This window comes from Gilvimarinus sp. 1_MG-2023, assembly GCF_030548285.1.
The window spans coordinates 1-55,257 of sequence record NZ_JAUOSC010000005.1; the positions used below are offsets into that span (position 1 = coordinate 1).

The window sequence follows — 55,257 nt, forward strand, 5'->3', positions numbered from 1 at the left end:
GGGTCGTTAGCTCAGTTGGTAGAGCAGTTGGCTTTTAACCAATTGGTCGCGCGTTCGAGTCGCGCACGACCCACCATTTTCAAAGATTGGCAGTTTACTGAGCGCTGCCGATTTAAGTGTTTACTAGAATTACAGTGTATGTCAGTTTTATGGGTCGTTAGCTCAGTTGGTAGAGCAGTTGGCTTTTAACCAATTGGTCGCGCGTTCGAGTCGCGCACGACCCACCATATAAAACGCCGAGCCCTTGGGGCTTGGCGTTTTTTTTTGCTTTGCGCTCAGTCTGCGCGCGGGTGAATAGAGCGAAAAAAGCGGGTGCTGTGGTAGAATGCCCCGCTTATAGTTCAACCCGTCCCGCACAATCTGCGGGGCTATTTGGGTAATTACATTATGTCCAGTGACGTTATTGAAACCGCCAAAATCGAGTCTCTCGCCGCTGACCGTCAGGTCGTGGTGGAGCACCTGGCTGGCATTAACCCTCACGCGCAATTAAGTGAGCAAGAAAGGAGTGACTACAAGGCGCGAATTAAAGCCCTGCTAACCCAGCACAATGCGGTGTTGGTGGCGCACTACTATACCGATCCTATAATTCAGGAATTGGCTGAGGAAACTGGCGGCTGCGTTGCCGACTCGCTGGAAATGGCACGCTTCGGCAAAGAGCACCCAGCCGATACCCTGATTGTGGCCGGGGTGAAGTTTATGGGGGAGACGGCCAAAATTCTGACCCCCCACAAGCGCGTGCTGATGCCAACCCTGGAGGCTACCTGCTCACTGGACATTGGTTGCCCTGCAGATGAGTTTGCCGCGTTTTGCGACCAGCACCCGGACCGAACCGTGGTGGTGTACGCCAACACCTCTGCCGCCGTTAAGGCGCGTGCCGACTGGGTGGTGACCTCCAGTATCGCGCTGGATGTGGTTGATTACTTGGATAAAAATGGTGAAAAAATCTTATGGGCGCCCGATAAGCATCTGGGCTCTTATGTGCAAAAGCAGACCGGCGCAGACGTATTGTTGTGGGATGGGGCCTGTATTGTGCACGAAGAGTTCAAAGCCAAAGGCATTGAGGATTTAAAAACCCTATATCCTGAAGCGGCAGTGTTGGTTCATCCAGAGTCTCCGCAAAGTGTGGTTGAGCTGGCCGACGTGGTGGGCTCCACCTCCCAGCTGATTCAGGCCGCTGAAACATTGCCCAATCAAGAACTGATTGTGGCAACAGACCAGGGTATTTTCTTCAAAATGCAGCAGCGATGCCCGGATAAAACGTTCCATGTGGCGCCTACCGCTGGTAGTGGAGCCACTTGTCGCAGCTGTGCTAACTGCCCATGGATGGCGTTGAACGCGCTGGACAATCTGGCGGATGTTTTTGATCGTACCGACAATGAGATTTTTGTCGATGCCGAACTCGCTGAAATGGCCATGCGTCCATTGCGGCGGATGTTGGAGTTTAAAAAGAGCTAACGGGCGCTTGTCTCTACCCCCAGCGGTGCGTAACATGACGCCAAATTGTAAACCTGTGATCGAGGTGAATCGCCTCGGTCGAAAGTGGCGACCGCCCGGTGCGCCTACCGATTTGGAGTAACTATGATTCAAGGCAGTATGGTTGCCCTGGTAACCCCGATGCATGGCGATAACAGTCTTGACTGGGATGGCTTAGCCCACCTGCTGGATTGGCACCTAGAGCAGGGCACACACGCCATTGTGGCGGTGGGTACCACTGGCGAGTCGGCCACTTTGAATGTGGATGAACACCTTGCAGTGATTAAGTTTGTGGTCAAGCGGGTAGCGGGCCGTATTCCGGTTATTGCCGGCACTGGTGCGAACTCAACCTCAGAGGCTATTGAGCTGACCCGGGGGGCCAAGGAGGCTGGAGCTGACGCCTGTTTGCTGGTTGCTCCCTATTACAACAAACCCACCCAGCAGGGCATGTACTTGCACCATAAAGCCATTGCTGAGGCGGTAGACATCCCTCAAATTCTCTACAATGTGCCGGGCCGCACCGCCGTGGATTTGCAGCCTGAAACCGTGCTGGAACTGGCAAAAATACCTAACATCATCGGTATTAAAGAAGCCACCGGCGATATGGATCGAGCCAAAGCTATTATCGATCATGCCCCAGAAGGCTTTAAAATCATCTCGGGTGATGATGAAACCGCAGTAGAATTGATGATTCTTGGCGGTCATGGGGATATTTCTGTCACGGCGAATGTCATACCCGGTAAGCTGGCTCAAATGTGTGAGTTAGCCATTGCCGGAAACGCCGAGGCAGCTCGACTGATTAACGCCGAGTTAATGCCTCTGCATAAAGCGCTTTTCTTGGAGGCAAACCCGATACCGGTTAAGTGGGCACTCGTGGAGATGGGTGTGTGCAAAAACGGTATCAGATTGCCTTTGACGCCTTTGTCCGAGCAATACCATGAGCAGGTGCGAGCGGCACTGCACAATGCAGACTTGATTTAAGCGGAATTGAAATTGTCACTATGATAAAAACATTAGCTCGACGGGTTGGGGTATTTAGTTTGATGTTGCTGGTTTCTGCCTGCGGCGTATTCGGTGGCGACGACGGCTATTTTCGCAACCGTGGTGGCGATTATCAAAAGGCCGATAAAATCGCGCCGATTAAAGTCCCCGAGGGGATGAGCGACCAGCGTTTGGGTAAGCTCTATCCAATACCCCCGCTGATCGAAACTGACTTTGAGCAGACGACCAGCTATGACAATGATGTCCCGCGGCCAGAGCCACTGGCAACGAATTTAATGCAAGAAAACATTAAAATTCAACGTTTAGGTGAAGAGCGCTGGATGTTAATGAATGTTTCTCCGGGCGAAGTATGGCCTCGGGTGAGAAGTTTCTTAAATGAGAATAATGTCGATGTCGCCAGCGCGGATATCAGTCGTGGTCTTATCGACAGTCACTGGTTGCAGTTCAAAACAGATTTAAGCACCATCGATCGATATCGGGTGCAGATAGATCAGGGCGTGCAACCTGAGACCAGTGAAATTCATATTTTGCACCAATCGGTGGCCGGAGATAAACCACCGGAATCGGCCGAGTGGCCACAAGCGTCAACGTCTAAAGAGCGGGAATCTTGGTTGTTGGATGAAATGGCCGCTGCCCTAGCAGCTGATGCTACCTTAGGCGGTACCTCATTGTTGGCACAAGCGATCGGCGGTGAAGCAAAATCTGGATTGGTGGTGGAAGCCAGCGAACCGGTTATGAAGTTACGTCTTAATGAAGCCCGGGCCAAAGCAACACTGTTTCACGCCATGAAAGAAAATGGCTTTGCCATCTATGACAGTGCAGCAGGGCAGGACGTGTACTATTTGCACTTTGAATCCCCCGAAGCTGAAGACGAAGGTTGGTTCAGTGGTTGGTTCTCTGGTGATGAAAAAATCGTCCATGAAAGTCCTTATACAGTAGAGCAGTTATTAACGCAGGTTCCCAGTGGCGATGCTTTTGTGACAGCCCCGTTGTCGGCACCTGAAAAGGAAAGCCAATTTCCAGATGCGCCCGGTTATTTGCTGTTTGTAAAAGGTGGCAGTGGCGACTATACGATTCATCTGCGCGATGCTTACGGCAAAAGGCTTGAGCCACGTTTGGCTCGCCAACTGTTAACGGTGTTACGAACTAACCTAATTTAATCCTGGGCGATCTGGCGATTGAGCTCATTATGAGGTTTGCCTCGCTCGGCAGCGGCAGTCAAGGTAATGGCACCGTCATTGAATGGAGTCATGGCGCGCTATTATTAGACTGCGGTTTTAGCATGAAAGAAGCCGAGATCCGACTGGCAAAACTTGGCTGTCACCCCAGTGACTTAACCGCTCTGGTGGTCACTCACGAACACAGTGATCATATTAAAGGAGTGGCCGCTTTGGCGCGGCGCTATAAAACCCCCGTTTACATGACTCCCGGCACTTATCACAGCCGCGATCTTGGCTCTATTCCCCATTTGCATCTTATTGAAGCCTATCGGGAATTCACTCTAGCAGGACTTAAAATTGAGCCTGTTCCTGTGCCGCACGATGCGCGTGAGCCTGCCCAATTTATATTTCATGCCAACGATATTTGCCTAGGGGTATTGACCGATTTGGGAAGCATCTCGCCACATGTCGAGGAGCGTTATCGCAATTGCGATGCTCTACTGCTTGAGGCCAATCACGATCCGGTTATGTTGGCGAGTGGCCCTTATCCACCCTCGTTGAAACGTCGGGTAGGAGGCGCTTGGGGGCACCTGAGTAATCAACAAACGGCGGGGTTTTTACAGCGCGTCAATACGGAAAAACTGCAGGCGCTGGTGATCGCTCATATCAGCCAAAAAAACAACTCTTTGGCCGCTGCACAAGCGGCTTTAAGCCCAGTGACGGAAAACGTTAAACAGGTGTGCTATGCCTGTCAGGATGAAGGTTTTAGCTGGATAGAGCTGACCTCTGGGCATGCGCTGCAGTAGCGGCGTGAATTCTGCTATATTTAGATTAAGCCATTATCGCAATCGAGGAGATATCGTCGCCATGGAGCGTCGTCAACACGAGCGAACTACCCGCAGCATTCGGGTTGAAATGACTCACCCCAGCATTGGTACTATTGTCGGCTTTACCACTGACATTTCCGATGGTGGAGCCCAAGTGATGATTGAAAATCAACCCAATCCGCCTTTGGGGACGGAGGTTCAGGTTTTGTTTCGTAAGGTAGTGGGGCCGATTAATGCTGAGCCTGTGAAAATGCGGGTAGTGCGTCAGCATCGCAATACTATAGGCTTAGCCTTTGCTGGCTAGCCGATAGCGACTACATACAATGTTCGGGCTGTTCAAGATGGCCATTATTTTCATACACAGTTTCCGATACTTTGCGTAAGCTATCGCACGATAGTTTTTGATTGCCGGTTAATCTCAAGTCGCTCAACCGTAATAAATTTATTAGTGGCTTAGTATCAATGATTTTATTGTGGTTTATATCCAGCGTTGTCAGCTTGCCTAGTAGCCCAATGGGGCCTAAGTCTTCTATAGTATTGTTCGATAAATCCAATTCCTTTAGGGCGTAAAATTGCTCTATCCCCATCACTGACTCAATACCCGCATAACTGCAGCGCAGACGAGTGAGTTGGCTGCTTGTGTGAATTTTTTCATCCTCAATGGTCTGTCGAATGCATGACTGTAAGCTTGGGTCGGCCGCTTTAATGTCTGCCAGCAATGGTTTAGGGCTATAAAGGACATTGTCATTGACCGACACTTCGTAGCCACTGCAAGCTGTTAAGAAAAAAAGAGTTGAGGAACAAATACAGCAAAGGATGCGTGACATAGTTGATGAGCTCAAAAATATTCAGTTTCGGTTAAGTGGTCTGCGTGTATTGTGACAGTATATGGCCCGAGGCACTACGCTAGGGTAAAACTTTTATGCTTGTGAGGCGTTGTTAACTGCGACTCGATAAAGTTGTACTCTGCGTAGTATTATTGGCCCCAATTTAATCGTAAGTTTTAGGTAGGAAATTTTATGAAACGTTTGATCGCCTATACCACCTTGTTCGCCCTCACAGCATGTACGACCACTGATCCCTATACCGGTGAGAAAAAAACCTCTAGCGCTACCACAGGCGCTGTTGTAGGCGCCATTGCCGGCGCAGCGGTAGGCATGGCATCGGCCAGTAAAAATGATCGTGAAAAAGGCGTGGTAACAGGCGCTCTGGCAGGCGGTGCCATCGGCGGTGGTATTGGCCTCTACCAAGATCGTCAAGAGGCGGCGCTAAAACAACAGCTCGAAGGCAGTGGAGTGCAAGTACAGCGCGAGGGCGACACTATTTCTCTGATTATGCCTGGCAACATTACCTTTGCTACTGACCAATATACGATTCGGAGTGAATTTCACAGTGTACTGAGCTCCGTGGCAACCGTATTAAGCGAGTATCAAAAAACCAATGTGAAAATCACCGGTCACACGGATTCTACCGGTTCAAGCCAGTACAATCAGTTGCTCAGCGAAAGACGAGCGCAAAGTGTTAAAGAGTACTTGGCGCAACAAGGGGTAAGTTACTCTCGATTGCGCTCTGAGGGCTATGCTTCACGCTATCCGATAGCCAGTAATGCCTCCTCTAGCGGCCGGGCACAAAACCGTCGAGTGGAAATTGATTTGATTCCACAATCGTAATTAACCACTTCGGTTTGATAATATAAGGGGTAGAGGAGCCCCTTATGTCTTACCCTATTATCGTTTGTAATCACAAAATGCAGTACCCACAGGCAGCTCGTATGTCTGAGTTGCTGGGGGTTGAGCTATTGAGCAATATTCAACCCAGCGACCTAACCCATGTCGATTTTGCCTTAGTGTACGATCATACGGGTGTGGCCTTGGCTTATACGGGGCGCAAAGCTCCCGGGCCTATTCGGTGCGACTTTGCCAGTGGGGCGGTTAATCACCGGCGTCAGTTCGGCGGCGGTAAGGGGCAAATGATCGCCAAAGCGTGTGGTATCAGCGCCCACGTGATGCCCCGTGTGCTCGATGCTACCGCAGGGCTGGGGCGCGATGCTTTTGTGTTGGCCACCTTGGGGTGTGATGTGCAATTGCTAGAGCGCAACCCGGTTGTGCACGCTCTGCTACAAGACGGGCTGTCCCGAGCTGAAATCAGTGCAGACGCGACCCTAGCGGCTATTATTGGTCGTATGCAGCTGCTTGAGGCCGATGCGCGTTTGTTTATGACGCGAGCTAGCAAAGCCGATGTGGTTTATTTGGACCCTATGTTCCCAGAAAGACAGAAAGCGGCGCAGGTAAAAAAAGAGATGCAGGCCTTTCACACCCTGGTGGGAGGAGATCAGGACGCCGACGAGCTATTGCAGCAAGCGTTGGGGTTGGCTCGTTACCGGGTTGTGGTGAAGCGCCCACGCAAGGCGCCCAATCTTGCGGATACACCACCCAGTTATACCTTAGAAGGAAAAACCAGTCGCTTTGATATTTATGCGTTGTGTAAGCTGCCGGGCGCGCTCAACGATGGGAGTCATGCCAAAAATGATACAGTCGACTGAACAGAATCCTTCCTTGTGCAAGCATAGCAACCACAAAGCCAATCGCGACCAGTGCTACTCCTACTAAAGTAACCAGCTCCTGTTGTAATGACGGCTCAAGGCTCTGCGAGGCAATATAAATCGTGACCATGCCACAAAAAAAAGTCATGGCACCCATTCGAAATTGCTTGTAACAGACATCGAAGGGCGCTTGCATAAACTTTTTGAATCGGCTTTTCGCTTTCATGGCATCAGTATAAAGCAAGCGTCGCCCCCGTCTAGAGTGCAGGTGTGGCCCAGTTTGTTATTTTGGTCCGTTTTGGTGCCTCTGCGTCGGATTAAGGCGTATAGTCGGTAGGAAGAATCTATGGGTCTACCCTAGTGGGGCGATAAAATGGCGCATCGTCTTGGCGTGACTTATGCTTGTTGAGTTAAGCGCTTGCTGTATAGGTATAGGCGTCGCTGTTTTCATTCAGAGCAGAATCTGGGAGCTATTATGCAAATTGATTGGCGTGAGTACGATGGTGGTGAGTTTTACGATGAATTAATCAGCTCGCCCGGTTATCCGCGAAAAGTGACCCGCAATTTGGCGAAGTACTTATCGGGCTTGTCGAGTGAGGAAATTACGGCTCGTAGACATTCTGCAGAACTCGCTATCAAAACCATGGGTATATCTTTTACGATATATTCTGAGGCGGGTAACATCGATCGCGCCTGGCCTTTCGATATTATACCTCGGGTGATTTCACACAAAGAATGGCTCAAAACAGAGCGTGGCTTGATTCAGCGCCTAGCGGCCCTCAATTGTTTTATTGATGATATTTACAACGAGCAGAACATCATCAAAGACAAGATAATGCCGGCCGAGTTAATCACTGATTCTGTCAACTTTCGCCCCGAATGTGTAGGAATGAAACCACCTTTAGGGGTGTGGGCACACATTTGCGGCAGCGACTTGATACGAGATAAAGACGGCAGTTTTTACGTCTTGGAGGATAACTTGCGAGTGCCATCGGGCGTGTCTTACATGATGGAAAATCGTCGGGTGACAAAGCGAATTTTCCCTGAGTTATTTGAAAATCACAATATTTTACCTGTCACCGAGTACCCCAACCAATTATTCGATACCTTAGCGGCTATTTCGCCTCGCCCATTAGAGTTTCCCGAAGTTGTTGTCTTGACACCGGGCATATACAACTCGGCGTATTTTGAACACTCCTATTTGGCTCAACAAATGGGGGTCGAGCTGGTCGAGGGCAGCGACCTGGTGGTGGAGGATGATTACGTTTTTATGCGGACCATCAATGGCCTGGCGCGAGTGGATGTTATTTATCGCCGTATTGATGATCTGTTTCTCGACCCTGAAGTGTTTAATGCTGACTCTGTGCTGGGTGTGCCTGGCCTAATGCGCGCGTGGCAAAAAGGTAACGTGGCTATTGCCAATGCTCCTGGGGCTGGTGTTGCGGATGATAAGGTTATCTATACATTTGTACCAGATATGATCAAATACTATCTTGGCGAGGAGCCCATACTGCCCAATGTGCCAAGTTACTTGTGTATTGATGAAGAGCAGCGCGAATATGTACTGGCAAACCTCGATAAGCTCGTTGTTAAACCGGCTAATGAATCGGGAGGTTATGGCATGCTCATTGGACCGCAGGCCAGTCAGAAAGAGCGCGATGAATTTGCTGCATTGATTAAAGCATCGCCGCGCAATTATATGGCGCAGCCATTAATTGCCTTGTCGACCAATCCAATATTAGAAAGTAAAAATGCCGAGCCTCGCCATGTAGATTTAAGACCTTTTGTTTTGCAAGGTCGCACCAGTTGCGTTACCGCCGGCGGCCTCACTCGAGTGGCAATGAAAAAAGGCTCCTATGTCGTGAATTCCAGCCAAGGTGGCGGTAGCCAAGATACCTGGATAGTTTCTGAGGAGGAAAAATAATGCTGTCACGAGTAGCGGAGCGTGTTTATTGGATGGGGCGCTATATGGAGCGCTGTGAAAATGTTGCCCGTTTGGTGGATGTAAATACTAAGCTACTGCTGGATTTGCCACGCGGTGTCAGCGTCGGCTGGGGGACGCTGATCGATATCAGTGGCGGCAGTGATTTTTACCGACGTGATTTGGATAGCGCCGATGAACGTGCGGTTATGCGCTTTTTATTAGCCGATCAGAATAACCCCAGTTCACTTATAAGCTCCATTACCTGTGCGCGGGAAAATGCTCGAATCACTCGAGAAATTATGCCTTCAGAGGTGTATACGCTTGTTAATGATTTGTACCTATACCTGAAAGAAAGACTCCCTAAGGGCATTGCTCGAGGTGAAAGGCAGGCCCTTCTTGAAGAGGTGATTGTAAAAGTTCAGCAGTTTTCCGGTATGTTAGCGGGCTGCATGAGTCATAACGATGCGTATGGTTTTTTGCGCTTGGGCTGTAATCTTGAGCGTGCAGATATGACGTCGCGTATTGTCGATGTGGGCACCCGGCGTATTCTGACCAAGGCATTAACGGAAATAGAAGCCAATGAACCGTTTGAAAATATTTTATGGATGAGTGTGTTGCGCTCGTTAAGTGGTTATCAGATGTATCGGCAACATGTTTTAGATCGAGTAAATGCCGAAGATGTAGTTATGTTTTTGCTCCAGGATCCGCTCTTTCCGCGTGCTGTTGAGCACTGCTTGAGTGAGCTGAGCGAATCGTTTTCTCGCCTGCCGAATAGCGATGACCCACAGAGAGTGCTGGTAAGCGTTAAGCGGCAATTGAAAACAGCCGATATCCCCCAACTATTAGAGTCCGGTTTAGAAGAACATATCGAGTCTATTCAAGCCAGTATTGGTGAGGTGCACTCGGCAATAGCCACTACCTGGTTTTTACCCCAGGCTCAGGTGGCCCCGTGAGAGATTTTCACTGTAAGTGTGGCAATCAGGTTTTCTTTTTCAACAACCAATGTTTGGTTTGTGGGCGTCGATTAGGGTTCGATTCGCACACATTGTCCATGCGAGCTTTTCCCGATGTTGAGGGCTGGCTTCACGATGATGGTCAAGACTATAACTATTGCCAGAATTATTACGATTATAATGCGTGCAACTGGCTGGTAAAAAAAGGTGCGGAGAACCGTTACTGTCTCTCATGCCAGCTCAATCGAACGGTGCCAGATTTGGTGTCGGTGGAAAATATCAGTCGTTGGGGCAAGTTAGAGGCGGCCAAGCGTCATGTCATATACTCGCTGTTAAATTTGGGGCTGCCTATACAATCCGTCGCCAACCCGCAGGTACGTTTAGCATTTGAGTTTTTGGAAGATGCCCGGACCAATCCGGCCTATGCGGAAAGTTTTGTCGCCACGGGTCACAGTAGTGGTTTAATCACTATTAACTTGGCCGAGGCCGATGATGCCTATCGCGAGAGTGTTAAAGAAGAGCTGGGTGAGCATTATCGAACGATTTTAGGCCACTTTCGTCATGAAATAGGCCATTATTATTATGAAATATTAGTGGCTAACACTCCGTGGCGTGCAGGCTTTGAGGAACTCTTCGGCGACCCCACTGTTGATTATCAGCAGGCATTAAATAACCATTACCAAAACCCGCCACCTGACTTTTGGCAGGATTCGTATATTAGTGCCTACGCCGTATCTCATCCGCTGGAAGATTGGGCAGAAACATGGGCGCATTACCTACATATTTTCGATACCCTGGATACCGCCATACATTTTAAATTGGTTGAGCCACTGCAAAAAAATGGACGGGTAGATGCAGAAAAAGCCATCGATACATGGCTTGATTTTGCCGTAAAACTCAATGCATTGAATCGCAGTATGGGGCTGGCTGATGCCTATCCCTTTATGATCACACCTAAAATTGCCGACAAGCTAAAATTTATTCACCAGGTGATTGAGCATCAGACCATTGCAAAGGGGGGAGACGGTCAAACGCCTCAATGAGGTATTGATCCCATGCTTTTTTCAAATCGCGCAAATAATCATCGTCATCGTCGTATCGAAAGCGGGTGGTTGCAAAACTGTCAGTTGGATAAACCGCCAGCTCAATAGGTGGGCCGACGGTGAGATTGCTGCGCATAGTTGAGTCCATCGATACTAGAGCGCAGCGTGAAGCGTTTTCCAAAGACGTGGTGCGGTTGAGAATACGATCGAGAATAGGTTTGCCGTATTTACTCTCACCGATTTGTAAGTAGGGTGTGTCTTTGGAGGTGGTAATATGATTACCTTGTGGGTAGACCATGGCCAAACGGGGTTTATCCGAACCGATTTGCCCACCGATGATAAAACTAGCTTCAAAGCTAGCACCGGCATTGGGTCCGCCTACGCTTGAGTGTTTTTCTTGCTCTAGGCGGCTAATCTCACCTAAATAGCTCGCCGCTTCGCTGATGTCCGGGAGCGTTTTTAAGCTGGTGAGTGCCTCGTCGCGAATATCTCGTTTAACCTGTGAGACGACAGCCTGCGTGGTGGCCAAATTACCAGCCGATAGAATAATCAGTTCCCGTTCGTCTGCAATTTTGAAGTGGAACATTTTGCTGTAGGTGCTGACTTGATCCACTCCGGCATTGGTGCGGGAGTCAGAGCAGAATACCAGGCCAGCGTCCATGGTAATAGCAACGCAATAGGTCATAAATTAGGCAGCCGAAACAGGATAAAAGGCCGGTTAGATTAAGTTTGAAAGTGGGCGCCGTCAAGCATCGTCTGCGATGATTTTAAAGCCAGGGGCGGCGTGTGCTGAAATGTTACAATATCCCAATATGTCGCATGCTAGAGGAATTATGCTGGATCGTGATCTGCAACAACTGGCTCAAAGCTTGCCAATCGTCAATCGCTTTATTCAGGCATTGCCCGGTGATCACAGTGGTGATGACAGCTCTCGCCAAGTATTTGGCGCCTGTTACAGTGACGCCACCCCGCGCGCTGCTTCCGCCCCCCTAAGCGTCGCTTATACCCCAGAGGTAGCACAATTACTGGGCCTCTCCCAACAATTGTGTCAAACCGAGGCATTTAGCCATGTGTTCTCGGGTAAGCAATTACTGCCGGATATGCAACCCTACGCTATGTGCTATGGCGGCCATCAATTCGGCCATTGGGCCGGCCAACTAGGCGATGGCAGGGCGATAAACTTAGGTGAGGTCAATGCCGGCGGTGAGCTTTGGACCTTGCAGTTAAAAGGCGCTGGGCGTACTCCCTATTCGCGCCATGCCGACGGTTTAGCGGTTTTACGTTCATCCGTTCGTGAGTTTCTTTGCAGCGAGGCCATGCACCACCTGGGTATTCCCACCACTCGTGCACTCAGTTTGGTACTGACCGGCGATAAGGTCACCCGTGATATGTTTTACGACGGGCACCCTCAGCAAGAGCCGGGAGCGGTAGTGTGCCGGGTGGCTCGCTCATTTGTTCGGTTTGGCTCTTTTGAGATATTTGCCCAGCGCGGCGAGCAGGCGTTACTTAAAAAGCTTGCCGATGACACCATTGAACAGAATTATCCACACTTAGTGGAAGGTCAGATTGATCGCGATACTTATGTCCGCTGGTTTGGCGAGATTGTTGAGCGCAGTGCACACCTTTTGGCAGACTGGATGCGTGTGGGCTTTGTACATGGCGTTATGAATACCGATAATATGTCGATTCTGGGTGAGACCATAGATTACGGCCCTTACGGTTGGCTGGAAGGGTATGACCCCAATTGGACACCCAATACCACCGATGCCCAAGGTCGGCGTTACAGTTTTGGGGCACAACCGAATATTGGCTTGTGGAATTTGGTTCGGCTCGCCAACGCTATTTATCCCTTAATTGAGGAGGCACAACCCTTAGAAGAGGCGCTGGCCCGGTACAGCGAAGTGTTTGCTCAAAGACGCAGCGCCGACATGGCCGCTAAATTGGGTTTTGCCCACTATAAAGACAAAGATGGTGAGCTGGTTGAGGATTTACTGCGATTATTGCAGCAAACCGAAACCGACATGACGATTTTTTATCGCAATTTGGCCAATATTAGCCCACAACTGCTCGGTAGCGACATTTGCTGGGAGCATTTGGCCCCGCTGCACGAGGCTTACTATCAAGCTGTTCCCGACGAGGTTCGCGAACAAACTTGCGCCTGGGTTCAACGCTATTTGCAGCGCACCGAACAATCTTTGCAAAGCCAAGGGGAGTCAGATGTTGACCGTGTGGCGCGAATGAAAGCGGTTAACCCTAAATACGTGTTGCGTAATTATCTCGCGCAACAAGCCATTGAGCAGGCAGAGCAAGGCGACTTTGGTGAAGTGAATAGGCTACTTCAACTCTTGCGCGCCCCCTATGATGAGCAGCCCGAATATGAGCGCTATGCCGCCAAGCGCCCCGAGTGGGCGCGGGTAAAAGCGGGTTGCTCTATGTTGTCTTGCAGTTCTTAATCGCTGAGAGCCACCGACGAATCACCATATAATCACCGCGGGTTAATATCGCGAATTCAATCGTAAAGAGATGCCGAGCATTATGGGTTTATTTACCAGCGCGCAAGAAGACGCACATTACTTTTCTATGGATGATGCCGACAATGGTTTTAGCCGGGTGTCTGAGCACGGCTTTGAGTTGGATGGTGAACATTGGCCCACGGTCGAACACTACTACCAAACCATGAAATACATTAAGCAGGCCGATCGCGATGCCGTAAAAGCCACGACTACTGCGTTACAGGCGCGCAAGGTGGGCGGTCGTTGGTTTAAAAAGAAACGCCCGGATTGGAAAGCGTTAGAGCTCACGATTATGACGCGGGCGGTGTATATCAAAATGCGCACCCACCCCGCACTGGATGAAGCGTTACTGGCCACCGGCGACCAAACATTGGTGGAAAACAGCCAGTTTGATTATTTCTGGGGTTGTGGCCGCGACAAGCGCGGCGCCAACCATTATGGCCAAATTCTGATGAATGTCAGAGAAAAGCGACGGCAAGAAAAAGCCCAATAATGGGCGAAATCTTTCTTAAAGGCTGCTGGAAGGTGCTAACTTTCTAGCAGCCTTTTATGCATTAAATGTCGCATTTTTATTTACAGTGCACGGCGAAACAAATCGACGGACATTCGATAGCAGGTTAACGCTAATTCGGCATCGTAGCGTTCGCCTTCATCGCGCATAAAGGCGTGTTGGCCATTGAACTCGTGCCAACTAAAGTGGCAGCCAGCACTGCGCAGAGCTTGATTAATCTCGGCTCGGCTATTATCGGGAACATGGGGGTCTTGGCGTCCCCACACCATCATCAACTCGGCTGTTATCTCGCCGGCTCGGGCCAAACTTTGGTCTGCGGCGCTGGCGGGTAAAGTGTTGGAGTGTAGGTCGGTGGCGTATAGGCACGATGCCGCTTTAACTCGCGGATTCAGGGCCGCCCGAAAGGCGAGATGCCCTCCAATGCAAACCCCCATACTGCCTATTTGGCCGTTGCAAAACTCAGCCTGATCGATATAGCGCACCATGGCTTCGGTATCCGTATCGTGGTCGGCCAGAGGCTTGGTGAATTTATCCTGATTACCTTTGTCTTTTCCTGCATCGTCATAAGCCAAAACAGTACCGATAGGGTTTAGCTCGTGAAAAACCTCGGGCACTAAAACTACAAAGCCATGGCCGGCCATAATCGCCGCGGAACGAGCAATCGGGGCGGTTTGCTGAAAAATTTCTGAATAAAAAATAACGGTGGGATAACTCGCTGTTGCCACCGGTCGGTAGATGTAGGTGCGCATCGTGCCGGTGGCAGTGGGTATATCGGCAATCTCAGTTTGGGTAATCATCGTGACCTCGTTACGGGGTTTGGGGCCAGAGCCGAATCATAATAAAGAGCGAAAGGGCCCACAAGATTAACCAAAGCCCTAACAATAAAGCCGCGATAAATCCGAATAGGTCGGGTGCCTTCATTAGCGTGGTCATTAGTGAATCTTGGTAGTAAAAAAACCATGGATGTTCAGGAGGGAAAATCCAAGTGTGTAAAGTGTAAAAGACATGTTTAGGGCCCAATAGCATAACCAGCGCAAAGGTTGCGCCCATTGCGCCTAAAACGCTGGCCAAGACCCGGCTGGGGCGGGGCAGAGGCGCCCGGTGATAGTAGAGAATGGGCAGGCAGATGATCATGGCTGTTAATGCGATCCAGCCCAGTGTGTATACCTTATCAATTAGGTGAGCAACGTCAGTTAAATGCACAACCTCGGGTTTGGTGAGTAAGGTTTGGCTTGCTCCCTGGCTGGGGTGAAAGTAGATGTCTTTTAAATCTTGCGGTGCCCCGTGCACGGCGGTATTGATTTGCTGAAACAGCTCGATATGTTGATCTTTATCGGTAAGTGCAAAGTGGCTGCGGTTACGGTTCTCGGGGCCGTAGCTGGCAATATGCTGATCAATCTCAAGCCATTGATACGCGGCGCCATAACCAAAATTGCCAGCGGCCAGTAGATTCCATGCCACAAAGCCACAAGTAAGCCAATGGCACAGTAACAAGATGATCCAGAGGGGGGAGTTCAGGCGCACGTTTTCTTCCCAGTTTTCTACTATTTGAGTGGCCAGTGTAAGCGCAAAGCGCGTGTTTTGTCACTTTCTTAGGGTTGTTGCGGGTAAGAGAGCATCACTAAGCCTGCGGCGGCTAAGACGCATAAGGCCGAGACCGAAAACAACGTTTGGGCGCTGGCCCCCATATCAATAATGGCACCAAATAAAATAGGGGAGGCGGCGGTACTCAGTACCATTAATGCGGTCATTAAAGAGCGAATAGACCCCAGTTTTGTCGTGCCGTACACCTCTGCCCATAAAGCACCGTTGACCGGGCTTGATGTGCCGATTGTGACTCCCAATAACCCCATAAATAATGGTGCTACCCAGTAACCGTCTAGATACGCCAGAGACAATAAGGCCAGTATTAAAGGTGCCAGTATAAAGGGTAAGAGTTTACGTGCACTAAATTGATCAATTAACACACCAGCGAGTAAAGAGGCGAGCCAGTGCATAGCACCGAAGACGATAAAACAGCTGGCCAACCAGATTGGATCCCAATTCTTTTCCTGCAAAATAAATCCTTGCTGAATAAAAATCGCGGTCAATAAAAAAGGTGGGGCGAGCACGGTGGGCAATGCCAGCCAAAAACGATAATCACCCAGCATATCGCGGCGGCCCTTGGCTTTAGCTTTAGTGTGCGCGCTCTGTGGGGGGAGGTCGTGTTGCAGCTGAGGTGAGCGACGCAATAACCAAAGACTTATCGGTAGGTAAAGCAATGGAATACTAAGGGCGAACACAAACCAGCTGCCGCGCCAGCCAATACTGCTAATCAAGGCAACGGCAAGTAGGGGTAGGACGACCTCGCCGATAGGTACTGCACTGGTGGAGACACTCAGCGCCTTACCTCGGTCTGCATCAAAGTAACGCGCCATAGTGGTTTGGGCGGTGTGAGGCAATAAACCTTGACCGCAAAGGCGCAGCAAATAAAACGCCCCTAATAGCACGAAAGCGTGATTACTGATCAGCATAAGAATACAGGCGGCGGTGAGGCCGCCAGCCACTGCTATAGTAAAACGCGCTAAGGGCCAGCGGTCGATAAGCCCGCCCAGGGCAATAATCGTTAGGGCGCTGGCCAGAGTGCCCCCCGAATAGAGACTGCCATAGGCCGCAGCACTCAAATTCAATGCCCCCTGAATGCTGGCGCCATACCAGCTGACAAAAAATGATTGGCCTAAATTACCCCAAAAAATACAGCTGAAGCCGAAGCCTAGTAGGGGCCAGTTGTCACGTAAAAAAGTAAAGTAATCTCGCACGCCGGCTCAGTTAATCATCGATAGTTAGAATGCTGGCAGATAATAAGCCACTATCTTTAGCCTCAGGTTCTGGGCCGACGATAGTGGCTCAATAGTTAGTCTGCCAATAAATTGCGTAAGGTTTGACAGTACACCTTGGTAAGCTGGTCGAGGTCGGAGGCACGCACTCGCTCGTCGACTTTATGGATGGTCGCATTGACCGGGCCTAGCTCTACCACCTGAGCACCGGTGGGGGCGATAAACCGACCATCTGAGGTGCCGCCACTGGTCGATAATTGCGGTTGAGTGCCGGTGGTCTCGGCCACCGCTTTGACAACAGCGTCTACCAGTGTGCCTTCTTCGGTTATAAAAGGCTGGCCACTCAGCTTCCAGGTCAAGTCGTACTCTAAGCCATGTTTTTGGAGAATCGCTTCAGTTCTTTGGCGCAACTGCTCCTCGGTAACTTCGGTAGAAAAGCGAAAATTAAAGACAATATGGGCTTCACCGGGAATGACGTTAGTCGCCCCTGTGCCTGAGTTAAAATTGGAAATTTGGAAGGTGGTGGCTGGAAAGTATTGGTTGCCCTGGTCCCACTCACTACTGGCTAATTCGGCTAACACTGGTGCTGCCAGATGGATGGGGTTGGCCGCAAGGTGTGGGTAAGCGACATGCCCCTGAATCCCTTTTACGGTGAGTTCGGCGCCCAAAGAGCCACGGCGGCCGTTTTTGATGACATCGCCTAAAACCTCAGTGCTCGAAGGTTCGCCGACAATACACCAATCAATCTTCTTGCCCTGTTGCTCCAGCCATTCCACTACTTTTACCGTGCCGTTGTGGGCAGGGCCTTCCTCATCACTGGTGATCAAAAAAGCGATACGACCATTATGATTGGGGTGTTCAGCAACAAAGTCCTCACAGGCGACCAACATTGAGGCCAGCGATCCTTTCATATCGGCTGCCCCGCGCCCACACAGGTAGCCATCATCTATGATTGGGTTGAATGGGGGGTGCTGCCAGTTAGATTCGGGCCCGGTGGGTACCACATCGGTATGACCGGCAAAGGCTAACAGCGGGCCACTTTCGCCGCGCACGGCCCAAAAGTTATCGACGTCGCCAAAACGCAAAGGATAAATCGTAAAGCCAATGGCTTCTAAGCGCTCGATCATTAAGGTTTGGCAACCCGCATCCTCTGGGGTGACGGATTGTCGGCTGATCAACGCTTGGGCCAACTCAAGAGTGGGGGATGGCGCGGGGTTGGACATGGATACTTCCTGATGTGGGCAAATTAGGGCCGCCGATTTTAGCAAAATTCAGCAAAAGGTGCGAAGTGATGACGATATGGGGCCTTGCTCATAGCACCCAAAGAGTAAATAAGCTACACTTGCGGCCTTTAAATTTGGCGTGATTGGGCCTTGAATGTACCCGCCTAATTGCACCTAAACCCCTATCTTGGCGAGTGTTTATTGGCCTCGCAGTTGAGTTGAGACCGAATGTCAGACAGTATTAACCCCAAAGAAATCAAGCATATACGAAATTTCTCTATCATCGCCCATATCGATCACGGCAAGTCGACTATCGCTGATCGGTTTATACAAATGTGTGGCGGATTAAGCGATCGGGAAATGGCGCAGCAAGTTCTTGACTCAATGGATATCGAGCGCGAGCGCGGTATTACCATTAAAGCGCAAAGCGTTACCCTCAGCTATACCGCCCGCGATGGCGAAACTTACCAACTTAACTTTATCGATACCCCAGGCCATGTTGACTTCTCCTACGAAGTGTCGCGCTCTTTAGCGGCCTGTGAAGGGGCGCTACTGGTAGTGGATGCCGGACAGGGGGTCGAGGCCCAATCGGTCGCCAACTGCTATACCGCAATTGAGCAGGGACTGGAGGTCATTCCGGTTCTCAATAAGATGGATTTGCCCCAAGCGGACCCAGAGCGCGTGGCGCAAGAAATCGAAGATATTATCGGCATTGATGCCACCGAAGCGGTGCGCTGCAGCGCCAAATCCGGTTTGGGGATTGAAGATGTTCTGGAAGAGTTAGTACGAATGGTACCGCCACCGGTCGGTGACGTGGATGCGCCTTTGCAAGCGCTGATTATCGACTCTTGGTTCGACAACTACTTAGGTGTTGTCTCGTTGGTGCGGGTTAAACAGGGCACCTTAAAAGTTAAAGATAAAATCGTTACCAAGTCTATCGGTAAGTCGCATGTGGTCGACAGTGTGGGTGTTTTCAACCCTAAGCTGCACAAGCTAAAAGAGTTAAAAGCCGGCGAAGTGGGTTTTATTGTCGCAGGTATTAAAGATATTCAAGGTGCTCCCGTGGGCGATACCTTGATTGCCGCCGGAGATATGACGGTAGAGGCTCTGCCGGGCTTTCAGCATGTCAAACCGCAGGTTTACGCCGGCATGTTCCCAGTAAGCTCGGACGATTTTGAAAACTTTCGCGATGCGTTGCAAAAGCTTACCCTTAATGACGCCTCTTTGTTTTTCGAGCCAGAAAGCTCCGACGCACTAGGCTTTGGTTTTCGCTGTGGCTTTCTCGGCATGCTGCATATGGAAATCATTCAGGAGCGGCTCGAGCGCGAGTACGATCTGGACCTGATTACCTCTGCCCCCACCGTTGTTTACGAAGTAGTGACCACCAAAGGTGAGACTATTTACGTCGACAATCCGTCTGCATTGCCCGATATCGGCTTGATTGAAGAAATGCGCGAGCCGATTGTCGAAGCCAGCATCTTGGTGCCGCAAGAGCACTTAGGCGCTGTGATTACCCTATGTGTGGAAAAGCGTGGTGTGCAACGCGATATGCACTATATGGGTAAACAGGTGTCGGTACGCTACGATATGCCAATGAGCGAAGTGGTGCTGGATTTCTTTGACCGTCTAAAATCCGTCAGTCGCGGTTTTGCCTCCCTGGATTACAGCTTTTCGCGTTTTGAGGCCGCCAACTTAGTGCGTCTTGATGTACTGATCAACGGTGACCGAGTTGATGCGCTGGCGCTGATTGTGCACCGCGATCACGCACAGGGCATTGGTCGCAGTTTGACCGAAAAAATGAAAGAGTTGATTCCTCGTCAAATGTTTGATGTGGCAATCCAGGCCGCTATCGGTGGCAATGTGGTTTCTCGTACCACGGTAAAAGCGCTGCGCAAAAACGTAACCGCCAAGTGTTACGGTGGCGATGCCAGTCGTAAGAAGAAGCTTTTACAAAAACAAAAAGAAGGTAAGAAACGCATGAAGCAGGTGGGTAATGTTGAAATCCCCCAGTCAGCGTTCTTGGCCGTTCTGCAAGTAGACAGTTAAACCGTTACTAATATTTAAGGCGCATGGCATGGAAAATATTAATTTACCCCTTATTTTAACCATCGGGGTATTTTTTACGGGGCTCGCTTGGCTGTTTGATCGGCTGATACTTTCGGCTCCCCGACGACGCAAAGTGGCGGCGGTAAAAGCCGAGTTCGAAGGGCGTAATATTACCGACGAAAACAGTCAAGACTACGAGCTTTATCATCGAGCCATGGCTGCTGCCGAGCGCGAGCCGGTGGTAATTGAGTTCAGTAAGTCTTTTTTCCCAGTCTTGTTGGTTGTGTTCGTCTTGCGATCTTTTATTGCTGAGCCCTTTCAAATCCCATCGGGTTCGATGGAGCCGACTCTCGATGTTGGTGATTTTATTCTGGTCAATAAATTCACCTATGGCATTCGTTTACCGGTTATCAATAAAAAAATTATTGAGATCAATGACCCTGAGCGCGGGGATGTGATGGTGTTCTTTCCCCCGCATTTGCCCGATACGTATTACATAAAGCGGGTGATTGGTTTGCCCGGTGACTTAGTGCGTTATGAGAACCACAAGCTATTTATTAACGGTGAGGCCGTGCCCGAAACACTACAGGCAGTGCTGCCAGCCCAAAAGCCGCAGTTTAAGCTAGTGCGTGAAACTTTAGGTGAGCATGAATTTACCTCACGCAAATATCTGCGCCCCGGGCAATACAGCCGTCGTGGCAGTTGGCGAGTACCCGAAGGCCATTATTTTATGGTTGGTGATAACCGTGATAATAGCTTTGACAGTCGTGGTTGGGACGACCCATTTGTCCCCGAAGACCATATCGTAGGCAAGGCCATGGTGGTGTGGATGCATTGGGATTCACTGTTTAGCCTGCCAAGCTTTGATCGCGCGGGGGCGATTGACTAACCACTGCTGTTATTCGAGTCTAGCTGCTTATATACTGAATAAACCGGATTACACTGGGTTAAAAGAGTCATAAAATGCTTGATATAGATTTGGTAACCGTAGTTTTCTCATGGGCAACAGGGTGGAGTTTATGATCAATTATCAATCTCAACGAGGCCTTTCTGCGATTGCTTGGCTTGTATTGTTAGCGGTGGTTGGCTTTTTTGGCTTGTGTATCGCCAAAATGGCGCCGGTTTATGCTGAAAACTATTACATTGTTAACGGTTTTAAGTCGCTGACGAAGCAAGGTGGCAATGAACTTAAAAATATGCGCAAGCAAGAAATTAGTCGCAGCTTGAGTAATTATTATTCGATTAATAATGTGCGCTCTCCCGGTGCTAAAGAGCTTGAATTTCAGCCTACCAGTAAAGGTATGCTGGTGATTAATCAGTACGAAGTGCGCGTACCGTTAATCGCCAATGTTGATGTAGTGATGAGTTTCTTCAATGTGCTGGATACCAGCGCCCCAGAGGAGTGCTGTGGCCCACCTGAGGAAATGCTCAGCGGTGAATAACATTGTCTTAACCCGACTGCAATCTAAACTCAACTATGAGTTTGATGATCTAGCACTGTTCTCTCTGGCATTAAGCCATCGCAGTGTGGGCGCTGCCAACAATGAGCGGCTGGAGTTTCTCGGCGACTCAATTCTCAACTTTATTATTGCTCGCGCTTTATTTGATCAGTTCGAGTCGGCTCGCGAAGGCCAGTTGAGTCGTCTGCGCTCGCAATTGGTTAAGGGAGAAACTCTGGCGGAGTTGGCGCGCGAGTTTGATTTAGGCCCGTGCTTGTTGCTCGGTGAAGGAGAAATGAAAAGCGGTGGACAAAGGCGTGATTCGATCTTGGCCGATGCAGTAGAAGCCATTATTGGGGCGATATACATCGATAGTGACTTCGATACCTGCCGTCAATGTGTACTGCGTTGGTATCAGCCACGTTTGGATGATTTAAATTTAGACAATCCCGCCAAAGATGCCAAAACTCGGCTGCAGGAGCATTTGCAAAGTCGCAAGCAGCCACTGCCCGATTATCAAGTGGTGAACATTGAAGGCGAAGCTCACGCTCAAACTTTTACGGTTGAGTGTCATGTTAGTCTGTTAAAAAACCCCGAAGTTGCTACTGCTAGTAGTCGTCGCGTTGCCGAAAAACAATCCGCAGCCTTAGCGCTGAAAAAACTTGGAATAGATTGACCCTATGGCTGAATCCTTAGCTAATGATACCCGCTGTGGCTTTGTCGCCATTGTCGGCCGCCCCAATGTGGGCAAATCCACTTTGCTTAATCATATGCTGGGGCAGAAGGTCAGCATCACTTCGCGCAAACCTCAAACCACCCGTAACAACGTTACCGGTATTAAAACAGAAGGGCGCGATCAGATTGTTTTTGTCGACACTCCGGGGCTGCATAAAAATCAACCCAAAGCGATTAATCGCTATATGAACCGAGCCGCTGGTTCGGCTATGAAAGATGTAGACTTAATTGTGTTTGTCGTCGACCGTCTAAATTGGACAGAAGAAGACGAAATGGTGGCACGCTATGTCGAAAATAGCCACTCACCCGTGGTGCTAGCGGTCAATAAGGTGGACCAAATTGACGATAAAAACACGCTGCTGCCTCACCTTCAGTCTCTGTCTGAGCGCTTAAAAGCCGATGAGATTATTCCTCTGTCCGCACTGCGTGGCATCAATTTAGATCGCCTGCACGATCTGATTTTAAACTACCTGCCGCAAGGGCCACATTTTTATGAGGAAGATCAATTTACCGATCGCTCCTCGCGTTTTATGGTGGCGGAAATTATTCGCGAAAAAATTACCCGCCAGCTGGGTGATGAGTTGCCCCACCAAATGGCCGTCGAGATTGAAGAGTACAAACACGACGGTAAAACCTTGCATATTGGTGCGCTTATCCTGGTGGAAAGGGACGGGCAAAAACGTATTTTGATTGGCAATAAAGGCGATCGTATTAAGCAGATTGGTCAGCAAGCCCGGCAAGATATGGAAGCGCTGCTAGACAATAAAATCATGCTTAAGCTGTGGGTCAAAGTTAAGTCTGGTTGGTCAGATGATGAGCGCGCATTGCGCAGCTTGGGTTACGACGATCTCTAACCAATACCGCCGGTAGTCAATGGGTATGCAGCGTATCGAATTTGAACCGGCCTATGTTATTCACACTCGCCCCTATCGGGATACCAGCCTAATTGTCACGTTTTTCAGCCGCCACTATGGTGTGGTGGCTGGGGTGGCGCGCGGTCAACGAAAAGCCAGTAAAAAACACAACAAAACCCCCATGCTCCCCTTTACACCGCTGCTGATTAATTTGCAGGGCAAGTCCTCTTTAAAATTAATCAGTCATTTTGAATGGGCGGGAAACACCAAAACTCTGCAGGGCTACGCACTTTATTCCGGTTTGTACCTGAATGAATTGCTGGTGCGCTTGCTGCCAGAGTGGGATGCGCACACCAGCCTCTATGATGATTACCAGTGGGCGCTGGGTGCTCTGTCTGAAGGAGGGGATATCGAAGTGATACTGCGCCAGCTGGAGGGCAGGCTACTCGATAGCCTTGGGGTCAATATTAGCTGGCACACTCAGGCCGGCTCCGAGGAGCCTATTCGCACCGATATGCACTACCGGCTGGACACACAGGCAGGCTTTGTTCCACTGTTTAATGCGAGTGAAGCCGGTGCCTTATCCGGGGAGGATATTCTTCAGGTGGCCGCTGGCAATTGGCGCCATGAACCGGCGCGCAGGTTGGCAAAGTATACTCATCGGCAGCTATTACAGCCTTTGCTGGGGGCAAAACCGCTGCAGTCGCGCCAGCTATTTCAATAATAAAGCGGTTGTGCCCACTTCTTAGAGCGAGGCTAGCTCTTATCATTCGTTAACTGTTCGAATATTTGGTCGAGATTTTGCTCTTCTCGCCACTGTAGAATTTGTTCGATGGCATTGTTAAGTGCATTAATTTCGGCTTCGAGATTCTCAATTTGACCAGCCTGCAGGACTTTATCCAATAGGCCCGATAAGCTGCGCAAATGGGGCACACCGGTATAGCAGCAACTACCATATAGCTTGTGAATTAGCTCTTGTAGGCTTGCCCAGTGTTGTTCTTGATAGGCCTCATTAATTGCTTTTTTCTCCTCACTCAAGCTATCCAGCAGCATAGTCAGCATATCTTTGGCTAATGTAACTTTATGATTGGCTAAGGATAAACACTGAGGTAGGTTGACCGGACTATTAGGGTCGGAGGCTTCGCAATCACTGGAACCTGGGGCTTCCAGTACGCGGCGGAGCTGGCTCGACATACCAGTCCAGCGACTGAGCATATGATCGAGCTGCTTATCGGTCACGGGTTTGCGTATGCAGTCATCCATACCGCCAATAAGTAAGTCAGTTTTTTGTTCGGTCACCGTGTGGGCGGTGAGGGCAACTATAGGGGTGCGCCTACCACTGCGTTGTTCTTTTTCACGAATACGCTTCGTCGCTTCAATACCATCCATGCCGGGCATTTGGATATCCATAAAAATAATATCAAAATTGGCGCGGTCGAATAAGTCTAAGGCCTGCATGCCACTGACAGCCTGAGTTACATTCACCCCTAAGTCGTGCAGAAATTCGGTAGTTAATTGTAAGTTGGCCTCGTTATCATCCACTAAAAGAACATCTAATTTTTCTTGTTCTTTTATCTCAATAGGTGCCTCTTCAGTTAAATGTAAATCCAATGCTTGGCTGATGGCGTCTAATAATGGCTGACTTTGAATTGGTTTGACAATAAAAGAGATGACTTGGTTTTCAGGGTGCTGATGGAAAAAATTTCGATGTGCTGGTGTACAGCAAACGATTACTTTACAGAAAAATTCCACATTCAATTGCTCTGCCATATTGGCTATCAACGCTGGCGGCAGACGACGTTCGTCTGGTGAAATATCCCAAAGCATGAGTGAGTACTTTCGCCCTTGAGCTTGCTCGGAGCGTAAAATCGGAATGATATCGTGCACGGAATTTACCCAGAGAGATTCACCTTGCCAGCTCTGCATTAAAGATTGCAGTTGTCCGAAGGCCGCATTGCTCTGCGCGCAGACGAGTACCCGATGGTTTTTTAAAGCGTTGTATTCGGGGGCGATATAATGCGGGTCTACGCCTAAGGTTGCTGTAAACCAAAAAGTGGCTCCAGGCTCGGCTTCGCTCTCGACTCCAATATCTCCCTGCATTCTGTCTACTAGTCCCTTGCAAATTGCCAGACCTAAGCCGGTTCCGCCGTATTCACGCGAGGTGGACGCATCGGCCTGAGCAAAGGCGGAGAAAAGTTGATTTTGTTGTTCTTGCGATAGACCAATACCTTGATCGCGGACGATCCCTTTGATAGTGATTTGATTTTCTTCAAAGTGGGTTAATTGAAATTCGATTGTAATGGTTCCGCGCTCACTGAACTTAATCGCGTTGCCTAACAAGTTAGATAGAATTTGTGAGAAGCGCAGTGGGTCTCCCATTAGCTGCGGCGGAATATTATTGTCGATAATCGTGGTAATTTGTAGATTTTTTTCTGAGGCATCAAACGATAGAGTTTCCACCGTGGATTCCACCACTTGACGTAAAGGCAAGGGAGCGTAGTCGAGCACTAATTTTCCGGACTCTATTTTGGAAAAATCTAAAATATCGTTGATAATGGTCAGCAAATTATGGGCTGAGTCGTGAATGGTTTGTACATAACCGCGCTGCTTTTCATCGAGCTTCGTTTTTAGGGCAAGGTTCGAAAAACCAATAATGCCATTGAGTGGGGTGCGAATTTCGTGGCTGGTATTGGCCAGGAACTCTGATTTAATTTGGCTGGCTGCGAGCGCCTCCTTTCGAGCCATATCCAGTTCAATATTCTGTACCTCGATCGTCTCCATAGTTTCGCGTACGTCGTGCATCGACTGTTCAATGTGTAATTGCATATCACCTTGAGCTTGTTCTTGCGCCTTGGCCATATCATTGACCGCTGCGGCCAAACACTCAAACTCATAGGCAAAGTATCCGTTTACTCGCGCGTTCAGTTGACCGGCGCTAATTTTTTCTACCGCGGTGCGAATCAAATGCAGTGGCGTGGCAATATTGGCATTGAGCTTGACGGCCAAATAACCCGCCAAAAGCAAACACGCCATAGTCGCCAACACCACAATCAATAACACCTGATAGATCGTTATCCAGTAAGGCGATAACAGCAATTCAATTTCCAGCCAGCCTAAGGCTTGCTGCCCTTCGCTGTTAACAATGGGGTGGTGATAGCGGATAGAACCTTGAGTTTGTTTTTCATGGACATGGCCATTGGCCACAATTGTGTCCGTAGTGACTGCAAAAAATTTAGGGCCTACATGGTAGTCGAGCTGGTGGGTGGTGTCGTGCACATGAATGGCCCTAACCAGTGGTTCCTCCAAAGTGGCTTGAATCAGGGCTTCTAGAATCGCGGGGTTGTTAGCCGACAACGAAATATGAGCAAGGTTTGCGGTTTTCTCTGCCAGTAGCCAGCCACGTTTTTCGACAAAGTCATCGAGCTTGCTGACAAACAAGAATGTCAGTGTGGCCGACAGCAAAAGCGAGATACTGATGGCGGGCAGGAGGATAAGCCTCCATACTTCGGTTTTTACGCTGCTTGTTTTCATGGATTATGCTTATCGTTGATTATCACGCAGTAATTGATACTTGCCCCGAGGCTCCTTAGAATAGTCGCCTTTTGCGCTGCGCTGCAAGTCACTGAGGTTCATATGGATTTTCCTACCATCGATGCATATGTGGGCAATACGCCCCTGGTGCGAGCGCAGCGCCTGCTGCCCGCCACAAGCAGCAATACCCTGTTGCTTAAACTGGAGGGCAATAACCCGGCCGGTTCGGTAAAAGATCGCCCGGCGCTATCGATGATAGAGCGGGCCGAAGCGCGTGGTGATATTGCTCCCGGCGATAGTTTAATTGAAGCCACCAGCGGCAATACCGGTATTGCCCTGGCGATGGTGGCAGCCATTAAAGGCTATCCGATTACCTTGATTATGCCCGATAACAGCACCGAAGAGCGCAAAGCCTCAATGGCCGCCTACGGCGCCCAGCTAATTTTGGTCAGCAAAGAGCAGGGCATGGAAGGCGCACGTGATCTGGCCCTGCAAATGCAAAGTGAAGGCAAGGGTAAGGTGCTCGATCAATTCGCCAATGCCGATAACCCCGAGGCGCACTATCGCGGCACCGGGCCGGAAATTTGGCAGCAAAGCGGCGGTACCATCACCCATTTTATTAGCTCCATGGGCACGACCGGTACCATTATGGGCTGCTCGCGTTACTTAAAAGAGCAAAACCCCGCGGTGCAAATCATCGGTTTGCAGCCGGAAGACGGCGCCGCCATTCCGGGTATTCGCCGCTGGCCGCAAGAGTACTTGCCGTCTATTTACGAAAACCAGCGCGTGGATCGTATTGTCAGCATGTCGCAAGGGCGAGCCGAGCAAGCGATGCGCGATCTGGCTCAGCGCGAAGGTATTTTTTGCGGCGTCTCATCGGGCGGAGCCGTAGCGGCCGCGCTGGAGCTGGCCGAGTCGGTCGAAGACGCGGTTATTGTCGCCATCATCTGTGACCGGGGGGATCGCTACCTCTCCTCCGGTTTGTTTAACCGCGCTTTATGAAATCGCGACGACCCGGACACGGCAACCGGGGCCGCAGGCCGCGTCAGGCCGCCGCAGTGCCGACCGAGCCGGTTACCTTAACCATTGACGGGTACATTCACGATGGCCGCGGTCTGGCTCGCCACCAGGGCCAAGCGGTGTTCGTCAGCGGCGCGCTGGATTCCGAGCAGGTTGAAGCCCGCTGGACTAAGCGCCAGTCGCGTTTTTCTGAGGCGCGATTACTGCAAGTGCTGAGTCCATCGCCCCAGCGCGTTGAGCCGGCCTGCAAACACTACGGTCGTTGCGGCGGTTGCCAGTTGCAGCACGCCAGCCATGCCCATCAATTAGAGATTAAGCAAAACAGTGTGCTCGACCAGCTGGCCCGAGCCGGTGCCCCAGCGCCTCAGACACTGTTGCCGCCGATCGTCGGTAACCCCTGGCACTATCGCAGCCGCGCCCGCCTGGCGGTTATGTTCGACAAGGCGGGGCAGTTGAGTTTTGGTTTTCGTCGCCAGGGTGATAGCCAGCTGGTGAACATCGAGCAGTGCCCGGTTTTACCCGAGAGCTTGCAAGGCTTAATTGAGCCGCTGCGTGTGTTGTTGCAACAGCTGGATGTCAAAGCCGTTAGCCATGTGGAGCTAATTGCCACGCAAGATCAGTCGGTTGTGATCTTGCGCCACACCCGAGCGCTTAAAGCCGAGGCCTGCGCGGCTTTAACGCATTTTGCCGAGAGCCAGTGTTGCCAAGTGTGGCTCAGCCCCGACAACCAGCAGTTGACCGATATCGCCGGTGAGCCGCTCGACCCCAGATTGTCCTTTGCTCTTGTCGGTGGCAGTCTAGAACTTAGGTTTCATCCGCTGGACTTCACTCAAGTCAATCCCGAGATTAATCGCGCCATGGTGGATCAGGCGGTGCGGCTGTTAGACCCACAGACAGACGAGCATGTGTTGGATTTATTTTGCGGCATTGGCAACTTCTCATTGCCCTTGGCGCAACAGGCCGGCCGGGTAACCGGCGTGGAGGCCATCAAAAGCATGGTGGCGCGCGCCGGCGAGAATGCGCAGAGTAACCAGCTAAGCAATCTTGACTTTATCGCCGCGGACTTAGAGCAGGCCTCACTCAAAACGCTGCAAAAGAAGATTGGTCAATTTCACGCGGTGTTACTCGACCCACCGCGCGCCGGCGCCGCCTTGGCGTGTCAGCAGCTAGCCGAGACCGCAGCCAAGCGTATTCTCTATGTGTCGTGTAATCCGGCCACTTTGGCACGCGATGCCCATAGCCTGACTCAGGCCGGTTTTAGTCTCGACAGCTTGGGTATTATGGAGATGTTTCCCCACACCTCTCATGTCGAAACCATGGCCCTGTTTACTCGCCGTTAAAAGCAGGTATGATCATGCCATCGTGTTGGGATGATCGGATGCCATGTATCACCAGTATTTTGGACTAAAAGAGCCAGCTTTCTCCATTGCGGTCAACCCGCGCTATCTGTATATGAGTGAGCAGCACCGGGAGGCACTGGCACACTTGCTCTACGGTGTGCAGGGCGGCGGCTTTGTTTTGCTTACCGGTGAGGTAGGGACGGGTAAAACCACGATTATTCGCTCATTGCTGGAGCAGCTGCCCGAGGGCACCGACCTGGCCATGGTGTTTAACCCCATGGCCGAAGTGCCCGAAATGCTGCAAATGATTTGCGATGAACTGGGGGCGAAGTACCCACCGGAGAGCCCCAGTATAAAAACCCTGACCGATACACTGCACCGCTACCTGCTGGATAACCACAGCCGCGGTCGGCGTACCGTTTTGTTGATTGATGAAGCTCAGTTGTTGTCACCCGAGGCGTTAGAGCAAATTCGCCTGCTCACTAACCTCGAGACCAACACACAAAAGCTACTGCAAATAATTTTGGTCGGCCAGCCCGAGCTCAACCGCCTGTTGGCCCAGCCGCGCTTGCGGCAATTATCCCAGCGCATTACCGCCCGGTTTCATTTAAACCCGCTAACTCTGGCCGAAACGCGCGCTTATATCAGCCACCGTTTGCAGGTGGCCGGGCTTACCGGCGCGCGCAATCCATTCCCCGAAACCATTGTGCGCAAAATTTTTTCTTACAGTGGCGGCATTCCGCGGCGAATTAATATTCTCTGTGAGCGGGCCTTAGTCGGGCTCTATGGTCACAACAAAGATCGGGTCGACCGCAAGATTCTGCAGCTTGCCAAGCGCGAAGTAAACGGCGTTCCAGGTGCCTCGGCCGCGGCGCTCAACCGTCGCAGCGCGAGGCATTGGTGGCCACAGGCATTGCTATTGTTATTGGGTGTTGCCGCAATGACCGGCTGGTGGTTTATCTCAGAGGCGGGGCGGGGCGAGCAGGGCGCTGCGGCCGATACCGTCGTGGATGCTTCGCCCGAAGCCAGCCCGGTGGTTCCCGCCGAGCAAGTGCTGCCCCCGGTGGCGACCCAAAGCCCCTCTGTGCCCGACTACAGCATTCGCTATTTGTCCGATGCCCAGGCTCAACTCGCCGCCCACAGCGGTTTATCGGGCTCGCTTATCTGTCTAAATGGCAGTGCTCAGGCGGTGGCTTGTGAAGTGGAACAGGTTGATACCTGGCAGGCGTTGGTGGCACTCAACCGCCCGGTATTATTAACCCTGACCACGGAAGATAAATTTCGCGCCTATGGGGTGCTGACGGCCATTGATAAAGAAAATGCCGAACTGTTAGATGCCAGTGGCAAACCCCATAGCGTAGCACTGGCCGAACTCGGCGCTCGCTGGAATGGCCAGGTGTTGTACCTATGGCACAAACCGCCCGGCTATAACTCCGGGGCAGCCGTCGGAGTGGGGGATCGTGGCCCCTTGGTGCGCTGGCTGGCGCAAGCCTTTGCTCAGTTGGATGGGCAGGCGAAACCCCTCGCGGAGTTGAAATTTACCCAAGCCCTGGCCGATCGCTTAAAAATTTTTCAGCGCAAACACGGCTTAACAGTAGATGGTATTTTGGGGCAAAAAACCATCTTGCGGCTCAATGAACGCCTGGGTATAGATACCCCACTGCAGGTGGAGGGGGACTGGTAATGTCGCTACTACTGGAAGCTTTACGCAAGGCCGATCGCGAGCGCGAAGGCAGCAATCACCCCGCCGGGCTAGACACCGCCCACACGCCAGCGTCAACCGAGCCGAATCGGGTTAATTTGCTGCTCATCGCTCTGGCCGTGGCGGTAGTGCTATTGCTCGCGCTGGTGCTCTGGCTTACCTTGCGCGCGTCGCCGCCCAATGCCGTGACCACCGAGCCGCCTGCCCCCGCGGTAAAACCGCTAGAGCCCGCAACAGCAAAAGCGCCGCAGCCGGCCCAGCCCAGTCAGCCGTTAACGGCGGCTGAACACTCAGAAACAAGCGCAGCGGCGAGCGCTGTCGATTCAGCCAAGAGTTCAGGGGCAAATACAGCGGCAGAATTTGACGATAGTCGGCAGGTTTCAACTTCTGCGGATGGCGGCGTCAGTATGATTGGCGAGGCCTATAGCGACGCGGCCCCAGCGCTTGAGCGGGTGACTGATATCCCAGAGCCCGAGTCTCCCAACCCGCCGACCACCGCGCCTGCATCAGAAGATGCCGAAGTGTTGGCACTTTATCAAAGGGCTGCAGAACCGCAGGGGACTAGTAGCCAAAAAGATAGCGCCGGGCAAAGTAATAAGACGACTCAAACAAGCGAGCCACCCAGCCCCTACGCCGAGCTCGGTGGGGTCAGGTCACTGCCTTTAGCTGCGCAAAATGCCGTACCCACCTTAATGTACGCCACGCACAGCTACGACCCGGCAGGGGATAGTTCGGTGGTGATTAATGGCCGAATCCGGCGCGCGGGCGATACTCTGACCGCGGGCATAGAGCTGGAGAGTATTGAGGCCGAGGGCATTATTGTGCGCATGGGCGAGCACCGCTTTACCCTGAAAGCGCTGTCGAGCTGGGTCAATATGTAGCGACCGACCTTAGAGGTTACGCTTCGCGCTGGCCAATGGGGCGGGCGGGGTTACCGGCCACAATGGTATAAGGTGCCACATCGCGCGTGACGACACAGCTCATGCCGGCCACCGCGCCTTCATGCAGGGTGACACCATCGGTGACCCCGCAGTGGCTGCCCAGCCAGACATCCCGCTCTAACCGAATACCCTGCGAGGTGACCGGCTGTTCGCAAATAGGACGCCCCGCTGCCAGTCCGTGATTAAAAGCGTACAGATGGCTGTAGGCGGCCAGGCGGCAGTGGTCGGCAATATCGATCCCCGCGCTGCCGCCATCTAAGGTGGCGTGATGATTGATTGAGACATGGCTGCCAATGCGAATGGGCCCGTGCAGGGTCGCATCGCCGGCAATATAGCTGTTGTCGCCAATAATAATATCGCGGCCGGGCTCGGCAAATATTTGTGCGCTCGGGGCGATAAACACATTTTTGCCGATGGTCACTGTCTCGAGCGCCATCAGTGTTTGCTGAATGTCCTCTTGCCAGGGACGCGCCCAGGTTAAGTGTTTGGGTTTTAAGCGGTAGTAGAGCCAGGGCATAGCGCTCAGGCGTTTTTTATGCTGTTCGGTATAATCCATAAAACATCGGTGCGGTAGAGGCAAACGCGTATTGTACGCCACTGTTAATCGGGCGTGTGATCGGGCGTGTTGAACTGACTGAGTGCGGCGGCGCGGCTCGCAATGAGACAATCATTATTGATGCAGGAAAATGAAAGGTGCCCGCCGCCGAGCGCAGTTTGATTGAGCAGATTCACCGTGTCACGCGGAACAAGGGCGTGTGTTGAAGCTTTCGGTGGAGCATCGAGTGGACGCTCTCAGGTTGCTTGTAGGCAAGGCCGGCGCGATCCCTGTGCGCTTCTCCTAGCCTGTTGCGTTTCCCGTTGTAGTGTTCCGGTATTGTGTACACTCTCGTGCACATCTGCATTGGTGATTGCAAGCAACCCCTGGCCGGGATGATGCAAATCACCGAGGGCGCTAGCGGCGTGCGGACACCCAACTAAAGTGTAACACTTGCCTCGATTGTCACCAGTGGCTACTTAGTTTTTCTCGTACTTAACGAATATTTTGATACCAGTTAGAGTAATAAGATGTTTGACGTCATTTGGCAAAACGCAGACGCGCTGGTCGTGCATAAACACGCCGGGGTGGATTTTCATACCGATGCAGGCGCCCCCGGCTTATTTCAGCAGGTTAAGCGTCAGCTCAACCTTGCCGAGCTCTACCCGGTACACCGCCTGGACAAAGTCACCTCGGGCTTGGTATTGATGGCAAAAACTCAAACAGCCAACCGCGAACTGTGCCAGCAGTTTGCCGCGGGCGAGGTGGAAAAGTTTTATTTGGCATTGAGTGCGAAAAAGCCCGCCAAAAAACAGGGGCGTGTTGTGGGCGACATGGCCCCGGCGCGGCGCAGCGCCTGGAAATTATTGCGCAGCCAAGAGAATCCCGCGCGCACAGCGTTTATTTCTCAGGCCGTATCGCCCGGGGTGCGCTTGCAACTGGTTAAGCCCAAAACCGGCAAAACTCACCAAATACGGGTGGCACTAAAAAGTGTCGGCGCGCCTATTCTGGGCGATACACTCTATGGCGGCGCCCCGGCCGATCGGGTCTACCTTCATGCCTATCAACTGGCAATAGTGCTTAAGGGGCAGCACTACCGCTGGCAATCAATGCCACAAACCGGAGAGCTTTTCCTGCAGGCGGAATTTTTGCAATGCATGCAAGCTTTGGGCTCGCTGGACGATTTATCCTGGCCGGGTGTATGAGTTTTTGTCGCGCAGGCTGCATTCGCATTGTCGGTATGATTGTGCTGTTAACCGGCATCGCGTGCAGTGATAACCGCACTGACGCCAATCCCCCGAATGCCGATAACTATCAACTGCACTGGCGCACTTGCGACAGCGCCCCCGAGTCTGTGCGCTGCGGCGAGCTGATACTGCCCGGCACTCTGGATGTATTGTCGTTCCGTGTGCTGCGCTATCAAGGTGACAACAAGCAACCCGAGCCGCTTATGTATTTACAGGGTGGCCCCGGCTACCGTTTGGATTTTAGCGCGCGCGGTTTACAAGCATGGTTAGGGTTTGCCCAACAGGCGGGAATCAGGCGCGATTTAATTTTACTCAACCGGCGCGGCAGTAACGATCAGTGCCGCGAGTACCGGCAGGCCAGACGGCGGACGTTGTTATTAGCGCCCGAGCGTATCAACACCGGCCTCAATGCCGATGAAGCACTGATACAGTGTTTAAATCGCAGCGATACTCTGGCTGTTACTGACTATGGTACCCGGCAAAACGCGGCGGATGTACGGGCTTTAATGCGGTTGTTGGCCGTGCCAGGTTGGCACGGCTTGGGGGTGTCTTACGGTACGCGTCTGGCTATTGAATTGGCAGGCACTGCCGGGCTGCAATCACTGGTGTTGGACTCGGTCTACCCGCCGGGGATGGGCGGTGTTTTGCAATCACCGCAGTTGCTCGGCCAAAGCCTCGACAATATGGCCGCCGCATGTCGTACCGATGCCCAGTGCCTGCGAGCCTGGCAAACCCACTTTGCCGACATAAGCCTTTCCTCCGAGGCTTTTATGCACCAGCTGCGCATCAGCCTTGCGCGGCTGCAGGAAAACCCCGTAGATGTCACGGTCACGCTCGACGGCTGGCCCGAGACAGTATGGGTAACCGCGCCGCGCTTTCTTTCGGCCGCATTTAGCGCCGCTTATAACCGCCACCGCTGGCCCCGTCTGGTGGCCGCCATGGCTGCCACCGAGCACAGTGGGCGCAAAGCTCTAAGTCAGCTGATGCAATTGAATGTGGGGCCGGCAACGCCAGGCCAGGGCAGGGCCGATACAGTCGCGCGCCTGGCTCATACCGCCGTGGACTGTCGCGACAATCGCCTAGGCAGTGAGCAAGAGTATCAACAGGGGCTGAGTAAAGTCGGCTGGCTTAAGCCCTATATGGCCGGCACCTGGCAGGGGCAAATTTGTCAGCACTGGCTCAATGCCATTGATCCGGTCATCTGGCCCGCGCCGAGTGCGCTTGCCAAGGTGCCTCAAGTGACACTACTTGCCGGCGAGTTTGACCCCATCACCCCGGTCAGCTGGGCCGAAATGGTCAGCCATGACTGGCCCCAGGTACAGCTGTCGGTATTCCCCGCCAGCGGCCATTCCGTGCTCAACAATAGGCCCTGCGCACTCGGGCAGTTGGAGCGGGTTTTAAATCGCGAACAAAAAACAATTGAGGTGTGCGAGTGAGGGCTTAACCTGCGTATTGCCTCAATGGCAATGTCGCAGGTTAAGGGGGTGAAGCGTTAAAGAGAGGTTAAAGTTTTTAATCGCTCACCTACGAGTCTCGTTTACTCGTAAAGGCATAAATAAGCGGTGTCTTGCGCAACTTTAACACCAAATTTTTGGTTGGCTTCTACCTCAAAGCTCTCGCCTGATGTGTAAGTAACCCACTCATCACTGCCTGGCAGTTTTACGGTCAGCGCGCCGCTGATAACACTCATATACTCTTTTTGGCTGGTGCCAAATTCGTAGTCGCCGGGGGCCATAACGCCGACGGTGGCGGGCAGTTTTTCGCCTTTAAAAGCGATGGAGGCAACGTTGCCTTCGAAGTAGTTGTTTACATCAAACATGGTTAATCCTCGCAAAATGGGGCGGCAAGGCTAGCGGAATTTGACGGGTTTGGCTAGCCGGTGTCAAAAAAACGGACATATCGACCTATGCCACCGCTGCTGTCTGACTAAAATATATTCAACTCGGTGGCAGGTTTGTCAGCGCGGAATCTCTGGAGTCCTGTCGCGACGAATGCAGTACAATCTTTGCCATCAATGCGCGTGGTGGAGCGCGTTCACGCACAATTAAGGGTGTAGATTTGATGACTTTACTGATTCGTTGGTTAATCCGCTCGATAACGGGCCTAACGCTTATCGCTGTTTGTTTACCTGTATTCGCCGGCCAATCGCTTGTGTTGATGGATAAGGCCGCGCTGGATAAGGTCAAAGCTCGTGTCAATGCCGGCCAGTTAAACGACTCGCAAACTGCCGTGTACGATTATTTGTTGGCGCGGGCCGATCATATTCTGCAGCAACCAAACCCCACCGTGGTAAACAAAACTTTGCTGCCACCCACCCAAAGTAAGCACGACTACTTAAGTATTTCTCGTTACTGGTGGCCGGACCCGGCCAAAGAAGACGGCTTGCCCTGGATTCGCAAGGACGGTATCACCAACCCCGACACGCAAACCGATGCCGTTGACCGGCCTCGTATCGGCCGTATGGCAACGGGGGTAAAAACACTGGCGCTGGGTTATTACCTGAGTGGCAAGGCTGAGTACGCTGATAAAGCGGCGGGTATGTTGCGCACTTGGTTTTTAGACGAAGCCACCAAAATGAATCCGCACCTAAAATTCGCGCAAAGCGTGCCGGGCAACCCTAATAGTCGCCGCTCAGGGATTTTGGATGGTCGACTTATACCTGAACAGGTGTTGGATTCTATTACGTTACTTTCAGATTCCGAGTATTGGAGCGAAAAAGACGATGCGGCCATGAATCAGTGGCTAAGAGAGTACCTGGATTGGCTGACGCAAAGTAAAGTGGGTAAGCAAGGTGCCCAGCAAACCAACAATCACGGTTCCTGGTATCGCTTTCAGGTTGCAGCTTTGGCGTATTATTTAGACGATAAAGCGCTACTGAGCGAGGCGGTAGAGGCGACTAAAGCCAGTTTAGCGAGCCAGCTGGATAAGAGCGGCGGGCAAAGTCATGAGCTAAGTCGTACGCGCAGCTTCTTTTACAGCTGTTTTAACCTAAAAGCGCTGACCTCCGTGGCCGTGGTGGCAGAGAGGGCGGGTACGCCATTTTGGGATTACACCACCTCAAACAACCGCAGCCTAGAGTTGGCACTGGATTATCTAATGCCCGCGCTGATCGACCCCGAGGCCTGGCCACACCCGACGGCCGGCATTAAACAGTCAGACATATTGGCCGCGCTCATTGAAGCGAAGCACAAATACCCCGACACTCAATATGCCACTACCTTTGATCAGGTATTACAATCGCTGACTATATCCGCTGAACACAGCAATATCCTGCAGCTGATCCTATCGCGCCACCCGGAATATTTACTGTTGGAGTGAGAAACGAGCAGTGCCCAAAGGCCACCAGGTGACTAGTGGCCTTTGTTGTTTAGCTCCGCTTGCTGGGCTCGAACTAGGTCGAATCACCGATTCGACCAGTGATTAACAGTTAGAGAGTAATCATTTGGTCGCGCAACGAAAAAGGGGTTACCCATTGCTGAGTAGCCCCTTAATCTTAATATGGCTCCGCTTGCTGGGCTCGAACTAGGTGGATTCAATTGAATCCACCAATGATTAACGGCGCGGAGCGCAATCATTGGGCATAAAAAAACCGCCCAAGGTGGACGGTTTTTTTAGTGTTTGGCTCCGCTTGCTGGGCTCGAACCAGCGACCCAATGATTAACAGTCATTTGCTCTACCAACTGAGCTAAAGCGGATTGGGTGACTTCCTCTGTGGAAGTGGTGCGCATATTATAGTTCGATCCTAAGTTGGTCAACCCCCAAGGGCGAAAAAACCTAAGTTTTTTAACGCTTTGTCCGAAATCCCCACAAATTGTATTAAGTGTAATCAATTCAAAGAGATAGCATAGTGGGTATGGGGTATTAGCAGACGAGTGCGGCGCCAATGTATACTGCAAGAATGGCAACTTTATTAACCCAAAACTGCGCTCATAGGCCCAATCCGCTGCTGGAAATGCTGCGACAGTTATTGTTTGAGAGTGGGCAGCAGTACACCGAGCACGCGTTGTTAAAAATTGCCGTGGCTCGTGGTCTGGTGCCTGAAAACTATGGCACCTGCCCCAAACAGCTGTTTCAAGCACATTTTGCCCTGTTTAATGGCTTGTACCGATTGCAGGAGGAGTTGGCCCGGCAGCGGTTGTTTCTAGACATCGGCTTGATGCAGGTGGATGTTCGCCCCTGGCAGGGGCCATCGGATTCAACCCAGCTTGATGGCGGGCGTGAAGGCAAGCTGCGCGATTACTACTTTGACTGGCGCCATTTCGATGAGGCGACCGTAGCCAGTGTTAACGAGTTACTGGATGATTTTTGGCAAAATCTGGGGCGTCAGCCAGTGGCGACGGCCGAACGCAGCCGGGCGCTGCGGATTATGGGGCTGGCTGAGCCGGTGAGCTGGAGTGCTATCAAGCAGCGCTATCGCCGCCTGGCGATGCAACATCACCCTGATCGCGGTGGCGATGCCGATCAGCTGCAGGAGGTTCATTGGGCCATGTCGGTGTTGGAGAGAGTGCACTCGTGCTGATTTACCAATCATTGGATGAGTTTGGTCAGCGCTGTGAGGTGCGCCGGGCGGGGCAGAGTTTGCGCTTGTACACCGATGGTACCTTTCACAGTCAGTTTAACCCGGCCAGGTTGATCGAAAATAACCTTTGGGATTTGCTCTGGCTGCCGGCCTTGTTACCAGCAGTTCCCCCGCGCCGGGTATTGGTGTTAGGGGTGGGCGGCGGTGCGGTAATGCGCAAATTACAAAAGATATTGCCCAAGGCGCTGCTGGTCGGGGTGGACATCAGTGCCGAGCACTTGCGTATCGCACGCAAAGTGTTTGGTGTTAAGGGGCGCAATGTGTTGTTACTTGAAGCGGATGCCTTGGCCTTTGTAAGGCACTACCGTGGCCCCGCGTTTGATTTGATCATTGATGATTTGTTTGCCACCAACGGTGGCGAGCCACAGAGGGTGGTGGCCATGGATTCTTCCTGGTTGGGCGCGCTCAGCCCCCTTTTGAGTGCGCGCGGCCAGCTTACGGTTAACTTTGCCGCTTGTGCACAGTACCGCCAGGCGTTGCCAGTGGTGACCGGGCAGGGCAGCTTTAGCGCCCTTAATGCCTGGCAGCATAGGCGCTTTGAGAACACTATTGGCAGTTTTACGCGGCAGCTTCGCCCCGCCAGTACGCGCTTGCTACTCGACTCTTTGACCGAGCGCTTAAAGGCGCTGGCTGCCGGGCCTGTGCCCTGCGAAATAACGCTTAGCGCTGGCTCAGTTTAAGTACTTTAAATTGCTTGTTGTTGGCCAGTGTTTCTATCTTGCTAAACAGCGTCTTTGCTTTGCTTTCCAGGGGAATAAACGCATTGACCACAAAGTACGCGGCACCGCCGGGTGCCAGTTTATTTTGTGCACTCGCCAAAAAGCGATCGGTTAAATCGCCGCTTAACTGAAAGCCCTGATGAAAGGGCGGGTTGCAAACAATCATGTCGAAGCGCTGTTCGATACCCGCGCCTACATCGGCGGCGATTACCTGGCTCTGGGCCAGGTGTTGGCTGTTGCGCTCGGCCGAGCACAAGGCGGCGGCGTTGTTGTCGGTCAGTACAATGCGCTCGGGTGCCTTGGCCAGCACTTTGTTCACAGTCTCCAGCGCTAAGTAACCATAACCACAGCCCAAATCTAGCAAGCTGTTTGCGGCGGGTGCCGGGTTCTGTTGGGCTAGGGTTTGAATTAAAAATTCACTGCCGGCATCGACCTTTTGCCAGCCAAACTGGCCGGGCTTGGTAAAAAAACCGGCCAGCTTAGGATGAGCGTGCAATTGTGTGTAGTCGTCTTTTGCGGGCAGGCTGTGGCTCTGTTTGCTTAGTGTGGCTGCGTAGGCCAATCCCAGTTTACGGGTAGCCTTGCTTGTGCCCAGTGTTTTTGCCGCCTGTTCTAAAAAATTTTTAGCGCCTTCGTTTTTGAGTCCGGCTATTAGCAGTTGGCCGCCGATTGTTAACTTGCTGGCGGCTTGCTGTATGCAGTGCTGCACTACGGGTTTTTCTTTGGATAATCGATAGATTATTGTATCCAGTGTTTGGTCGGCGATGTGGCTAAGATCAAAGTCGTTAAAACGACAGTCGAGTTTTTGCTCGGTAAATTGTGCGGCAATATCAAAGCGGTTGGTTAGGTATTGGTGGTTTTCGGCGGTCGGAAGTCGAGCTGCTTCTTGGTAAAAGTGTTCGTCACACAACCACAGTGTCTGGCCATGGCTCGGGGTTTGCGTTAATAACCAATCGAGTGCTGGATCGTTTTTCATAGGCGGCACGTGTTTAATGTTTGCGACTTAAATACTGTTTATTTCACGCTCGGTTAACGCGCGATATTGACCCTCTGCCAAGTCGGTGTCGAGGGTAATATCTCCGATGCTTTGCCTGTGCAGTGCGACTACATGGTTGCCGACAGCGGCAAACATGCGTTTGACCTGATGGTACTTGCCCTCGCTAATAGTGAGCAAGGCGAGTGATGACTCTAGTCGTGTAATGTCGGCCGCACGGCAAACTTTACTCTCACCTTTTAGTTGTACCCCCGCTGCAAGTTCTGCCATTTGTGCGTCGCTGATTGGCTCGCTGGTGGTGACTCGGTAGGTTTTGTTTTTACCTACCTTGGGTGAGGTGGCGCGGTGGTTCCACTGACCGTCATCGGTAATTAATACCAGTCCGGTGGTGTCGACGTCCAGCCGTCCGGCAATTTGCAGCCCGTCTTGTTTTTCGTCGCTTAATAAGTCCAGTGCTGTGGGGTAGCTGCTGTCTTGATTAGCGCACACCACGCCTTGTGGCTTGTGCAGTATAAAGTAGCGCGGGCCGCTCAGCTGTAAGTGCTGACCGTCTAAGGTGATATGTTGCTGCTCGTTGACAAGAGTGCCGCCGTTTTTTACCGGCTGATTGTCAATGCAGATAATACCCTGGTGCAGGGCGCGTTTAACTTCTTTGCGTGACAGCCCAGAGCTGTGGGCGATAAATTTATCCAGACGCATGATCGGGTAACCATTGTGGGGGTAGGGCGTTGCACCAGCCAAAACGCCTCAACAGTTCGGCAAAACAGTCAGTGAGCGGGGCGTCGACACACACGGTGTGCCCGCCATTGGGGTGCGCAAACTGTAATTGGGTGGCAGCTAATAAAAGGCGCGGGGCCTGTAAGTGCTCGGCAAAGTAGCGATTGTGTATGCCTTTACCGTGTTTGGCGTCGCCGATGATTGGGTGGCTAATGTGTTTTAAGTGGCGGCGAATTTGATGCTTGCGCCCGGTTTTTGGTTGGCACTGCACCAGTGAGTAGCGACTGGTGGGGTAGCGCTCCACAGCGGCACCCAATTCAAAGCAGGCCAAGCGCTTTACTTCGGTTTGAGCCGCTTGAACCGGGCAGCTGGACTTGTCGGCGTCGCCGTAGCGATCGGGTTCGTAGCGCAAGGGATGGTCGATTAAAACCTGCTCGGGGGCATAGCCACGTACCACGGCAACATAACATTTTTGCGCCCGATGCCAGTGCTGGCTGACTTGCCGTGCGGTATCCGAGTCGAGGGCAAACAGCAAAACCCCGGAAGTAGGTTTATCCAGCCTGTGCACTGGGTAAACCCGCTGGCCGATTTGATCGCGCAATTGTTGAATGGCAAAACGGGTTTCGTGTTTATCGATCGGGCTGCGGTGTACTAATAAACCGCTGGGCTTGTTAATGGCCACCAGAGTATCGTCGCGATAAAGAATGGGTAAAGGTGCGAGTTCTGTAGAGGGGGCAGGTGCAACTGATGCCATTAAAAGCGGCCAAATTCGGGCAGATTGTCGGGGCGGTTGTCACTGTGGCAGGTAAAACCCAAAGCCTCGTGTTCGCGGATGAGTTTTTGCGCTTTATTCTCGCAAAATCCTGTTTGGTTGTTGGCCCGCCAAAGTACCAGACCCGGTTCATCGTTTTTTTGGTAGCGCACTTCGCAGGGCACTGTTTGTTCGGGTACCAAATAGGCGACTTCGATAAGCCGAGTGGTCTCTCCCAGCTGGCAGGTGTAGTCGTAATTCGGTTGCGCTGTACTCACGCCGGGCAGTATTAAAAGAGCCCATAGCCAAAAGCGGGCTAAAGAAAGGTGGCAGGCGGGGGGCATAGGGTCTTCCTTTTAGGGAGTTGCAGAGGCCGAATCCGCGGCCTCTGCCCAATTTTTACTGACCGGAGATCGCTTTTTCGCCCGAGTCTACGGTTTGGTAAATAAGAGTGTTGATGGTCATGGGGCCAACACCGCCGGGCACAGGGGTGTAGGCCGCTACGCGATCGGTCAGTGGGGCCAGTTCAATATCGCCCACGCCGCCGGGGTGGTAGCCGGCATCGACGACGACCGCGCCATCTTTAATCCATTCGGCTTTAATAAACTCGGGCCGGCCAACTGCGCCCACAACAATATCGGCCTGCTTGATATGGTCGGCAAGATTTTGCGTGCGCGAGTGGCAGATGGTGACAGTCGCGTTGGCGCCGAGCATCATCATGGCCATAGGCTTACCCAAGATGGGGCTGCGACCGACCACCACGGCGTGTTTACCATTCAAATCGATTTCGTAGGCTTCCAGCAGGCGCATAATACCTTTTGGGGTAGCGCAGCCGTAGGCTTCTTCGCCCATACTCATGCGGCCAAAGCCTAAGCAGGTGACACCGTCGACGTCTTTTTCCAGAGCAATGGCATCAAAGCAGGCGCGCTCGTCAATTTGTTCGGGCACCGGGTGCTGCAGCAAAATGCCGTGGACATTGGAGTTGTTGTTGAGCTCATCAATTTTCGCCAGTAACTGCTCGGTGGTGGTGTCGCTCGACATTTCTACCTTGACCGACTCCATGCCAACGCGTGCACAGGCGTTGCCCTTCATTTTGACATAGGTGGCCGAGGCCGGATCGTCACCCACTAAAATGGTGGCAAGAATCGGGGTTTGACCGTTACTGCCAGCTTTAAGCGCCTCAACACGGGCTGAGAGTTCCTGTTCGGTTTTGGCGGCCAGAGCCTTACCATCAAGTACAAGTGCGGACATGTAGGGTAGTTACCTTTAAATGAGTGCAAATTTTAGTGGGCGCTATTTTCCCACAGCCACCGGTCAGTCGCCAAGTGATAAAGTCATAGGCTTTGCTTAATGCGTCTTGCGTTGAATGAAAATCACAAAAGTCGACGAGGTCAGCGGCAATCATAGCCTAATAAACACAAGTAATTGGTATGGTGATGTATAAGATGTTTGCTGGAGAGATATAGGGTGTATAAAAATGGGGTGGCTGACGGGGATCGAACCCGCGACCACTGGAATCACAATCAAACCGTTTATTCTTAATAATCAATGATTTAGCTTATTTTTTCCAAACTTAAATACAATTTTACTTCCGTTCTAGCCCAGTATTGACGCGGGGGCACAATACCATGTTCGGAAAGAAAATAGCGCATTTATCGTGTTGGTGTGATCATGTCCGGACGGCGATTGTACACTGCCTGCATCTTTTTTGATCGATGGCCACTGGCCTTATCTTTATGGTCTGAAACGCCCTTTGCTTTTAAGTCATGAAATGTAAATCTTTCAGTTAAACCGGAATCGAGAGCTCTTCTCATAATTCGGCCCCAGGCAGTTTTAAAGCTACTAGCGGGTATGGGTGCGCCTTTTTTGCCGTGAAATAGGGGGCGATCGATACTGACCGGCGCGTCAGGGTAGACGGAGCGGGCCTCTTTAACAGCACTTACAAGTCGGTCAGACCAGCCGGTAATCTCACTGATACTGCCTTTGGTGCGTCTCAAGTAGATGCCTTCAGCCGTAATGTCAGCCTCTGTAAGAGCTCTTAGCTCAATAGTTCGAGCACGGCACAGGTATGCAAAGTCCATCATTGGGGCCACATAGGGATAGGCGCTTTCGCGGGCAACACGCTGTACTAGTTCAAACTCCCAGTCTTCAACGTAGCGATCGCGCGCCACCTCTTTGAAGGGCTTTACTCCGAACGCTGGGTTTTGCTCCAGCCAGCCACGTTCTGCTCCCCAAGAAAGCAGGGCGCTCAGGTAGCTTTTGTGTCGGTTGGCTGTGACAACCTTGCCTTGGTTGCCGAGGGCATCCATAAAATCCCGCACGTTTACTTTTGTTATGTCGCGTGGGCTCATGTGCCCAAATACACGTCTAATCCGCTTACAGTAATGGTTGTAGTCGGTCTGCGTATTGGCACTAAGTCGGATGAACTGAGCGCTAGAGTGAAATTCAGAAATTAGCTTATTTACATCATTAACGGCGACCGGTGCGTCTTTGGCCTTGGCGTAATCTGCCCACACCTGGGCTTTTACTTGCTCAGACTCAATACCATCTTTGGGGCGAAAGCCAAGCTTGATGGTTTCGCCAGAGCTTGGGCGGTACTCATAGCGTGATTTGCCACGGTAAACACGCGGGGGTAGCCACTGGTCGGCTTTATTCTTACGGCGTCCTACCACGTTAAATAGCCTCTAGCCTTGGTCCTGTGTGTTGTTGGGGTGGCTCTGAGGCCAGCTGCCGATTATAGGCTTCCCATGACAATGATGGGCGCCCGTCAGCTCGGCGTGTGAAGCGTAGGCCATTGTGTCGCAACACTTCGCATTGCTTGGTTGGGGTTTTGGCGCCTGTAAGCTCTTGCATTTCTGATTCACTGATTAAGTGGCTCATAGGGTACCTCTAAGATTAAACCGCTTGTGCTATTTCGTTCATGAATTTAGGATCCCATGCATCAAAACCGAAGGCCTTGGCTCGTTTAATACACGATGCCAGGTGTTCAGGGCGGACATTTGCCAAGCGGGCCACACGCTCGAGTGGCAAGCCGTGCTCGAGCAATTCGAGTGCCTGGGCAATATCGGCTTTGCTGAGTGTTCGGATGGGGTGGACTGAAATCATAGACATGGCTTATCCCTGATTTTCTACCAGCTGAGGTTTGCCGGGGACGGGAAGCTCTTCACGGGCGCTGGGGTCAATAAATCCGGTACCTTTGGTCGCTTTGACCGTTTTGATGAAGTCTGTTTCCACTTTGGCGCTGTTGATCATTGCTTGGGATACTTCGGTAATTGCCTTAGCCCGAGCAATTTCCAATTTCAGGTTTTCGCCTTTTAGAGTTTCATCACCCAGGCGCTCAAGCTCGGCAAACAGGTGATCTCGCATATCTTCAATTTTATTTTTCATTGGGCTGTCTCTTTGGTTAAACGGTTTACTTTTCGCACCAGGGCACTGCGCAGCTGAATCACCTGGTTCACCTCTGGGGAATAGCGGTTGTGCCGAGTGTTTCGGCGCATATTTTCTGAGCGGGTAATGGCCTCGAGGTTGTCGGGGGCAAAGTTGCGGTTGTTGCCGTCTTTGAATATGACAATATGCCCCTCAGGAAGAGGGCCGTTATTTAATTCCCAGACGACCTTGTGCTTCGATTTCCAGTCCGTAGGCGGATAACCAGTGTCGGTAATTTTTACCTGGACTAGGCCGTCTTTAGTGATCCGCTCCGATCCAATCGGCATGTAATTGATTGGCTTCTGGCCCGGCTTAAATCTGGTTTCAACGCTGCGACCTCCAGGGCTAAAGTTTTTCCCTTTATTCCAGGCACTTTGGCCGGGCTTAAACTGCGTTTCTTTGCCGATGGTTGAATCACTTCTCAAGCGACAGCAGGCATCCGAAGCCAAAAATTCCGGCGTTTTTTTAATACCCATCAGCTTTGCTTGGGATGAAACAGACCGATAGCTTCTACCCAGCTTGTCAGCAATACTCTGGGTTGTATTGTTGGGGAAGTTATTGCGCAAGTACTCGCGTTCGGCATCGGTCCAGTAGCGTCTGCTCACAGCGCCGCCTCCTTCGCTTCCTGGTAAGCGGTGTCTTGGGCTGCGAAATTTGCACTTTCTTTCATCACATCAGTCATGCAGTCGTTCACATCGTCTTCAATAATGTTGACGATATGCTGGGTGATTTCGGTGCGTAGTGTCATGACGCCGTGCAGGGGTGAGCCGTAGAACGCTTGGGCTAATGCTTCTTGGCCTCCTTTGCCTTGAATACACTGCAGGGCATCAATCAGTACATCGATTTGTTCATCGGGAAGAGCGTGGGTAAGATAAGCTTGAGCCACTGCTTCTTTGATCATCGGGGTACAGGTGCCCAGCTGAAACTCTCCATCTTTAATGTTGAGCAGTTCAGTGGTGAAGTTTTTATCCAGCTCACAGGCAATTATTCGTCCTAATTCCATTTCGATTACCTCGGGTTATATCCGGCTTTGGCCAGCGAGGCACCAACGGCCATTTGCGCATCGCGCATGGCATAGGCCTCGGGCTCGCTGCTGGCGTTGTGGCTAAACTCCATGAAGCCGGCGCGCTTGCAGAATAGCGCAAGCGCTTGGGCTTGTTCGTGGGTCAGCTCAACGCTGAGGGTGATGGTTTGGGTGCTCATCATTTTCACCGGTTACTGAATAATGTCACCGGTTTCGGTGTTAATGATGTGGGGCACACCATCGTGCTCTTCGATTGAAACAGGCATGTCGCGAATTTCGAGAAGGCGATATTTATAAGCAAAGCGAGCTTTTGCCATGTACTCTTCGCCTAGCTTCTCGACATCGGCGGAGGCCTTGGCAAGTTGCTGTTCGTCTTTTGCCTTATCGATATCAGCACTAATACGATTAAACAGCTCTGCCTCTGATGGCCCGGCAGCTTCGGGTTCTGCAGTTTTTTGCTTGCTGGATTTCACCTTGTTTTTTAGCGAGCTGGTGCGGCTAACTGGTTTTACTTTTTCAGCTCCGGCGGCTTCTTGCTTAGGAGTGATATCGCGCTCTTTGGGCTTATCTTGCTCTTCTTCGACGATAGCCATACCTTTCAGCACATCAGGAAAAACGTCACGTACAGCAAAGCCACGGGCTCGCATTTGTTTCATGCGTTTTTTGTATTGAGTCCACGGGCCCTGTTTATTGAGAAGTCCCGCGGCTTTAGCATCTTCATCACTGAAAGTGCGCACTTGCTCTTCTTCACCTACGCGCTTTACTCGGCAAATCGCGACTCCATCTTCTTCGGTTTCGTAGATGTATTCACAAAGCGGAGAGCTGCGAACCAGGGCAATGACTGCGTCACCCCAGAGGGATGGCCGACCATTGATGACTGCAATGTTCTGCATTGCTTGCATAGGCTTAATGCCGAGCTCCGCGCCCCACTGAATAGCGACAAGAATGTTGCCTGGGTTGCGCTGAAAGTCTTTTGGCACGATGCTGCTACCGGCTAAGAGGTCGGCAAATTTCATGGCCTCCTCTAATGATCGAGGGGTGAGCTCAAAAGTGCTGTTGCTGGTGGTTAAGTCACCACCTGCGGAAGTGCCCGGTGTCAGCTCTTCAATTCTTTTTTCTACTGGTTGCATGTTTTGCTCCTGAAAGAGTTAGGAATTACTTACTAATAGGGAGTTTTTTGGTATAGCGAAAACCTACGTATTCGGTAGGCTCAACGGTGAAGCCTGAGCGCTTAACCGTTTTGCGGGTATATCCGGAGCCATCCGAAAATGCGCCGCCGGCGTTATCACCGATGATGTGCAACAAGTGATGTTTGGCACCGTCCACTACGCCTTGGTAGTACTTAACCTGCTGTTTGGCTTCTTCGAGCGTGGCATGCCAAGCTTCGGCACTGCTATCCAGTTCAACAACATCGCCGCTGATCGTCTTGTAAGCGCGTTTTAGTAAGTCTCCAACGCGCTTATGCTCGAGGTCGATTTCAGGGGGATGGTCAGCGATTACATTTTCAAACCAAAAATCCCGACAGGTATCGATGATGATCTGGTCCATTTCAGGGTCGCGTTCGAAGTGGTAAATACGCAGTTCTTGGCCACCGATTAAAGCGGCTAAATCCCACTCCTGGTAATCCATGCAAAGCATGTAGTGGTGCGGCTGGGGGATATAGTATTCAGCCGCTTCGTCGGTACCGTCTTCACCCCAGAGTGGCGCCATACGCCAGCCCACATTCTTAATTTCGAGCCCTCGGCGCATACCTACTATGTCTCGATCAATGTTCGCTAGTAGGAAAGGATGCTCTTTGTGCACGGCTGGCATGTTCTTGTTACGTACCTTGAAGTCTTCGCCGGTGCGCTCTTTCATGCGGCGGCAATACTCTTTCGCGATAGGCTCTTCGTACTCATTACCCCAAAACACATTCTCACTGTCCAGGTCTCGAGGGAGTTCGCGACCAGTCTTTTCAAGCCACACGTCATAGGCCTGCCGATAGGGATCAAGGCCCAATATCGCGGCTAGATCCGAACCACCAATGCCCAGGCGGCGGCGTAGGTGCCACTGGATATCTTCGCTTTGGTTGTCGTAATCGGTGTCTTCCAGAATGAACTGGACATAGGCCGCGTGGCGCTCTGCCTCGGGTAACTGCTGGATTTCGGCCAGCTGGGGTAGGGGTTGTGCTGCTGTGTTCATGTCTGCTCTCCGTTGGTACAGTTAAACTGTACATATAGTTAAGCCAATCTGAACTTTAAAGTCAAGCAATTCTGTACATCTTGTTTGTGATGGGGTTACGTTGCTTGATTCAGTAAGCTAGAAAAAGTAGAGGAAGTAGCCTGCAGCGATGTGCAGGCTGGGAGCTTGGGGTGGCTTACTGGTCAGTGTTTTCGGCAATAGTCTTGAGGTAGGCGAGGGCAGAGCCTAGCGCAGCGAGTACGGCAAACGAGACAATGCCGCCAAATAGTGCCGATAAGGCAAATGACTGCCTTGCATCTGCTACAGGGCCGCTTCCGCTTGTCCAGTAGTCATTGCAAACCATGACACCGCCGATCAGGCAAATGCTGGCTATGGTGTAAAGAACCTTACAGAGAAATGGTTCTTTACCTCGATTGCGGGCGGCTTTGGCTTTGGCTAATCGCTCTTTGTGTGCAGTTTTGATAGTGTTGGCTTCTTTGATCTTCATAGAGTGATCTACTTAAAACATTTTTCGGCGATGAAAACAAAGACATGCATTTTGTAGCTTGCATATATTGATACTGTGGCAATTACAGCGCCCAAAAAAAATGGGCGGCGTGAAAAGAAGGATGCGATCATATCTCTGAATCGTTTTGAATAAACAGTTAAATAGATGTTCTCAATATTGCTAACCGCGTCGACTATGATGCCGTTTATCATTAATTCTGTTTGGCATCGTAAATCAGTAAGTTTTAGGTCGTTTTCTGCGAGCAACATCTCATCATACATATCGAGTACATCCGCCCTCATAAGTAAAAAGTATTTGTCTGGGATTAATTTAACCCCTTTTATCTTAGACATATGAGTGTTTAGCGTTTCTGCTAGAGACGTATGTATCACTAATTTATTTTCGAGTAGTATTGAGTGCTCGGCATATTTATCCTCTAAATCTTCCTGGCTATACCGTTCTCTTATCTTATTGGGGTTAAAGCTTTCCGATTCTAAAAGGTCCCGGTGTTCAGTTCTGAATTCATATAGGTGCGTTATTAGTCTGTCACAAATGCCTCTAGCTTCGCTTCTTCTCGCAATTCTGTTACTGTTCCAAACAAGAAACATCCAGCCGATTATTATTAGTGCCCAAGTAACATAGGAACTTTTGTCCATAACATCTAGGTCCCTTCCTTCTGCGCAGATTCAATTCTGCTCCATGCTAAAAGTACAATAGATGGTAGGATTTCATGTGTAATTGTGAGCTTTTCCTTAAGTCTACTTTCATTAAACCCGTTTTCTCTTATCAGACCGCCAAATGCTTCATCAATAAATGAACGGCCATATCTGTTATAGCCAGTTAAGTCGACGGTAACGTGATCGTAAATATTCAAATTTGGCACAAGCAACTGTTCACGGAAATTTTTACCACAGTACTCTGAGTGATTTGGATATCTTCCAAAAGGTCTTTTGTGCCAGTCGTTAACAACCCGAATTGTGTGGCTGTTCATCTTCTATTCCACCTTTACGTTCCACTGGACAAGTGTTCCAGGGATTGAGGTTCCATAATCTTTAATCGAGTGTTCTTGTTCATCTTGGCTTTGTTTGTGATGCCAATGATAGCGCCCACTGCCGCTATACACCCATAATTCTCCAGTGGGGTTTTGTTTCACGAGCTCGTGCATACTAATACTTCCCTGCCCATGTTTTTCTTCGTTTCTGCGGTTTTTCCCCGCAACCATCGCTATGCCAATTGTATTTCCATCGCTTGATAGTAACGACTTCAGTCTATCTGAGGGTAGTTTTTTCCTAAGTTTAGACACTGCCCAGTGTTCGTCGCCAATAGTCCGAGGTATTCCGACGCCAAAATCGTAAATAGCCAAAAATAGTTGCTGATCGAATACACTACAGATCGCCCACCATCTCCTGCCTTCAATGCTGAGATCAGCTAATAGCTCCTCAGGATACGCATGGTCCTTAACGTTTACAAAAACCTCTGAAAGTGCGTCACCAAGGGCACTTTCAACCTCAGGGGACAAATCACCGTATACCTTCTGCTGGATATGATCGATTATTTGGTCGTGCGGAGGAACCTCGGTTGTATTCCCAGACATGATTGGCAACTGCTGAGAATTAACGTCTCTATTGATGGGCGCTCGACCTAGCAAGAGGTCTATTATACCACTTGCCTCTACTACGGTTTTTACCCGGCCTCTAAGGGATCTTATTGAAATCCTGATTAACTTACGATCAGTTCGGTCAAGAATAGTTTCAAGATGGGCGTACAAGACAATAAGTGCTTGAACATGAACATGTATACAACGACCAAATTCGAGCCTTATATTTTCCTTAAGGCTCCATTTCCCTATATCTTCCACTAATCTGAGCACTGCTGAATGATCCTTGGTTCCGTCTAGCTGCAGATAACGAGGGACACTAATGACGACGCCTTCTTGTACCTTACGCGGTACATAGTATCTGTCGGGGTTATAATTCTTCCCCTTCCTTGCAAAGTTCCTGGCCTGGCGAGCAAGTTGGAACGATGGTTGTCTTTTATGAAATACCTTTTTCAAGGGCTCTAAGACTCCATTATAGAGCTATTCTGGTAAGTAAGACCCAATCACAACCCCGCAAATATGCAGATTCTCAGTGATATCAATGGGAGGGTAATCGGTATTAATGGCCTTCAGGTACATCCGGCCGGCATCTTCAAAGTAGGTTTTGAAGGTGTATTTTCCATTGGGGGCACGGGCAACAACACGGGCCCCGTTGGTGACCTCTTTGTTGGGGTCCACGTAGATTACCGTGCCATGAGGGTAGGAGCGGGCACCCGGCACTTTCGCGGTCATAGAATCGCCTTCAACACGCAGCGCAAAGGTTTGCTCGCTGGCATTGTTAGGCAGGGGGAGCCATTCTTCTGCATCCCCAGGGGCGAACTGATCGGGGCTCTCGCACCAAGCCCCTGCTGAAATCCAAGAGATAAGCGGTATCCTTCTCGCGATATCGATTTTTTCGGCATTGTGTATAGCGGAACTGTCGCTTAAATCGTTGTTTGGTGCAAGTGTTTTATCTCCTGTACCGCTCATTAAGTATTCAACAGACGTGTTTAGCTTTCGAGCTAAAGCCTCGAGCCGTTTGTATCGCGGTTGCGCACTCTCGTTTTCCCATCCGCTGACTGCGGATTTCGCGATTCCAAGATACTCAGCGATTTGGTCCTGAGTGAGCTTCGCTTGTTCGCGCTTTTCTTTAATTCGACTTCCGATAGTACTCATATTTGATAGGCCTGGTAGGAGCAGACTTATAGTGATCACTTAGTACAGTAAAGCTTAACACTTGACGGTAAAGCAAAACTGAACAACAATGTACAAAAATACTGTACTTTCGAGGTTCGGAAATGCTCAGAGATACCATCAAACGGGCTGGCGGCCCGACCTATGTCGCTAATTTACTTGGTTTAACCCGAGGCGCTATTCACTACTTCATCAGCCGAGGAAAGGTTCCGGCGGAGCACTGCCCAATAATCGAGAAAGATTCAGGTGGTGCTGTTCGTTGTGAAGAACTGAATCCCGATGTTGATTGGTCATATCTGCGTACCCCTTCAAGCCAAGAAACGAAAGCTGCCAGTTAACCCTATAAGGGTTTTCACTGGCTCGCATGAAAGTCTGATCACATGCCGGAGTGTTACAGCATGAATAAATCGCAAAATCGGCTGGCGATTCTTCGTCGGTATATGGATGCCTGGGCAGAGTTGCCGCGGCACAACCGCAGTTTAGTTGCGGAAATCATTTATGAAAAATTCCAAGAGCTGGGACTAGGAGAGCATATCGCCGGTACCGGTGTGGAGTTTTCCAGTAGCGACGATTACCACAAGGATATGCGCGTTCGCGGGCAGAAACTTTGGCGTTGGATCGGTGCTTACGAAGAGGCCAAGCCGCAACCAGACAAGCTTTGGTACCTGGAGCAAGTGATTGTTGCCGCGATGCCTGAACCACTGCGTGTGGCTTACACCAGCGAGGTCTATTTGGCTGCTCAGCTGAGCATCGGTATCGACCACAGCACTGATTCAACGTGTCCTGCCAAGATCGCCCGCACCCTAATCAAAGAGAACTCAGAAGCTCAAGCCGCGGTTGTCGAGCTGTCCCGCGATAGCTCTCAAGGGGATATCGATACGGCTCTGAAAGAGCTACGGGAAAGCAGTGCAGCGACCCGGGCGGCAATCAATGCACTGGAGCAAATGCGCGAGGGTAAGTGATGGCTAGGTACCGAAAGGTAGACCCGCGAATTTGGAACGATGCCAAGTTTCGTGAAATCAGTGACGATGCAAAACTCGTTTTTTTTATGCTTTTGACTCATCCAAACATGACCGCTTTGGGGGCAATGCGGTCGACTGTTTCTGGTTTAGCGGAAGAGCTTGGATGGGAAACGGAAGCCTTTCGGAAAGCCTTTCAGGAAGTCTTGTCGAAGGGTATGGCAGAGCATGACCAAAAGGCTTGTTTGATCGCTTTGCCAAAATTCATTCGGTACAACCCGCCGGAATCCCCAAATGTGGTGAAAGCATGGGAGCAAGCTCTTGATTTACTTCCCGAGTGTGAGCTTAAAACCCGCGTCATTGCTGGTGCGAGAGACTTTATCGAAGGCAAGTCCAAAGGCTTTAAGGAAGCCTTACCGGAAGCCTTCGCGAAGAGTATGCCTAAGAGTATGCCTTATCAGGAACAGGAGCAGGAACAGGATAGAAATAGAAATATAAATATATCTACGCGAGGAATTTCTGAATTCGATGTGTCGCGTTTTGACCCCAAAAATCACGGCTCAGGAGAATTCACCGATTACGATTTGGACGCCCCCCTGAACCAAATCACTCAGGAGTTTTTGTTGTACCACCGAGAGGTTGGAACCGTTGCGAACTTCGACCACTGGACACGCTTGTACCGCGGTTGGGTGCAGCGCCGTGCCTTGCCACCGAAAGTCACGGAGCAGGCCCATGATTGAATTCCACATACCCGGCAAACCCCAGGGCAAGGGCAGGGCGCGTTCGTTCCTGATGCGCAATGGCAAGATTGGCCACCACACGCCTGAAAAAACCCGCAGCTACGAGGGCATGATTCGCACCCTCGGGATGCAAGCGGTCGGCGACACCCAGCCCACTGAACAACCTATCGCGTTAACCCTGACGATCGTGATGCCGATTCCTGCCAGCTGGCCCGCCTGGAAGCGAGAACTTGCCGAGTCTGGCCGATTGCTGCCCACCACCAAGCCGGATAGCGACAACGTTGAGAAGGCGGTCAAGGACGCGCTGAACGGCGTGTGCTGGCGCGATGACGCCCAGGTGGTATCTGCCGATAAAAATAAATTTTTTGAGTCACCAGACCTGCCCGTGGGTGTTCACGTTGAAGTTCGTACTCTGGGTGAATACCCCGCACAACTCAAACGCAAACCGGAGGCCCCGCATTGGCCAGCCAGTACGAAATTATTGATCTGATCGGCCGCGAGAATTTTTTAAAACTGGCTCGTAAAAAATCAGGCCAGAGGATTTATATCCACGCTCGATTGACCGAGCAAAGCGAGCTTGTGCAGCTGCTTGGGTGGGAAATGGCAAAAGTTATCAGTGCTGAGCTTGGGGGCGAAGTGGTACACATATCGCGCGATGAAGTTATTCGACAGCGGAACTGGCTGATCACGGCACTGCGAGTAGGCGGCTACTCGATTGGCGAGCTTAGCCAGCGTTTTGGGTTACGTGAGCGCACTGTGCGAATGATCACCCAGAACGTGTCGGACGACGAACGCGAATTTCTATCGCAGCTGTTCGAGAAAGCGCAAAAGTCTCGAAACGGGGATGCGGTCGTTAAAAACCAGATCGATATTTTTGAGAAGGAAAAATTGTGAGCGACAACAAGCCCGAAAGACGCGGTTTTCATATCGAGCGATCACTGAGTTACAGCGACTTGCTGCACATGGTCGCGACGGTGGTGGCGATTTTCTCGGTGCTGATCGTGACTGATCGGCGCATCGAGGCCAACGCCTCAGAGATTCGGAAATTGGCTGCCGTACAAGCTGAGAACGATCGCCGCCAAGACGAATTGCGGAACCTGTTTGTTCAGCAGCTCAGCGAAATCAAAGCCGATGTGAAATGGCTTGTTCGTCGCGAGGATATTCGCCATGGAAATTAAATACCTGGTTGTGCATTGCGCGGATACACCCGATACCGTCGATCATTACAACGCTGCTGACGTACACGCCTGGCACAAGGCCCGTGGCTGGGATGGCATCGGCTATCACGCTGTGATTACTCGCGATGGCACCGTGGAAGCGGGGCGTCCGGAGTATTGGCAAGGTGCCCACGTTGCCGGCCACAACAGCGAGAGTCTTGGCGTGTGCCTGATCGGACGCAAGCTGTTCACGCTGGAGCAGTATCGCAAGCTCAAAGGCATTTTGGTTTATTGGCTGGAGCGCCACCCCAATGCTCTGGTAATCGGTCATCGTGATTTAGACCCGAACAAAGCCTGCCCTAATTTCGATGTTCGCCAATGGTGGGCAGAGAATGACCCCCGTCCTCAACTGGAGAAAACCCCATGAAGAAAAATTTATTACCCCTAGTCATGCTGCTTGGCCTTGCGATCGTTGCTGGTACCGCTCAAGCCGTCACTGGCGTCGATCCTGAGCTTGGCCTGCTGGAGCGCTTTCTGCTGTTCGTAGAAGTGTACTGGGAGCCCATTGCCAGCGTAGTCGGAACCTTTGCGGTAATTGCCGCTGCAACACCGACTAAGCGCGATGACAGTATCGTCGGCTTTGTGTCGAAGTTTATTGATTTTCTTGGTGCCAATATCGGCGCAGCCAAAAATCAAAATACTCGACAGTGATTAAGTTCTTCACCGCGCTGTTTTCGCTATTGGTTCAGCTTCTCGACTTGTGGAAGCGCTACAACCAACAGCGAAAGCGGCAACAGCATCAGGAAAACGCTGATGAGATTCGCAAAGACCCTGTTGATTTCGCTAATCGCAAGTTTGGTGCTCGGGTGTCAAAGCCTGCCGAAGACATGCACAGCGGCGATACCGACAGGAATTAGTTTTGAGGAGCGGGAAGGGGGTGTTTGGACTTCTCGCGATGACTTCATTGATTTATTGCTCTATATCGAACAGCTAGAGCATTGCACCGAGTAAGACCAGGCGCCCGGGTGGCGGTGGCGCCGTGACAGGATTCACCAGCAATAAGTAACACCATCAACTGCGCCGGGGATACCCACAAAGTATCGCCCATCTCGATTGGGCCACCTGTATCGGTGAGCAGCTGACAGCGGGGAAAGACCCGCTACGAATTTTGGAGGTAAGTATGCACACCGCTTGGCTTGTGGTTGTAAACGGAAAAACGCTTTGCACGATGGCGGGTAAGCCTAAAACCTACGAACAGGCGCTTGTGTATGCTCGCTTTCACTGGCCACAGGCTGACGTAGAGCCTCGTTAAGCCGCTTTTCAAAGTCCACCCTAGGAGTCCATACCGTGGCAAGCCCTAAACGCACCCCAAGCCA

66 protein-coding genes and 3 tRNA genes (1 of these 69 only partly in view) are annotated in these 55,257 nt (G+C 51.3%); 40 read left to right on the plus strand and 29 right to left on the minus strand.

Features of this window, described 5'->3' with window-relative positions:
• From Q4563_RS07725 to Q4563_RS07755, 7 genes are all read left to right on the plus strand, one after another.
• A tRNA-Lys gene (locus tag Q4563_RS07725) sits at positions 1-76 on the plus strand.
• A 75-nt stretch (positions 77-151) separates the two neighbouring features.
• Positions 152-227: transfer RNA gene (locus tag Q4563_RS07730), tRNA-Lys, on the plus strand.
• Positions 228-387: 160 nt separating this feature from the next.
• Entirely contained in the window at positions 388-1,455 is a 1,068-nt protein-coding gene (gene nadA / locus Q4563_RS07735; protein ID WP_215975434.1) for a quinolinate synthase NadA, read from the plus strand.
• A gap of 123 nt (positions 1,456-1,578) precedes the next feature.
• Positions 1,579-2,454, plus strand: coding sequence for a 4-hydroxy-tetrahydrodipicolinate synthase (dapA, locus tag Q4563_RS07740; RefSeq protein ID WP_215975435.1), 876 nt, complete (start codon positions 1,579-1,581; stop codon positions 2,452-2,454).
• A gap of 20 nt (positions 2,455-2,474) precedes the next feature.
• Positions 2,475-3,635 (plus strand): outer membrane protein assembly factor BamC, encoded by a 1,161-nt coding sequence (gene bamC / locus Q4563_RS07745; RefSeq protein WP_215975436.1) that lies wholly within the window; start codon positions 2,475-2,477, stop codon positions 3,633-3,635.
• 29 nt (positions 3,636-3,664) lie between these two features.
• The gene (locus Q4563_RS07750; RefSeq protein ID WP_215975437.1) at positions 3,665-4,441 is read left to right on the plus strand and encodes an MBL fold metallo-hydrolase; all 777 of its coding nucleotides are present in this window, start codon (positions 3,665-3,667) and stop codon (positions 4,439-4,441) included.
• A gap of 4 nt (positions 4,442-4,445) precedes the next feature.
• Entirely contained in the window at positions 4,446-4,766 is a 321-nt protein-coding gene (locus Q4563_RS07755) for a PilZ domain-containing protein (protein WP_303604150.1), read from the plus strand.
• 10 nt (positions 4,767-4,776) lie between these two features.
• On the opposite strand, the gene Q4563_RS07760 is transcribed toward Q4563_RS07755, so the two are convergent.
• A complete protein-coding gene (locus tag Q4563_RS07760; protein ID WP_303604151.1) occupies positions 4,777-5,220 on the minus strand; it encodes a hypothetical protein in 444 nt (147 codons plus the stop codon).
• A gap of 261 nt (positions 5,221-5,481) precedes the next feature.
• On the opposite strand from Q4563_RS07760, the gene Q4563_RS07765 reads away from it, so the two are divergent.
• From Q4563_RS07765 to Q4563_RS07785, 5 genes are all read left to right on the plus strand, one after another.
• On the plus strand, positions 5,482-6,132 hold the full coding sequence (locus tag Q4563_RS07765; RefSeq protein WP_215975439.1) for an OmpA family protein: 651 nt from the start codon (positions 5,482-5,484) through the stop codon (positions 6,130-6,132).
• Positions 6,133-6,176: 44 nt separating this feature from the next.
• A complete protein-coding gene (locus Q4563_RS07770; RefSeq protein ID WP_303604152.1) occupies positions 6,177-7,004 on the plus strand; it encodes a class I SAM-dependent methyltransferase in 828 nt (275 codons plus the stop codon).
• A 475-nt stretch (positions 7,005-7,479) separates the two neighbouring features.
• Positions 7,480-8,928 carry a circularly permuted type 2 ATP-grasp protein gene (locus Q4563_RS07775; RefSeq protein WP_215975441.1) on the plus strand — a complete coding sequence of 483 codons (1,449 nt, stop codon included), beginning with the start codon at positions 7,480-7,482 and terminating at the stop codon, positions 8,926-8,928.
• Positions 8,928-9,881 (plus strand): alpha-E domain-containing protein, encoded by a 954-nt coding sequence (locus tag Q4563_RS07780; RefSeq protein ID WP_215975442.1) that lies wholly within the window; start codon positions 8,928-8,930, stop codon positions 9,879-9,881. Before Q4563_RS07775 ends, Q4563_RS07780 begins: the two co-directional genes overlap by 1 nt.
• On the plus strand, positions 9,878-10,924 hold the full coding sequence (locus Q4563_RS07785; protein WP_303604153.1) for a zinc-binding metallopeptidase family protein: 1,047 nt from the start codon (positions 9,878-9,880) through the stop codon (positions 10,922-10,924). Before Q4563_RS07780 ends, Q4563_RS07785 begins: the two co-directional genes overlap by 4 nt.
• Here Q4563_RS07785 and Q4563_RS07790 read toward each other — a convergent pair.
• A complete protein-coding gene (locus tag Q4563_RS07790) occupies positions 10,860-11,609 on the minus strand; it encodes a peptidase (RefSeq protein ID WP_215975444.1) in 750 nt (249 codons plus the stop codon). The two genes, Q4563_RS07785 and Q4563_RS07790, sit on opposite strands and share 65 nt — an antisense overlap.
• A 148-nt stretch (positions 11,610-11,757) precedes the next feature.
• Here Q4563_RS07790 and Q4563_RS07795 point away from each other — a divergent pair, with 148 nt between their 5' ends.
• On the plus strand, positions 11,758-13,377 hold the full coding sequence (locus tag Q4563_RS07795; protein ID WP_303604154.1) for a protein adenylyltransferase SelO: 1,620 nt from the start codon (positions 11,758-11,760) through the stop codon (positions 13,375-13,377).
• An 82-nt stretch (positions 13,378-13,459) separates the two neighbouring features.
• On the plus strand, positions 13,460-13,930 hold the full coding sequence (locus Q4563_RS07800) for an NADAR family protein (RefSeq protein ID WP_303604155.1): 471 nt from the start codon (positions 13,460-13,462) through the stop codon (positions 13,928-13,930).
• A gap of 80 nt (positions 13,931-14,010) precedes the next feature.
• On the opposite strand, the gene Q4563_RS07805 is transcribed toward Q4563_RS07800, so the two are convergent.
• The 4 genes from Q4563_RS07805 to dapE form a co-directional block, all read right to left on the minus strand.
• Positions 14,011-14,745 carry a dienelactone hydrolase family protein gene (locus Q4563_RS07805; protein ID WP_215975447.1) on the minus strand — a complete coding sequence of 245 codons (735 nt, stop codon included), beginning with the start codon at positions 14,743-14,745 and terminating at the stop codon, positions 14,011-14,013.
• Positions 14,746-14,755: 10 nt separating this feature from the next.
• The gene (locus Q4563_RS07810; RefSeq protein ID WP_303604156.1) at positions 14,756-15,409 is read right to left on the minus strand and encodes a lipoprotein intramolecular transacylase Lit; all 654 of its coding nucleotides are present in this window, start codon (positions 15,407-15,409) and stop codon (positions 14,756-14,758) included.
• 131 nt (positions 15,410-15,540) lie between these two features.
• Positions 15,541-16,746 carry an MFS transporter gene (locus Q4563_RS07815; RefSeq protein WP_303604157.1) on the minus strand — a complete coding sequence of 402 codons (1,206 nt, stop codon included), beginning with the start codon at positions 16,744-16,746 and terminating at the stop codon, positions 15,541-15,543.
• 95 nt (positions 16,747-16,841) lie between these two features.
• On the minus strand, positions 16,842-17,987 hold the full coding sequence (dapE, locus tag Q4563_RS07820) for a succinyl-diaminopimelate desuccinylase (protein WP_303604158.1): 1,146 nt from the start codon (positions 17,985-17,987) through the stop codon (positions 16,842-16,844).
• A gap of 228 nt (positions 17,988-18,215) precedes the next feature.
• Between dapE and lepA the strand changes: the two genes are divergently transcribed.
• The 6 genes from lepA to recO all read left to right on the plus strand — a co-directional run bounded on the left by lepA (position 18,216) and on the right by recO (position 23,785).
• Positions 18,216-20,033 (plus strand): translation elongation factor 4, encoded by a 1,818-nt coding sequence (gene lepA, locus Q4563_RS07825; RefSeq protein WP_215975451.1) that lies wholly within the window; start codon positions 18,216-18,218, stop codon positions 20,031-20,033.
• Positions 20,034-20,061: 28 nt separating this feature from the next.
• On the plus strand, positions 20,062-20,922 hold the full coding sequence (gene lepB / locus Q4563_RS07830) for a signal peptidase I (protein WP_303604159.1): 861 nt from the start codon (positions 20,062-20,064) through the stop codon (positions 20,920-20,922).
• Between the two features lie 130 nt (positions 20,923-21,052).
• Entirely contained in the window at positions 21,053-21,475 is a 423-nt protein-coding gene (locus Q4563_RS07835; RefSeq protein WP_303604160.1) for a DUF4845 domain-containing protein, read from the plus strand.
• On the plus strand, positions 21,468-22,148 hold the full coding sequence (gene rnc, locus Q4563_RS07840) for a ribonuclease III (RefSeq protein WP_303604161.1): 681 nt from the start codon (positions 21,468-21,470) through the stop codon (positions 22,146-22,148). Before Q4563_RS07835 ends, rnc begins: the two co-directional genes overlap by 8 nt.
• Positions 22,149-22,152: 4 nt before the next feature.
• On the plus strand, positions 22,153-23,061 hold the full coding sequence (gene era, locus Q4563_RS07845; protein WP_303604162.1) for a GTPase Era: 909 nt from the start codon (positions 22,153-22,155) through the stop codon (positions 23,059-23,061).
• 25 nt (positions 23,062-23,086) lie between these two features.
• Positions 23,087-23,785: a DNA repair protein RecO gene (gene recO, locus Q4563_RS07850; protein WP_303604163.1), complete on the plus strand. Its 699-nt coding sequence runs from the start codon at positions 23,087-23,089 to the stop codon at positions 23,783-23,785.
• Positions 23,786-23,817: 32 nt separating this feature from the next.
• On the opposite strand, the gene Q4563_RS07855 is transcribed toward recO, so the two are convergent.
• Positions 23,818-26,592 carry a response regulator gene (locus Q4563_RS07855; protein WP_303604164.1) on the minus strand — a complete coding sequence of 925 codons (2,775 nt, stop codon included), beginning with the start codon at positions 26,590-26,592 and terminating at the stop codon, positions 23,818-23,820.
• 102 nt (positions 26,593-26,694) lie between these two features.
• Here Q4563_RS07855 and cysM point away from each other — a divergent pair, with 102 nt between their 5' ends.
• From cysM to Q4563_RS07875, 4 genes are read left to right on the plus strand one after another with little or no spacing between them, the layout of a single operon-like run.
• A complete protein-coding gene (gene cysM, locus Q4563_RS07860) occupies positions 26,695-27,594 on the plus strand; it encodes a cysteine synthase CysM (protein WP_215975458.1) in 900 nt (299 codons plus the stop codon).
• On the plus strand, positions 27,591-28,952 hold the full coding sequence (gene rlmD / locus Q4563_RS07865; protein WP_303604165.1) for a 23S rRNA (uracil(1939)-C(5))-methyltransferase RlmD: 1,362 nt from the start codon (positions 27,591-27,593) through the stop codon (positions 28,950-28,952). The genes cysM and rlmD overlap by 4 nt, the downstream gene beginning before the upstream one ends.
• A 43-nt stretch (positions 28,953-28,995) precedes the next feature.
• On the plus strand, positions 28,996-30,636 hold the full coding sequence (locus Q4563_RS07870; protein WP_303604166.1) for an ExeA family protein: 1,641 nt from the start codon (positions 28,996-28,998) through the stop codon (positions 30,634-30,636).
• The gene (locus Q4563_RS07875) at positions 30,636-31,535 is read left to right on the plus strand and encodes a general secretion pathway protein GspB (protein ID WP_303604167.1); all 900 of its coding nucleotides are present in this window, start codon (positions 30,636-30,638) and stop codon (positions 31,533-31,535) included. Before Q4563_RS07870 ends, Q4563_RS07875 begins: the two co-directional genes overlap by 1 nt.
• Before the next feature lie 16 nt (positions 31,536-31,551).
• On the opposite strand, the gene Q4563_RS07880 is transcribed toward Q4563_RS07875, so the two are convergent.
• Positions 31,552-32,151, minus strand: a complete 600-nt coding sequence (locus Q4563_RS07880) for an acyltransferase (RefSeq protein ID WP_303604168.1) — start codon at positions 32,149-32,151, stop codon at positions 31,552-31,554.
• 509 nt (positions 32,152-32,660) lie between these two features.
• On the opposite strand from Q4563_RS07880, the gene Q4563_RS07885 reads away from it, so the two are divergent.
• Positions 32,661-33,335 carry a TIGR01621 family pseudouridine synthase gene (locus Q4563_RS07885; RefSeq protein WP_303604169.1) on the plus strand — a complete coding sequence of 225 codons (675 nt, stop codon included), beginning with the start codon at positions 32,661-32,663 and terminating at the stop codon, positions 33,333-33,335.
• Positions 33,332-34,813, plus strand: coding sequence for an alpha/beta hydrolase (locus Q4563_RS07890; RefSeq protein ID WP_303604170.1), 1,482 nt, complete (start codon positions 33,332-33,334; stop codon positions 34,811-34,813). The genes Q4563_RS07885 and Q4563_RS07890 overlap by 4 nt, the downstream gene beginning before the upstream one ends.
• Before the next feature lie 101 nt (positions 34,814-34,914).
• Here Q4563_RS07890 and ppnP read toward each other — a convergent pair whose 3' ends face one another.
• Positions 34,915-35,196 carry a pyrimidine/purine nucleoside phosphorylase gene (ppnP, locus tag Q4563_RS07895; RefSeq protein WP_215975466.1) on the minus strand — a complete coding sequence of 94 codons (282 nt, stop codon included), beginning with the start codon at positions 35,194-35,196 and terminating at the stop codon, positions 34,915-34,917.
• Positions 35,197-35,438: 242 nt separating this feature from the next.
• Between ppnP and Q4563_RS07900 the strand changes: the two genes are divergently transcribed.
• Positions 35,439-36,695: an alginate lyase family protein gene (locus Q4563_RS07900; RefSeq protein ID WP_303604171.1), complete on the plus strand. Its 1,257-nt coding sequence runs from the start codon at positions 35,439-35,441 to the stop codon at positions 36,693-36,695.
• Between the two features lie 301 nt (positions 36,696-36,996).
• Here Q4563_RS07900 and Q4563_RS07905 read toward each other — a convergent pair.
• A tRNA-Asn gene (locus Q4563_RS07905) sits at positions 36,997-37,072 on the minus strand.
• Between the two features lie 203 nt (positions 37,073-37,275).
• Here Q4563_RS07905 and Q4563_RS07910 point away from each other — a divergent pair.
• On the plus strand, positions 37,276-37,896 hold the full coding sequence (locus tag Q4563_RS07910; protein ID WP_303604172.1) for a DNA-J related domain-containing protein: 621 nt from the start codon (positions 37,276-37,278) through the stop codon (positions 37,894-37,896).
• Positions 37,890-38,636, plus strand: a complete 747-nt coding sequence (locus tag Q4563_RS07915) for a class I SAM-dependent methyltransferase (RefSeq protein WP_303604173.1) — start codon at positions 37,890-37,892, stop codon at positions 38,634-38,636. The genes Q4563_RS07910 and Q4563_RS07915 overlap by 7 nt, the downstream gene beginning before the upstream one ends.
• Here Q4563_RS07915 and Q4563_RS07920 read toward each other — a convergent pair.
• From Q4563_RS07920 to Q4563_RS08005, 19 genes are all read right to left on the minus strand, one after another.
• Positions 38,617-39,651, minus strand: a complete 1,035-nt coding sequence (locus Q4563_RS07920; protein WP_303604174.1) for a class I SAM-dependent methyltransferase — start codon at positions 39,649-39,651, stop codon at positions 38,617-38,619. The genes Q4563_RS07915 and Q4563_RS07920 overlap by 20 nt on opposite strands.
• A gap of 27 nt (positions 39,652-39,678) precedes the next feature.
• Positions 39,679-40,368, minus strand: a complete 690-nt coding sequence (locus Q4563_RS07925) for a pseudouridine synthase (RefSeq protein ID WP_303604175.1) — start codon at positions 40,366-40,368, stop codon at positions 39,679-39,681.
• Complete coding sequence (locus Q4563_RS07930; protein WP_303604176.1) at positions 40,355-41,140, minus strand: pseudouridine synthase; 786 nt, start codon at positions 41,138-41,140, stop codon at positions 40,355-40,357. The genes Q4563_RS07925 and Q4563_RS07930 overlap by 14 nt, the downstream gene beginning before the upstream one ends.
• Positions 41,140-41,481, minus strand: coding sequence for a hypothetical protein (locus tag Q4563_RS07935; RefSeq protein ID WP_303604177.1), 342 nt, complete (start codon positions 41,479-41,481; stop codon positions 41,140-41,142). The genes Q4563_RS07930 and Q4563_RS07935 overlap by 1 nt, the downstream gene beginning before the upstream one ends.
• 55 nt (positions 41,482-41,536) lie before the next feature.
• Positions 41,537-42,388 (minus strand): bifunctional methylenetetrahydrofolate dehydrogenase/methenyltetrahydrofolate cyclohydrolase FolD, encoded by an 852-nt coding sequence (folD, locus tag Q4563_RS07940; RefSeq protein ID WP_215975474.1) that lies wholly within the window; start codon positions 42,386-42,388, stop codon positions 41,537-41,539.
• Positions 42,389-42,789: 401 nt separating this feature from the next.
• Positions 42,790-43,809, minus strand: a complete 1,020-nt coding sequence (locus tag Q4563_RS07945; RefSeq protein ID WP_303604178.1) for a site-specific integrase — start codon at positions 43,807-43,809, stop codon at positions 42,790-42,792.
• A gap of 1 nt (position 43,810) precedes the next feature.
• Positions 43,811-44,017, minus strand: coding sequence for a DUF4224 domain-containing protein (locus Q4563_RS23620; RefSeq protein ID WP_442903748.1), 207 nt, complete (start codon positions 44,015-44,017; stop codon positions 43,811-43,813).
• Positions 44,018-44,032: 15 nt separating this feature from the next.
• Entirely contained in the window at positions 44,033-44,248 is a 216-nt protein-coding gene (locus Q4563_RS07950) for a hypothetical protein (RefSeq protein ID WP_303604179.1), read from the minus strand.
• A gap of 3 nt (positions 44,249-44,251) precedes the next feature.
• Positions 44,252-44,524 carry a hypothetical protein gene (locus Q4563_RS07955; RefSeq protein WP_303604180.1) on the minus strand — a complete coding sequence of 91 codons (273 nt, stop codon included), beginning with the start codon at positions 44,522-44,524 and terminating at the stop codon, positions 44,252-44,254.
• Positions 44,521-45,168, minus strand: coding sequence for an HNH endonuclease signature motif containing protein (locus Q4563_RS07960; RefSeq protein ID WP_303604181.1), 648 nt, complete (start codon positions 45,166-45,168; stop codon positions 44,521-44,523). Before Q4563_RS07960 ends, Q4563_RS07955 begins: the two co-directional genes overlap by 4 nt.
• Complete coding sequence (locus Q4563_RS07965; RefSeq protein WP_303604182.1) at positions 45,165-45,566, minus strand: hypothetical protein; 402 nt, start codon at positions 45,564-45,566, stop codon at positions 45,165-45,167. Before Q4563_RS07965 ends, Q4563_RS07960 begins: the two co-directional genes overlap by 4 nt.
• Positions 45,567-45,571: 5 nt before the next feature.
• Positions 45,572-45,766: a DUF7706 family protein gene (locus Q4563_RS07970; protein ID WP_303604183.1), complete on the minus strand. Its 195-nt coding sequence runs from the start codon at positions 45,764-45,766 to the stop codon at positions 45,572-45,574.
• Between the two features lie 12 nt (positions 45,767-45,778).
• A complete protein-coding gene (locus Q4563_RS07975) occupies positions 45,779-46,717 on the minus strand; it encodes a hypothetical protein (RefSeq protein WP_303604184.1) in 939 nt (312 codons plus the stop codon).
• Between the two features lie 25 nt (positions 46,718-46,742).
• Positions 46,743-47,768: a YqaJ viral recombinase family nuclease gene (locus tag Q4563_RS07980; protein WP_303604185.1), complete on the minus strand. Its 1,026-nt coding sequence runs from the start codon at positions 47,766-47,768 to the stop codon at positions 46,743-46,745.
• Positions 47,769-47,943: 175 nt separating this feature from the next.
• Positions 47,944-48,255 (minus strand): hypothetical protein, encoded by a 312-nt coding sequence (locus Q4563_RS07985; protein ID WP_303604186.1) that lies wholly within the window; start codon positions 48,253-48,255, stop codon positions 47,944-47,946.
• 8 nt (positions 48,256-48,263) lie between these two features.
• On the minus strand, positions 48,264-48,911 hold the full coding sequence (locus Q4563_RS07990; protein WP_303604187.1) for a hypothetical protein: 648 nt from the start codon (positions 48,909-48,911) through the stop codon (positions 48,264-48,266).
• Positions 48,912-48,916: 5 nt separating this feature from the next.
• Positions 48,917-49,246 (minus strand): STAS-like domain-containing protein, encoded by a 330-nt coding sequence (locus tag Q4563_RS07995; protein WP_303604188.1) that lies wholly within the window; start codon positions 49,244-49,246, stop codon positions 48,917-48,919.
• 3 nt (positions 49,247-49,249) lie between these two features.
• Entirely contained in the window at positions 49,250-50,308 is a 1,059-nt protein-coding gene (locus Q4563_RS08000; RefSeq protein ID WP_303604189.1) for a hypothetical protein, read from the minus strand.
• 24 nt (positions 50,309-50,332) lie between these two features.
• Positions 50,333-51,007 carry a LexA family protein gene (locus tag Q4563_RS08005; RefSeq protein WP_303604190.1) on the minus strand — a complete coding sequence of 225 codons (675 nt, stop codon included), beginning with the start codon at positions 51,005-51,007 and terminating at the stop codon, positions 50,333-50,335.
• Positions 51,008-51,129: 122 nt separating this feature from the next.
• Here Q4563_RS08005 and Q4563_RS08010 point away from each other — a divergent pair, with 122 nt between their 5' ends.
• The 11 genes from Q4563_RS08010 to Q4563_RS08060 form a co-directional block, all read left to right on the plus strand.
• A complete protein-coding gene (locus tag Q4563_RS08010; RefSeq protein ID WP_303604191.1) occupies positions 51,130-51,363 on the plus strand; it encodes a helix-turn-helix domain-containing protein in 234 nt (77 codons plus the stop codon).
• A 60-nt stretch (positions 51,364-51,423) separates the two neighbouring features.
• Complete coding sequence (locus tag Q4563_RS08015; RefSeq protein WP_303604192.1) at positions 51,424-51,987, plus strand: hypothetical protein; 564 nt, start codon at positions 51,424-51,426, stop codon at positions 51,985-51,987.
• Entirely contained in the window at positions 51,987-52,724 is a 738-nt protein-coding gene (locus Q4563_RS08020) for a hypothetical protein (protein ID WP_303604193.1), read from the plus strand. Before Q4563_RS08015 ends, Q4563_RS08020 begins: the two co-directional genes overlap by 1 nt.
• Positions 52,717-53,214 (plus strand): RusA family crossover junction endodeoxyribonuclease, encoded by a 498-nt coding sequence (locus tag Q4563_RS08025; RefSeq protein ID WP_303604194.1) that lies wholly within the window; start codon positions 52,717-52,719, stop codon positions 53,212-53,214. The genes Q4563_RS08020 and Q4563_RS08025 overlap by 8 nt, the downstream gene beginning before the upstream one ends.
• Entirely contained in the window at positions 53,184-53,618 is a 435-nt protein-coding gene (locus Q4563_RS08030) for a hypothetical protein (protein ID WP_303604195.1), read from the plus strand. The genes Q4563_RS08025 and Q4563_RS08030 overlap by 31 nt, the downstream gene beginning before the upstream one ends.
• On the plus strand, positions 53,615-53,902 hold the full coding sequence (locus Q4563_RS08035; RefSeq protein ID WP_303604196.1) for a hypothetical protein: 288 nt from the start codon (positions 53,615-53,617) through the stop codon (positions 53,900-53,902). Before Q4563_RS08030 ends, Q4563_RS08035 begins: the two co-directional genes overlap by 4 nt.
• On the plus strand, positions 53,892-54,308 hold the full coding sequence (locus tag Q4563_RS08040) for an N-acetylmuramoyl-L-alanine amidase (protein ID WP_303604197.1): 417 nt from the start codon (positions 53,892-53,894) through the stop codon (positions 54,306-54,308). The genes Q4563_RS08035 and Q4563_RS08040 overlap by 11 nt, the downstream gene beginning before the upstream one ends.
• Entirely contained in the window at positions 54,305-54,592 is a 288-nt protein-coding gene (locus Q4563_RS08045; RefSeq protein ID WP_303604198.1) for a hypothetical protein, read from the plus strand. The genes Q4563_RS08040 and Q4563_RS08045 overlap by 4 nt, the downstream gene beginning before the upstream one ends.
• On the plus strand, positions 54,589-54,798 hold the full coding sequence (locus Q4563_RS08050) for a hypothetical protein (RefSeq protein ID WP_303604199.1): 210 nt from the start codon (positions 54,589-54,591) through the stop codon (positions 54,796-54,798). The genes Q4563_RS08045 and Q4563_RS08050 overlap by 4 nt, the downstream gene beginning before the upstream one ends.
• 263 nt (positions 54,799-55,061) lie before the next feature.
• Positions 55,062-55,193, plus strand: a complete 132-nt coding sequence (locus Q4563_RS08055; protein ID WP_303604200.1) for a hypothetical protein — start codon at positions 55,062-55,064, stop codon at positions 55,191-55,193.
• Between the two features lie 35 nt (positions 55,194-55,228).
• Positions 55,229-55,257: the 5' portion of a hypothetical protein gene (locus Q4563_RS08060; protein WP_303604201.1), read on the plus strand. 526 nt of this gene lie beyond the right edge of the window; the window shows 29 of its 555 coding nt (coding positions 1-29); its start codon is at positions 55,229-55,231; its stop codon lies beyond the right edge, outside the window.

Excerpts from the sequence above, each read along its gene's own strand:
- nadA (WP_215975434.1), top strand. The coding sequence starts at position 388 with ATGTCCAGTGACGTTATTGAAACCGCCAAAATCGAGTCTCTCGCCGCT.
- dapA (WP_215975435.1), top strand. The coding sequence starts at position 1,579 with ATGATTCAAGGCAGTATGGTTGCCCTGGTAACCCCGATGCATGGCGAT.
- bamC (WP_215975436.1), top strand. The coding sequence starts at position 2,475 with ATGATAAAAACATTAGCTCGACGGGTTGGGGTATTTAGTTTGATGTTG.
- Q4563_RS07750 (WP_215975437.1), top strand. The coding sequence starts at position 3,665 with ATGAGGTTTGCCTCGCTCGGCAGCGGCAGTCAAGGTAATGGCACCGTC.
- Q4563_RS07765 (WP_215975439.1), top strand. The coding sequence starts at position 5,482 with ATGAAACGTTTGATCGCCTATACCACCTTGTTCGCCCTCACAGCATGT.
- Q4563_RS07770 (WP_303604152.1), top strand. The coding sequence starts at position 6,177 with ATGTCTTACCCTATTATCGTTTGTAATCACAAAATGCAGTACCCACAG.
- Q4563_RS07775 (WP_215975441.1), top strand. The coding sequence starts at position 7,480 with ATGCAAATTGATTGGCGTGAGTACGATGGTGGTGAGTTTTACGATGAA.
- Q4563_RS07780 (WP_215975442.1), top strand. The coding sequence starts at position 8,928 with ATGCTGTCACGAGTAGCGGAGCGTGTTTATTGGATGGGGCGCTATATG.
- Q4563_RS07790 (WP_215975444.1), bottom strand. The coding sequence starts at position 11,609 with ATGACCTATTGCGTTGCTATTACCATGGACGCTGGCCTGGTATTCTGC.
- Q4563_RS07795 (WP_303604154.1), top strand. The coding sequence starts at position 11,758 with ATGCTGGATCGTGATCTGCAACAACTGGCTCAAAGCTTGCCAATCGTC.
- Q4563_RS07800 (WP_303604155.1), top strand. The coding sequence starts at position 13,460 with ATGGGTTTATTTACCAGCGCGCAAGAAGACGCACATTACTTTTCTATG.
- Q4563_RS07805 (WP_215975447.1), bottom strand. The coding sequence starts at position 14,745 with ATGATTACCCAAACTGAGATTGCCGATATACCCACTGCCACCGGCACG.
- dapE (WP_303604158.1), bottom strand. The coding sequence starts at position 17,987 with ATGTCCAACCCCGCGCCATCCCCCACTCTTGAGTTGGCCCAAGCGTTG.
- lepA (WP_215975451.1), top strand. The coding sequence starts at position 18,216 with ATGTCAGACAGTATTAACCCCAAAGAAATCAAGCATATACGAAATTTC.
- lepB (WP_303604159.1), top strand. The coding sequence starts at position 20,062 with ATGGAAAATATTAATTTACCCCTTATTTTAACCATCGGGGTATTTTTT.
- Q4563_RS07835 (WP_303604160.1), top strand. The coding sequence starts at position 21,053 with ATGATCAATTATCAATCTCAACGAGGCCTTTCTGCGATTGCTTGGCTT.
- era (WP_303604162.1), top strand. The coding sequence starts at position 22,153 with ATGGCTGAATCCTTAGCTAATGATACCCGCTGTGGCTTTGTCGCCATT.
- recO (WP_303604163.1), top strand. The coding sequence starts at position 23,087 with ATGCAGCGTATCGAATTTGAACCGGCCTATGTTATTCACACTCGCCCC.
- Q4563_RS07855 (WP_303604164.1), bottom strand. The coding sequence starts at position 26,592 with ATGAAAACAAGCAGCGTAAAAACCGAAGTATGGAGGCTTATCCTCCTG.
- cysM (WP_215975458.1), top strand. The coding sequence starts at position 26,695 with ATGGATTTTCCTACCATCGATGCATATGTGGGCAATACGCCCCTGGTG.
- rlmD (WP_303604165.1), top strand. The coding sequence starts at position 27,591 with ATGAAATCGCGACGACCCGGACACGGCAACCGGGGCCGCAGGCCGCGT.
- Q4563_RS07870 (WP_303604166.1), top strand. The coding sequence starts at position 28,996 with ATGTATCACCAGTATTTTGGACTAAAAGAGCCAGCTTTCTCCATTGCG.
- Q4563_RS07875 (WP_303604167.1), top strand. The coding sequence starts at position 30,636 with ATGTCGCTACTACTGGAAGCTTTACGCAAGGCCGATCGCGAGCGCGAA.
- Q4563_RS07880 (WP_303604168.1), bottom strand. The coding sequence starts at position 32,151 with ATGGATTATACCGAACAGCATAAAAAACGCCTGAGCGCTATGCCCTGG.
- Q4563_RS07885 (WP_303604169.1), top strand. The coding sequence starts at position 32,661 with ATGTTTGACGTCATTTGGCAAAACGCAGACGCGCTGGTCGTGCATAAA.
- Q4563_RS07890 (WP_303604170.1), top strand. The coding sequence starts at position 33,332 with ATGAGTTTTTGTCGCGCAGGCTGCATTCGCATTGTCGGTATGATTGTG.
- ppnP (WP_215975466.1), bottom strand. The coding sequence starts at position 35,196 with ATGTTTGATGTAAACAACTACTTCGAAGGCAACGTTGCCTCCATCGCT.
- Q4563_RS07900 (WP_303604171.1), top strand. The coding sequence starts at position 35,439 with ATGACTTTACTGATTCGTTGGTTAATCCGCTCGATAACGGGCCTAACG.
- Q4563_RS07910 (WP_303604172.1), top strand. The coding sequence starts at position 37,276 with ATGGCAACTTTATTAACCCAAAACTGCGCTCATAGGCCCAATCCGCTG.
- Q4563_RS07920 (WP_303604174.1), bottom strand. The coding sequence starts at position 39,651 with ATGAAAAACGATCCAGCACTCGATTGGTTATTAACGCAAACCCCGAGC.
- Q4563_RS07925 (WP_303604175.1), bottom strand. The coding sequence starts at position 40,368 with ATGCGTCTGGATAAATTTATCGCCCACAGCTCTGGGCTGTCACGCAAA.
- Q4563_RS07930 (WP_303604176.1), bottom strand. The coding sequence starts at position 41,140 with ATGGCATCAGTTGCACCTGCCCCCTCTACAGAACTCGCACCTTTACCC.
- Q4563_RS07935 (WP_303604177.1), bottom strand. The coding sequence starts at position 41,481 with ATGCCCCCCGCCTGCCACCTTTCTTTAGCCCGCTTTTGGCTATGGGCT.
- folD (WP_215975474.1), bottom strand. The coding sequence starts at position 42,388 with ATGTCCGCACTTGTACTTGATGGTAAGGCTCTGGCCGCCAAAACCGAA.
- Q4563_RS23620 (WP_442903748.1), bottom strand. The coding sequence starts at position 44,017 with ATGAGCCACTTAATCAGTGAATCAGAAATGCAAGAGCTTACAGGCGCC.
- Q4563_RS07950 (WP_303604179.1), bottom strand. The coding sequence starts at position 44,248 with ATGTCTATGATTTCAGTCCACCCCATCCGAACACTCAGCAAAGCCGAT.
- Q4563_RS07955 (WP_303604180.1), bottom strand. The coding sequence starts at position 44,524 with ATGAAAAATAAAATTGAAGATATGCGAGATCACCTGTTTGCCGAGCTT.
- Q4563_RS07965 (WP_303604182.1), bottom strand. The coding sequence starts at position 45,566 with ATGGAATTAGGACGAATAATTGCCTGTGAGCTGGATAAAAACTTCACC.
- Q4563_RS07970 (WP_303604183.1), bottom strand. The coding sequence starts at position 45,766 with ATGAGCACCCAAACCATCACCCTCAGCGTTGAGCTGACCCACGAACAA.
- Q4563_RS07975 (WP_303604184.1), bottom strand. The coding sequence starts at position 46,717 with ATGCAACCAGTAGAAAAAAGAATTGAAGAGCTGACACCGGGCACTTCC.
- Q4563_RS07980 (WP_303604185.1), bottom strand. The coding sequence starts at position 47,768 with ATGAACACAGCAGCACAACCCCTACCCCAGCTGGCCGAAATCCAGCAG.
- Q4563_RS07985 (WP_303604186.1), bottom strand. The coding sequence starts at position 48,255 with ATGAAGATCAAAGAAGCCAACACTATCAAAACTGCACACAAAGAGCGA.
- Q4563_RS07990 (WP_303604187.1), bottom strand. The coding sequence starts at position 48,911 with ATGGACAAAAGTTCCTATGTTACTTGGGCACTAATAATAATCGGCTGG.
- Q4563_RS07995 (WP_303604188.1), bottom strand. The coding sequence starts at position 49,246 with ATGAACAGCCACACAATTCGGGTTGTTAACGACTGGCACAAAAGACCT.
- Q4563_RS08005 (WP_303604190.1), bottom strand. The coding sequence starts at position 51,007 with ATGAGTACTATCGGAAGTCGAATTAAAGAAAAGCGCGAACAAGCGAAG.
- Q4563_RS08010 (WP_303604191.1), top strand. The coding sequence starts at position 51,130 with ATGCTCAGAGATACCATCAAACGGGCTGGCGGCCCGACCTATGTCGCT.
- Q4563_RS08015 (WP_303604192.1), top strand. The coding sequence starts at position 51,424 with ATGAATAAATCGCAAAATCGGCTGGCGATTCTTCGTCGGTATATGGAT.
- Q4563_RS08020 (WP_303604193.1), top strand. The coding sequence starts at position 51,987 with ATGGCTAGGTACCGAAAGGTAGACCCGCGAATTTGGAACGATGCCAAG.
- Q4563_RS08025 (WP_303604194.1), top strand. The coding sequence starts at position 52,717 with ATGATTGAATTCCACATACCCGGCAAACCCCAGGGCAAGGGCAGGGCG.
- Q4563_RS08040 (WP_303604197.1), top strand. The coding sequence starts at position 53,892 with ATGGAAATTAAATACCTGGTTGTGCATTGCGCGGATACACCCGATACC.
- Q4563_RS08045 (WP_303604198.1), top strand. The coding sequence starts at position 54,305 with ATGAAGAAAAATTTATTACCCCTAGTCATGCTGCTTGGCCTTGCGATC.
- Q4563_RS08055 (WP_303604200.1), top strand. The coding sequence starts at position 55,062 with ATGCACACCGCTTGGCTTGTGGTTGTAAACGGAAAAACGCTTTGCACG.